58 protein-coding genes (2 of these 58 only partly in view) are annotated in these 57671 nt (G+C 36.9%); 17 read left to right on the plus strand and 41 right to left on the minus strand.

Features of this window, described 5'->3' with window-relative positions:
* The 15 genes from RGQ13_RS14385 to wecA form a co-directional block, all read right to left on the minus strand.
* Positions 1 to 1158: the 5' portion of an exostosin domain-containing protein gene (locus tag RGQ13_RS14385; RefSeq protein ID WP_348390437.1), read on the minus strand. The gene continues 978 nt to the left of window position 1, outside the view; the window shows 1158 of its 2136 coding nt (coding positions 1-1158); it begins with the start codon at positions 1156 to 1158; the stop codon falls past the left edge of the window.
* Between the two features lie 160 nt (positions 1159 to 1318).
* Entirely contained in the window at positions 1319 to 2248 is a 930-nt protein-coding gene (locus RGQ13_RS14390) for a hypothetical protein (protein ID WP_348390438.1), read from the minus strand.
* Position 2249: 1 nt separating this feature from the next.
* Positions 2250 to 3350, minus strand: coding sequence for a class I SAM-dependent methyltransferase (locus RGQ13_RS14395; RefSeq protein WP_348390439.1), 1101 nt, complete (start codon positions 3348 to 3350; stop codon positions 2250 to 2252).
* 12 nt (positions 3351 to 3362) lie between these two features.
* Positions 3363 to 4646, minus strand: coding sequence for a hypothetical protein (locus RGQ13_RS14400; RefSeq protein ID WP_348390440.1), 1284 nt, complete (start codon positions 4644 to 4646; stop codon positions 3363 to 3365).
* A gap of 26 nt (positions 4647 to 4672) precedes the next feature.
* Positions 4673 to 5554, minus strand: coding sequence for a hypothetical protein (locus RGQ13_RS14405; RefSeq protein WP_348390441.1), 882 nt, complete (start codon positions 5552 to 5554; stop codon positions 4673 to 4675).
* A 234-nt stretch (positions 5555 to 5788) separates the two neighbouring features.
* Complete coding sequence (gene rfbB, locus RGQ13_RS14410) at positions 5789 to 6856, minus strand: dTDP-glucose 4,6-dehydratase (RefSeq protein WP_348390442.1); 1068 nt, start codon at positions 6854 to 6856, stop codon at positions 5789 to 5791.
* Between the two features lie 62 nt (positions 6857 to 6918).
* Positions 6919 to 7806 (minus strand): dTDP-4-dehydrorhamnose reductase, encoded by an 888-nt coding sequence (rfbD, locus tag RGQ13_RS14415; protein WP_348390443.1) that lies wholly within the window; start codon positions 7804 to 7806, stop codon positions 6919 to 6921.
* A gap of 4 nt (positions 7807 to 7810) precedes the next feature.
* Positions 7811 to 8359, minus strand: coding sequence for a dTDP-4-dehydrorhamnose 3,5-epimerase (rfbC, locus tag RGQ13_RS14420; RefSeq protein WP_348390444.1), 549 nt, complete (start codon positions 8357 to 8359; stop codon positions 7811 to 7813).
* Between the two features lie 8 nt (positions 8360 to 8367).
* Positions 8368 to 9246 (minus strand): glucose-1-phosphate thymidylyltransferase RfbA, encoded by an 879-nt coding sequence (rfbA, locus tag RGQ13_RS14425; protein WP_348390445.1) that lies wholly within the window; start codon positions 9244 to 9246, stop codon positions 8368 to 8370.
* An 18-nt stretch (positions 9247 to 9264) separates the two neighbouring features.
* Positions 9265 to 10704, minus strand: coding sequence for a lipopolysaccharide biosynthesis protein (locus RGQ13_RS14430; protein ID WP_348390446.1), 1440 nt, complete (start codon positions 10702 to 10704; stop codon positions 9265 to 9267).
* 1 nt (position 10705) lies between these two features.
* The gene (locus RGQ13_RS14435) at positions 10706 to 11356 is read right to left on the minus strand and encodes an ABC transporter ATP-binding protein (protein WP_348390447.1); all 651 of its coding nucleotides are present in this window, start codon (positions 11354 to 11356) and stop codon (positions 10706 to 10708) included.
* On the minus strand, positions 11353 to 12138 hold the full coding sequence (locus RGQ13_RS14440; RefSeq protein ID WP_348390448.1) for an ABC transporter permease: 786 nt from the start codon (positions 12136 to 12138) through the stop codon (positions 11353 to 11355). The genes RGQ13_RS14435 and RGQ13_RS14440 overlap by 4 nt, the downstream gene beginning before the upstream one ends.
* 4 nt (positions 12139 to 12142) lie before the next feature.
* On the minus strand, positions 12143 to 14119 hold the full coding sequence (locus tag RGQ13_RS14445) for a polysaccharide biosynthesis/export family protein (RefSeq protein ID WP_348390449.1): 1977 nt from the start codon (positions 14117 to 14119) through the stop codon (positions 12143 to 12145).
* A complete protein-coding gene (locus tag RGQ13_RS14450) occupies positions 14112 to 14525 on the minus strand; it encodes a hypothetical protein (RefSeq protein WP_348390450.1) in 414 nt (137 codons plus the stop codon). Before RGQ13_RS14450 ends, RGQ13_RS14445 begins: the two co-directional genes overlap by 8 nt.
* 153 nt (positions 14526 to 14678) lie before the next feature.
* Positions 14679 to 15740 (minus strand): UDP-N-acetylglucosamine--undecaprenyl-phosphate N-acetylglucosaminephosphotransferase, encoded by a 1062-nt coding sequence (wecA, locus tag RGQ13_RS14455; protein ID WP_348390451.1) that lies wholly within the window; start codon positions 15738 to 15740, stop codon positions 14679 to 14681.
* 467 nt (positions 15741 to 16207) lie between these two features.
* Between wecA and RGQ13_RS14460 the strand changes: the two genes are divergently transcribed.
* On the plus strand, positions 16208 to 17701 hold the full coding sequence (locus tag RGQ13_RS14460) for a peptide MFS transporter (RefSeq protein ID WP_348390452.1): 1494 nt from the start codon (positions 16208 to 16210) through the stop codon (positions 17699 to 17701).
* A gap of 386 nt (positions 17702 to 18087) precedes the next feature.
* Here RGQ13_RS14460 and RGQ13_RS14465 read toward each other — a convergent pair whose 3' ends face one another.
* The 4 genes from RGQ13_RS14465 to ribH are packed head-to-tail and all read right to left on the minus strand — an operon-like array spanning position 18088 to position 20472.
* Positions 18088 to 18561, minus strand: coding sequence for a phosphatidylglycerophosphatase A family protein (locus tag RGQ13_RS14465; RefSeq protein ID WP_348390453.1), 474 nt, complete (start codon positions 18559 to 18561; stop codon positions 18088 to 18090).
* Positions 18562 to 18606: 45 nt separating this feature from the next.
* Positions 18607 to 19575 (minus strand): thiamine-phosphate kinase, encoded by a 969-nt coding sequence (gene thiL, locus RGQ13_RS14470; protein WP_348390454.1) that lies wholly within the window; start codon positions 19573 to 19575, stop codon positions 18607 to 18609.
* Positions 19576 to 19578: 3 nt separating this feature from the next.
* Positions 19579 to 19995 carry a transcription antitermination factor NusB gene (nusB, locus tag RGQ13_RS14475; RefSeq protein ID WP_348390455.1) on the minus strand — a complete coding sequence of 139 codons (417 nt, stop codon included), beginning with the start codon at positions 19993 to 19995 and terminating at the stop codon, positions 19579 to 19581.
* A 12-nt stretch (positions 19996 to 20007) separates the two neighbouring features.
* Positions 20008 to 20472 carry a 6,7-dimethyl-8-ribityllumazine synthase gene (ribH, locus tag RGQ13_RS14480; protein ID WP_348390456.1) on the minus strand — a complete coding sequence of 155 codons (465 nt, stop codon included), beginning with the start codon at positions 20470 to 20472 and terminating at the stop codon, positions 20008 to 20010.
* Between the two features lie 184 nt (positions 20473 to 20656).
* Here ribH and RGQ13_RS14485 point away from each other — a divergent pair, with 184 nt between their 5' ends.
* On the plus strand, positions 20657 to 20965 hold the full coding sequence (locus RGQ13_RS14485; protein ID WP_348390457.1) for a DUF6170 family protein: 309 nt from the start codon (positions 20657 to 20659) through the stop codon (positions 20963 to 20965).
* 85 nt (positions 20966 to 21050) lie between these two features.
* On the opposite strand, the gene RGQ13_RS14490 is transcribed toward RGQ13_RS14485, so the two are convergent.
* Together RGQ13_RS14490 and RGQ13_RS14495 are read right to left on the minus strand one after the other, a co-directional pair.
* Positions 21051 to 21173, minus strand: coding sequence for a hypothetical protein (locus RGQ13_RS14490; RefSeq protein WP_348390458.1), 123 nt, complete (start codon positions 21171 to 21173; stop codon positions 21051 to 21053).
* A 300-nt stretch (positions 21174 to 21473) separates the two neighbouring features.
* The gene (locus RGQ13_RS14495; RefSeq protein ID WP_348393411.1) at positions 21474 to 23108 is read right to left on the minus strand and encodes an electron transfer flavoprotein-ubiquinone oxidoreductase; all 1635 of its coding nucleotides are present in this window, start codon (positions 23106 to 23108) and stop codon (positions 21474 to 21476) included.
* 327 nt (positions 23109 to 23435) lie between these two features.
* Between RGQ13_RS14495 and RGQ13_RS14500 the strand changes: the two genes are divergently transcribed.
* The 3 genes from RGQ13_RS14500 to RGQ13_RS14510 all read left to right on the plus strand — a co-directional run bounded on the left by RGQ13_RS14500 (position 23436) and on the right by RGQ13_RS14510 (position 25705).
* Positions 23436 to 24185 carry an electron transfer flavoprotein subunit beta/FixA family protein gene (locus RGQ13_RS14500; protein WP_348390459.1) on the plus strand — a complete coding sequence of 250 codons (750 nt, stop codon included), beginning with the start codon at positions 23436 to 23438 and terminating at the stop codon, positions 24183 to 24185.
* Complete coding sequence (locus RGQ13_RS14505) at positions 24185 to 25111, plus strand: electron transfer flavoprotein subunit alpha/FixB family protein (protein WP_348390460.1); 927 nt, start codon at positions 24185 to 24187, stop codon at positions 25109 to 25111. The genes RGQ13_RS14500 and RGQ13_RS14505 overlap by 1 nt, the downstream gene beginning before the upstream one ends.
* 258 nt (positions 25112 to 25369) lie before the next feature.
* Positions 25370 to 25705 (plus strand): translation initiation factor, encoded by a 336-nt coding sequence (locus RGQ13_RS14510; RefSeq protein WP_348390461.1) that lies wholly within the window; start codon positions 25370 to 25372, stop codon positions 25703 to 25705.
* On the opposite strand, the gene RGQ13_RS14515 is transcribed toward RGQ13_RS14510, so the two are convergent.
* The 10 genes from RGQ13_RS14515 to RGQ13_RS14560 form a co-directional block, all read right to left on the minus strand.
* A complete protein-coding gene (locus tag RGQ13_RS14515) occupies positions 25702 to 26460 on the minus strand; it encodes an endonuclease/exonuclease/phosphatase family protein (protein ID WP_348390462.1) in 759 nt (252 codons plus the stop codon). The genes RGQ13_RS14510 and RGQ13_RS14515 overlap by 4 nt on opposite strands.
* 209 nt (positions 26461 to 26669) lie before the next feature.
* The gene (locus tag RGQ13_RS14520) at positions 26670 to 27281 is read right to left on the minus strand and encodes a fumarylacetoacetate hydrolase family protein (protein ID WP_348390463.1); all 612 of its coding nucleotides are present in this window, start codon (positions 27279 to 27281) and stop codon (positions 26670 to 26672) included.
* Between the two features lie 60 nt (positions 27282 to 27341).
* The gene (locus RGQ13_RS14525; RefSeq protein WP_348390464.1) at positions 27342 to 28334 is read right to left on the minus strand and encodes an amidohydrolase family protein; all 993 of its coding nucleotides are present in this window, start codon (positions 28332 to 28334) and stop codon (positions 27342 to 27344) included.
* Positions 28335 to 28425: 91 nt separating this feature from the next.
* Positions 28426 to 28962, minus strand: a complete 537-nt coding sequence (locus RGQ13_RS14530; protein WP_348390465.1) for a 3-hydroxyanthranilate 3,4-dioxygenase — start codon at positions 28960 to 28962, stop codon at positions 28426 to 28428.
* 44 nt (positions 28963 to 29006) lie between these two features.
* On the minus strand, positions 29007 to 29444 hold the full coding sequence (locus RGQ13_RS14535) for a RidA family protein (RefSeq protein ID WP_348390466.1): 438 nt from the start codon (positions 29442 to 29444) through the stop codon (positions 29007 to 29009).
* Between the two features lie 46 nt (positions 29445 to 29490).
* Positions 29491 to 30276 (minus strand): 2-keto-4-pentenoate hydratase, encoded by a 786-nt coding sequence (locus RGQ13_RS14540; protein WP_348390467.1) that lies wholly within the window; start codon positions 30274 to 30276, stop codon positions 29491 to 29493.
* A 2-nt stretch (positions 30277 to 30278) separates the two neighbouring features.
* Positions 30279 to 31358 carry a 4-hydroxy-2-oxovalerate aldolase gene (gene dmpG / locus RGQ13_RS14545; RefSeq protein WP_348390468.1) on the minus strand — a complete coding sequence of 360 codons (1080 nt, stop codon included), beginning with the start codon at positions 31356 to 31358 and terminating at the stop codon, positions 30279 to 30281.
* A 9-nt stretch (positions 31359 to 31367) separates the two neighbouring features.
* On the minus strand, positions 31368 to 32360 hold the full coding sequence (locus tag RGQ13_RS14550) for an acetaldehyde dehydrogenase (acetylating) (protein WP_348390469.1): 993 nt from the start codon (positions 32358 to 32360) through the stop codon (positions 31368 to 31370).
* 1 nt (position 32361) lies between these two features.
* On the minus strand, positions 32362 to 33189 hold the full coding sequence (locus tag RGQ13_RS14555) for a 2-keto-4-pentenoate hydratase (protein ID WP_348390470.1): 828 nt from the start codon (positions 33187 to 33189) through the stop codon (positions 32362 to 32364).
* A gap of 64 nt (positions 33190 to 33253) precedes the next feature.
* On the minus strand, positions 33254 to 34732 hold the full coding sequence (locus RGQ13_RS14560; RefSeq protein WP_348390471.1) for a 2-hydroxymuconic semialdehyde dehydrogenase: 1479 nt from the start codon (positions 34730 to 34732) through the stop codon (positions 33254 to 33256).
* A 430-nt stretch (positions 34733 to 35162) separates the two neighbouring features.
* On the opposite strand from RGQ13_RS14560, the gene RGQ13_RS14565 reads away from it, so the two are divergent.
* The 6 genes from RGQ13_RS14565 to RGQ13_RS14590 all read left to right on the plus strand — a co-directional run bounded on the left by RGQ13_RS14565 (position 35163) and on the right by RGQ13_RS14590 (position 39798).
* On the plus strand, positions 35163 to 36479 hold the full coding sequence (locus RGQ13_RS14565) for an MFS transporter (protein WP_348390472.1): 1317 nt from the start codon (positions 35163 to 35165) through the stop codon (positions 36477 to 36479).
* 151 nt (positions 36480 to 36630) lie between these two features.
* The gene (locus tag RGQ13_RS14570; RefSeq protein ID WP_348390473.1) at positions 36631 to 37443 is read left to right on the plus strand and encodes an aspartate dehydrogenase; all 813 of its coding nucleotides are present in this window, start codon (positions 36631 to 36633) and stop codon (positions 37441 to 37443) included.
* 41 nt (positions 37444 to 37484) lie between these two features.
* On the plus strand, positions 37485 to 37928 hold the full coding sequence (locus RGQ13_RS14575; protein ID WP_348390474.1) for a VOC family protein: 444 nt from the start codon (positions 37485 to 37487) through the stop codon (positions 37926 to 37928).
* Positions 37929 to 37962: 34 nt separating this feature from the next.
* The gene (locus RGQ13_RS14580; RefSeq protein ID WP_348390475.1) at positions 37963 to 38700 is read left to right on the plus strand and encodes a sulfite exporter TauE/SafE family protein; all 738 of its coding nucleotides are present in this window, start codon (positions 37963 to 37965) and stop codon (positions 38698 to 38700) included.
* A 34-nt stretch (positions 38701 to 38734) separates the two neighbouring features.
* Positions 38735 to 39052 (plus strand): 2Fe-2S iron-sulfur cluster-binding protein, encoded by a 318-nt coding sequence (locus tag RGQ13_RS14585; protein WP_348390476.1) that lies wholly within the window; start codon positions 38735 to 38737, stop codon positions 39050 to 39052.
* Positions 39053 to 39261: 209 nt separating this feature from the next.
* Complete coding sequence (locus RGQ13_RS14590; protein WP_348390477.1) at positions 39262 to 39798, plus strand: 3-hydroxyanthranilate 3,4-dioxygenase; 537 nt, start codon at positions 39262 to 39264, stop codon at positions 39796 to 39798.
* 67 nt (positions 39799 to 39865) lie between these two features.
* Here RGQ13_RS14590 and RGQ13_RS14595 read toward each other — a convergent pair whose 3' ends face one another.
* The 8 genes from RGQ13_RS14595 to RGQ13_RS14630 all read right to left on the minus strand — a co-directional run bounded on the left by RGQ13_RS14595 (position 39866) and on the right by RGQ13_RS14630 (position 48772).
* Complete coding sequence (locus tag RGQ13_RS14595; RefSeq protein WP_348390478.1) at positions 39866 to 40924, minus strand: hypothetical protein; 1059 nt, start codon at positions 40922 to 40924, stop codon at positions 39866 to 39868.
* A 222-nt stretch (positions 40925 to 41146) separates the two neighbouring features.
* A complete protein-coding gene (locus RGQ13_RS14600; RefSeq protein ID WP_348390479.1) occupies positions 41147 to 41797 on the minus strand; it encodes a GntR family transcriptional regulator in 651 nt (216 codons plus the stop codon).
* A 234-nt stretch (positions 41798 to 42031) separates the two neighbouring features.
* On the minus strand, positions 42032 to 43519 hold the full coding sequence (locus RGQ13_RS14605; RefSeq protein WP_348390480.1) for an aldehyde dehydrogenase family protein: 1488 nt from the start codon (positions 43517 to 43519) through the stop codon (positions 42032 to 42034).
* A 1-nt stretch (position 43520) separates the two neighbouring features.
* Positions 43521 to 45146, minus strand: a complete 1626-nt coding sequence (locus RGQ13_RS14610) for a thiamine pyrophosphate-binding protein (RefSeq protein WP_348390481.1) — start codon at positions 45144 to 45146, stop codon at positions 43521 to 43523.
* Between the two features lie 81 nt (positions 45147 to 45227).
* Positions 45228 to 46055, minus strand: coding sequence for an alpha/beta fold hydrolase (locus tag RGQ13_RS14615; RefSeq protein ID WP_348390482.1), 828 nt, complete (start codon positions 46053 to 46055; stop codon positions 45228 to 45230).
* 26 nt (positions 46056 to 46081) lie between these two features.
* Positions 46082 to 46615, minus strand: a complete 534-nt coding sequence (locus RGQ13_RS14620; protein ID WP_348390483.1) for a VOC family protein — start codon at positions 46613 to 46615, stop codon at positions 46082 to 46084.
* An 11-nt stretch (positions 46616 to 46626) separates the two neighbouring features.
* Entirely contained in the window at positions 46627 to 47559 is a 933-nt protein-coding gene (locus RGQ13_RS14625) for a fumarylacetoacetate hydrolase family protein (protein WP_348390484.1), read from the minus strand.
* A gap of 388 nt (positions 47560 to 47947) precedes the next feature.
* Positions 47948 to 48772: a sulfite exporter TauE/SafE family protein gene (locus RGQ13_RS14630; RefSeq protein WP_348390485.1), complete on the minus strand. Its 825-nt coding sequence runs from the start codon at positions 48770 to 48772 to the stop codon at positions 47948 to 47950.
* Positions 48773 to 48971: 199 nt separating this feature from the next.
* On the opposite strand from RGQ13_RS14630, the gene RGQ13_RS14635 reads away from it, so the two are divergent.
* The 4 genes from RGQ13_RS14635 to RGQ13_RS14650 all read left to right on the plus strand — a co-directional run bounded on the left by RGQ13_RS14635 (position 48972) and on the right by RGQ13_RS14650 (position 52281).
* Complete coding sequence (locus tag RGQ13_RS14635) at positions 48972 to 49643, plus strand: malonic semialdehyde reductase (protein WP_348390486.1); 672 nt, start codon at positions 48972 to 48974, stop codon at positions 49641 to 49643.
* Between the two features lie 93 nt (positions 49644 to 49736).
* Positions 49737 to 50699, plus strand: coding sequence for a LysR family transcriptional regulator (locus tag RGQ13_RS14640; protein WP_348390487.1), 963 nt, complete (start codon positions 49737 to 49739; stop codon positions 50697 to 50699).
* Between the two features lie 364 nt (positions 50700 to 51063).
* Positions 51064 to 51606: a hypothetical protein gene (locus RGQ13_RS14645; RefSeq protein WP_348390488.1), complete on the plus strand. Its 543-nt coding sequence runs from the start codon at positions 51064 to 51066 to the stop codon at positions 51604 to 51606.
* Between the two features lie 99 nt (positions 51607 to 51705).
* Complete coding sequence (locus RGQ13_RS14650; RefSeq protein WP_348390489.1) at positions 51706 to 52281, plus strand: hypothetical protein; 576 nt, start codon at positions 51706 to 51708, stop codon at positions 52279 to 52281.
* Positions 52282 to 52413: 132 nt separating this feature from the next.
* On the opposite strand, the gene RGQ13_RS14655 is transcribed toward RGQ13_RS14650, so the two are convergent.
* Together RGQ13_RS14655 and RGQ13_RS14660 are read right to left on the minus strand one after the other, a co-directional pair.
* Positions 52414 to 52776, minus strand: coding sequence for a hypothetical protein (locus RGQ13_RS14655; protein ID WP_348390490.1), 363 nt, complete (start codon positions 52774 to 52776; stop codon positions 52414 to 52416).
* The gene (locus RGQ13_RS14660; protein WP_348390491.1) at positions 52777 to 54012 is read right to left on the minus strand and encodes an EAL domain-containing response regulator; all 1236 of its coding nucleotides are present in this window, start codon (positions 54010 to 54012) and stop codon (positions 52777 to 52779) included.
* A 537-nt stretch (positions 54013 to 54549) separates the two neighbouring features.
* On the opposite strand from RGQ13_RS14660, the gene RGQ13_RS14665 reads away from it, so the two are divergent.
* Both RGQ13_RS14665 and RGQ13_RS14670 read left to right on the plus strand, forming a co-directional pair.
* A complete protein-coding gene (locus RGQ13_RS14665) occupies positions 54550 to 55758 on the plus strand; it encodes an EAL domain-containing response regulator (RefSeq protein ID WP_348390492.1) in 1209 nt (402 codons plus the stop codon).
* A 5-nt stretch (positions 55759 to 55763) separates the two neighbouring features.
* On the plus strand, positions 55764 to 57671 hold the start of the coding sequence (locus tag RGQ13_RS14670) for an ABC transporter substrate-binding protein (protein ID WP_348390493.1). 3549 nt of this gene lie beyond the right edge of the window; 1908 of the gene's 5457 nt are visible here — the first part of the coding sequence; the start codon lies at positions 55764 to 55766; its stop codon lies beyond the right edge, outside the window.

Below are 57671 nucleotides of genomic sequence, written 5' to 3' on the forward strand. Positions count from 1 at the left end.
CAACATATGAATGTGTTGACATGTTGTTATAACTTTTTTATTTTTTAGCTGTTCCTTGAAAGAATATAATATTTCCTCTAACTCAGCTCCTTTATCTTTATTATTATTGAGTAAATCAATTAATGTCGCCCAAGGGAAAGCAAAATAGATGACATTAGTACTGGTTTTATATAGATATTCTTTCAATTTATTAAACGCATGCTGCTCAGTAATAGCAGGAAACTGCCAATGATTATCATATGCAATGATATTTTCAGTAATTATTGTGTTTTTCATCAAATCTTCTTTTTTTCTTCGTTGTTGCCAATACTGGATCGCAGGGAGAATGCTTTTTTCAATTAAATGGTAGTCAGTTGTTAGCTCATAACGCACCTCTGATTGTTTTTGTATTTTTAAGAACAGATCACGTCGATGACTTTCAGATATAGTAAAATCTACCTCTTCCATATACCCTCCACGATTCACTTCAGATAGCTGACCTTTTCTTTTATAAAAGTTTCCTAAAATTTTATCTACTTGGTAAAAAATTTCATGTTTAGAAAATTCACGCCATAAACTCCAATCCCCTGCATATTTAAAATTGGCAAAGTTATTTTTCAGATCTATTTTATCCCACAAAGATTGACGGAAGAACATACCTTCTTGTTGAACAAATCCCCAGAATAAACCATCCACAACGCCTGTGTTTATGATGTCTGCATTTAATGGCTGAAAAGAGTGTATATGCTTTCCAGATTCTAATATAACTGATGATTGCCCTCCTATCCAATTAACATTTTTTATATTAGATGCATCAATACCTGAGATATAACTTAATGCATCGGGCTCAAGCTGATCATCTGAGTTTATCCAAGTCATCCAACTATTAGATGGAATTTCAAAACGAGTAAACCCCTTAACAATTGCATTATACATACCGTTATCATTAGTAGATTCAAATGAGAAATGGATTTTAGGATTATCACTTTTCCTCTTTTCAATAGATGCACTATAACGTTTTAATATATCGAGAGTACAATCCTTAGAGCCTCCATCTTGAACATGATAATAAAGTTCAAAATTTCCCTTCTGATTTATAACACTCAAAATAGTTTGCTCAATTGTCTCTGCAGAGTTAAATGAAGGTGTACAGATATAAATTTTAGGTTGATTCTTCATATTGAATGTTCCAATTGGATAAACATTTATAGGGTATGGCTTACAGTGAGCAATTTAATTAACTCTATCTTACAATTGGGTAGTTTTTCATTTTATGTTGGACCTTTTTTAAAAGCGTCTGCCTAATGCAGTTTGTTCCAAATATATGAAACACTTTACTCTATTGGGTTTTAAAATAATTTGCATCAATAATGCTTTGAAAGTTTGTGGAGTTAATGATTTCATTTTCAAAAGTTGCTGATAGCTCTCTTCTTGGTCTATCACTTATTACATCAGAACTTCTCCCACTATCACCTGTCACTTTAAATATTCCAAAGATATCTTCAAAATCATCATCATATGGCAGAGATAGTGCTTTTGTGATCATTTGCATTTGTTCTTTCGGCTGCTTTACAAAATCTTCGTATTTAAATATTTCTTCTTTCTTAAATTTATTGATTAATTGCAATAGCCTGGAACAATACTCATCAAATGTCCTTGGCTTAAAATGCACCCAACCATTTTTTACAAGCGATTCATAAGAATCTATTGGATTACGAATAGTTAAAATGGATTGCACAGTATAGTCTTCTTCTAATATAGCTAGAGTTCTACTCTTTTCGGGAATTTCCTCGTTAGTATTAAAATCGACATGAGAATGATCACGCAATACAAGAGCACCACCTAAATCATTTACATGTTGATAAACTTTATCGATTGATTCTTTAAATAAACCTTCGGCTAATTTTCTTTGATTAGGTATTCCTGCATATTTAGTCAATGTCGAAATATCAGTTCCAAGTCCTGTACCTCTATTTATGAACGGATGAACTTCGCTTAACAAATATACATTAGGCATAGCTGAAATACATTTAGATATGAGAGTCCCTCCACTGCACGCTAAATGATGTATAATACGTATAGTTGGTTTTTTTTTAACTTCATATTCTTTACAAATTTTATCACAAAGATCCAAAAGTGATTGAATGTCGTTCAAAGAACCAAATGACTCAGGTAAGCCTATATGACTCTCCCAATCAACATTCGTTTTTTCAATTAATCCTACTGCATCGTCAAGTTGTTTTTTAAGCATTTCAAAATTTGTAGACATTTTAGTTATCCACAACATTTTCAGAAGCTAAAAACAACTCAGGGGACTCTTGCTGTAATTGTTGATAATAACGTGACGCCAAAATTAGGTTTTTCCTTAGCTCTTTAACTAAGTTTACAAGTTCCTTTTCTGAAGTTACTTTTTGACTATACGACTCTCTTAAATGATCTAAGTCTATTTGAGCTTTAGTTAGCATTTTTTTCCCTACACTAGAACTGCGTGATTTCTCTTTCAGTTCTGTTTTTAAGCTTTCAACTTGTAACTTAAGAGATTCCGCCCATTCTTCGTTCTTTTGGCGGCAGCTTGCTTCCTCATCACGCTCGACTGTTAAATTAGCTATTTGCTCGTCTTTACTTTTGTTACATTCAATTAATTCAGCTTGTTTAGTTTTCAGACTCAAATTATAAGATTCAACCTCTAGCAACTTGCGCTCTAACTTTTTAATTTTTTGTACATTTTTATCTTGTTTAAAAGTAAGCTCAGAGAAAATCACACCTTCATTAGAGCGCTTTTCTAATTGAAAGCCCTTATTTATCATCAATTGAGTAATCTTGCTTTCATTAGAAGCATTTTCAAAATAATTATATTTGCCTACCTGTACTGTAATATTGGTAAACAACGTTAAACTCTCAATAGTCGAATTGTTCAAACAGTCATATTCACTTCCATTCATTTGCAAAATAAGACTATTATTATTTTCACAATCTAAAGCCAGTCTTTCAATAAGATTAGTAAATGAAAGAGTATTGACTTCAATGTTTTTTTCATCTTTAAGGTTCTTAAAAACTTTCTTTAAATTTACCGCTTTGTTTAAACTGCTGAACTGAACGGGTTGAGTTAAGTGTAGTAGATGTTTGTTTTCATCAGATGACAGTGCAACATTAAACAATTTAATCTTTTTGTTTACAGCCGCTTTTTTAGTTAACTTATTAAAAAACTGAGGCACGGGTTCAATAAGAACGATTTGTTCGGGTTTCAAAGCTAAGTAGTCTTCCAGTTCATTACAGTTACCTGCACCAACATGTACAATTGCGCCAATATTTTTGCTAGCATTCTCTAAAAGTGTAGCATTTCCATTTTTAGGTCTAATTGGTTTTGTCATGTTAAAGCGGCCTTACTTTTCTTTATAGATATTGTCTAACCAAACACTAAGATCTTGTAAAAGTGTTGTTCTATAACTATTTTTAGGTTCAATTTCGTTACGTAAAATTATATCAGCATTACTTGCGCAATCCACTAAATAACCATTTAATTTATCTACTATTTCATATCTTTTAACGACCTGGAACTCACAATTCAAACGTTCAGCTTCTCTGTTTAGCCAAGTATCAGTTAAAAATAACATCTTAAGGTTGTGCATTGCTGCAAGCCATAATACACCTGAACTTTGCTCCATATATACTTTATCGCAATAGTTGAATAACATTATGTCTGCATTAGAAAAATTATCGTGTAATTCTGTATGGGTCCAAAACCTGTCAACAATTACAATTCGCTTATCATTACAAGCTATACCTTTCAATGTCTCATCAACACTTTTGAGCTGTTCACTTTCATTAGTAATTGTATATTGAATGGTGATGGTTAAATTTTCTATTGTGAGGTTACTAATAATTTCAGAAAGTAATGAAGGTAAATCTAAAAATCCTTTATTCACTTTGGCATCACCCGTAAACAAAAGAATGCTGTATTTTTTTCTTTTTGTATGTGCGCTGTTACTTTTTAACTGTTGGAAGTCATCCTTTATTGGTTTACTATTTTTCCCCACATAATTCAACAAGCCACATGGATGTATATCAATGTTTATATTAAGCATTTTTTTATAACTCAAACGTAACTCTTCATCTGCGGCAAAAAGTCGAACTCCATGCTGTTTTTGGAGAAGATTAAATGCCACTTTAAAATTTAAATAACGTTTAATATCTAATAAACCATTTTGACTATATTTTTCTGGGCTATACATTAGGAAAATACAATATTGAAACGTATTTTTAGTTTGTTTTTTAAATAGTGAAATAGCACAAGCTAGTGCCATTGCATGCTCCCAGTGAAGCGTATGATATAAAAATATCGTCTGATTTATTTGGGTAGAAAATTGATATTTAAGTAAAACGTCCAAATACTCTTTAACAAGTTTATTTATGTATGGAGTTAAATCGCTAATGCTACAACTTTGATAAAAATATAAATAAAAATCAGTTGAAAAATGTTCAATTATTGCGTTTTTTTTTGACCTATTTGTTTCAATAAAATTAATATCGCATTCATTATTACAATAAACGTCTAGCTTTATAGCATCACCTGCGATTAGTTCAGAATTAGTTAAGGCACTGATCATACCAGGATGATGGCCTCCATATTCCCTTAAACCTGGATCGGATATTACAATTTTACGCATTTTTTTCTAATTTATGTTTTTAGTATTTAGATGTTTTGAAGTTTTAACATTTTTTCAAAACGTCTATTTGTAACATCGACCTGCATTGATTTATTTTTCCAGATAGCCGTAGATTGTGACTTGATAAAATAAAACTCTAGTTCTTCTTGAAGTTGATGGATTTGTAATAAGGCAATTTCATTTTCAGACGTTAGCTCAGAGACATGACTTTCAAATTCTGTGTTTTTAACTGACTTATGTTGTAGAGTAGCTAATTCAGTGACACTTTTTTCCGCATGAAGTTTTGCACGACTTTCAAAAGTGCTTTCGTCAATATCTGTAACTAAATCTGCAGCACTTACTATTTTTTCGTAGACTTCTTGGATTAAGTCGTTATCAAAAAGTGAGTTCATGCTAACAGATTGTTTCGTTTCAAATAATTGATTTAATGAAAATTCGTGTGTTTTTGACTTTAGTTCCTCGCTACTCAATCGATGTTGAAGTTTACTGCCAAACTTAGTGTTTACAATGTCAATTAATGAGTGTGGTTTATTTATACAGGAAGCTACATTAACCAATATTGTATTTTTCATATTCGACAAATAAAAATTAAGTAACTCGTTAGTAATTTCAATCCAATCAGGAAAAACATTATCATTTCTATCAATTTTTTCAGGTTCTAATAACGATAAGGTGCATTCTGGTGAATTAAAAAACAAAATAAATTTAATATCATCTTTTTCTTCGCTTGAAGAATACAAATTGTGCAAATCATTGCTTGCAACCCATACTGGAATGCCATTATTTGATTCAAAATTCGGTTTTATATATTGTTCTGACTCGGTTGTAGATAACCCAGCCTCAGTTAATAAATTTACACAATGTTTAGCAATTTTATTTGCAATTCCTGAAAATATTATTTTTGTCATTTAATTCTCTAGTTTTATATTACTAATTAAGTTTATTTTCTCAATTCTGAAAGTCTTTATTGAATATTTTACAGCTTTAAAATATAAGGAATTTCAAAAATAAACAATCGTACAATCTTAGCTTTACATAAAAGTTTAGCACTGAAACTGTTTATTACCGCCGTTTTACCTCTCCAAACCAACTTTAATAACGACGAATTTTGTGTCTGTAACTGTTAGATTGATAATTGTTAGCTACAGCAGTGGCTGCCACCACTTGTTATTTTCAAGGTACCATCGAATGGTTTTTTCAATTCCTGAATCAAATGATTCAACCGGTTTATAGCCTAATTCACTATTCGTTTTGGTCGCATCAATTGCATAACGTCTATCATGACCAGCCCTATCTTTAACATAGGTAATAAGTGATTCAGCATGACCTGAAATAGCTGACTTGGCTAATGGGTAATTTTTCTCTATAGATTCATTGTTTGCAAACTCTTCATTCATCAATTTACAGATAACTTTTACAATATCAATATTGGCCCATTCATTATTACCTCCGATATTATAGTTTTCTCCTATACGACCTTTATTCAGAACTAGTTCAATACCTCGAGCGTGATCTTCAACATATAACCAATCACGAATTTGTTGGCCATCACCGTATATAGGCAAGGGCTTATCATATAGAATATTGGTAATAACTAATGGAATAAGTTTTTCTGGAAAATGCAATGGACCATAGTTGTTTGAGCAGTTACTTGTTGTAACGTCTAATCCATAAGTATGGTGATAAGCGCGTACTAAATGATCACTTGCAGCCTTACTAGCAGAATATGGTGAATTCGGCTCATACGCTGTGTTTTCTGTAAAGGCAGGGTCGTTTGGACCTAATGTACCATAAACTTCATCAGTTGAAACATGGTGGAAACGATGCTCTACTGCTGTTGTAGGTTCATCTAACCAAACTTTCTTAGCCGCTTTAAGTAAACTGTATGTACCAATTATATTAGTTTCAATAAATGCATCTGGCCCAGTAATTGATCGGTCAACATGAGATTCTGCAGCAAAGTGAACAATAGTATTTAACTGTTTATCTCTTAATAATTTTTCTACTAATTCTGTATTGCAAATATCTCCATGCACAAATTCAAAATTCTGATTTTTTTCAACAGTGGATAAACTTTCTTGATTGCCTGCATACGTTAATGCATCAAGCACGATTACTTTGTCATTAGGATTATTCTCTAACCAATAATGAACGAAGTTTGCTCCAATAAAACCGGCACCGCCAGTAACTAGTAGATGTTTCGTTTCCATAATATTCTTTCTATTTAATAGTTAATATATTTTACAATGTTTTTCTTTGAACACATCAAAGTTTATAAAAGCTCAGTTAACATTGTGTTTAATTGTTTTTGCCAATGAATAGTCTCTATACCCGTTAACTTTTCTAAACTACTTTTATCTAATACACTAAACGATGGCCTCTGTGCTGGAGTTGGATAAGCACTTGCAGGTATAGGTCGTACAGGAATTTCATTACTTAAAAGTTCAAGAGTTAGTCCTTGCTGCTGAATAGCAATAGCAAAATCATACCAAGATGTTACACCGGCATCTGTCCAATGGTAAACTTTACCAAAATCACTAACTGATAATAATTCATCATAATCTTTTTCAATCAGTTGCCAAATAACTCTAGCTAACCCTTTTGCCCAAGTAGGTGTACCAACTTGATCATAAACTATCCCTAATTTTGGTAGCTCTCTCATCAATCGCAACATTGTTTTAACAAAATTATTACCATGACTTGAATATACCCAAGCAGTTCTAATAATAATAGAACTGCTTGGAAGCAATTCTAGAACTGATTTTTCCCCGGCTAATTTGCTTTCGCCGTATACACCGATAGGCTTAGTTTTATGCTCGGGTTTATAAGGGGTATTTTGCTTACCATCAAAAACAAAGTCGGTCGATATGTGAACAAATTTAGCATTAATTGTTTTGCAAGCCTTCGCTATATTTTCAACACCAACTTTATTAACCAGATAACATGCTTCTATATCAGTTTCTGCTTTATCTACAGCAGTATAAGCGGCTGCATTTATGACAAAATCAGGAGCTAGTTTGGCAAACGTTGCGTTTACCTCATCGGCATCAGTGATGTCCAGCTCTTGTGAACTAAATGCATAAACTTCGACGCCTGCAGGTTGGGTATCTAATAATTCCCATCCAAGTTGACCATTTTTACCGGTGATAATTATTTTCATCTAGTTACTCAAACGTATCAGCGTTAATAAAAAGATCACCTTCTAAATCTTTACCTGAAAGTTCTGGAGACTGATTATTAACTAATGGCCATTCAATGCCAATATCAGGATCATTCCACCGTAAAGAACGCTCATGTTCAGGAGCATAATAATCAGTACATTTGTAAACAAATTCTGCAGACTCAGAAGTTACATAGAAGCCATGCGCAAAGCCTTCAGGAACCCACAATTGGCGTTTATTTTCGGCTGATAATGTTACACCAACCCATTGACCAAATGTAGGTGAACTTTTTCTCATATCAACTGCAACGTCAAAGACTTCACCTTGAACAACCCTTACTAATTTCCCTTGAGTCTGTTCTAACTGGTAATGCATACCACGTAAAATCCCTTGCTTAGATTTACTATGGTTGTCTTGTACGAAAACACGTTGGGCTACTTGTGTTTGAAAAACATCATCACGAAATACCTCAAAGAAAAACCCACGCTCATCGCCAAAGACTTTGGGTTCAATTATTTTTACATCAGGTATATTAGTTTCAATAATTATCATAAAACTTACTATTTTATTTTATCAGTCAAAATTTGCATTAAGTATTTTCCATAGCCACTTTTAATTAATGGTGCAGCTAATTTTTCTACTTGCTCTGCATTAATAAAACCTTGTCTGTAAGCTATTTCTTCAGGGCAGCAAATCTTTAATCCCTGCCGTTTCTCTATTGCTGCTATATAGTTAGAGGCATCAAGTAAGCTATCTAAAGTACCGGTATCGAGCCAGGCAGAACCACGCCCCATTAATTCAACATTTAATTGGTTTTGTTGTAAATACATGTTATTCAAGTCAGTAATCTCTAATTCACCTCGATGCGATGGTTTAACTTCTTTAGCGAGGTCAACCACCTGATTATCATAAAAATATAAACCAGTGACTGCATAGTTAGATTTTGGTATTTCCGGCTTTTCTTCAATAGACAATGCTTTCCAATTGGCGTCGAATTCAACAACACCGTACCTTTCAGGATCATGTACATGATAACCAAATACAGTTGCACCATCAGTTACTTGAGCAGCATTTTGTAATGATTTAGCAAAATCATGACCATAATAAATATTATCACCTAGAATTAGGGTACAAGGATCGTTACCAATAAATTGCTCTCCTAAAATGAATGCTTGGGCCAAACCGTCCGGCGAAGGCTGCGCTATGTAACTTAAATTAAGACCCCATTGACTCCCATCGCCAAATAGGTTTATAAAACGATGTAACTCTTCTGGAGTCGAAATTATAAGAATATCTTGGATTCCTGAAAGCATAAGAGTTGATAGCGGATAATAGATCATCGGCTTATCGTAAATTGGCATTAGCTGCTTACTAACAACTTTCGTAAGCGGGTGTAAGCGCGTGCCACTACCGCCAGCTAATATAATACCTTTCCTCATTTACTTTATTCCTAACCTTTAATTTAATTCTTTAATTGTAGCGATAATAATTTTAATAATCCCGAAGAAAAGTAATAATACAATTCCGAATAAGCTAATATTATAGACAACTTCTGGATATTGATTGTCTTCTGGTAATGTAGAAGATTCAACAACCACCAAAAACTGCATTTTTCTATAGGCTTCTATGCGTGTCTTTTCTAATGAAACTAGAGAGCCTGCATAAGTTTGTAATGCTATCTCTAGATCTATTTTATAATCTGAAAACATTGCCACTTTTTCACCAACAGTGAGAGAACTACTCTCATCATGCCCAGACAATCGGCTATTTTCATCATTTAATTGCTCTTCCAACGCATGTATTACTCTTTCTAATGATAATACTTTAGGTGAATCATCTGACATTACGGCTTTCATTGCATATAATTCAGCCTTTTTAGCCGATAGCTCTCCTTCTAAAGTATATGCTATTTTTTGAAATGCCATACCTTCAGTTTCAGGATCTAAAAGGTTATGCTCTTTTTGAAACGCTAGTAAGTTAGTTTTCGCCAGTTCTAATTTTTTAGCTGTTATATCATGCTCACCTTGTACAAATTTCAATTGCTCTTGCGCGACTTTATGACCAACACTGTTTATAAACCATTCGGCACGTTCTACTATCGTTTCATTCAGCAGTTGTGCATACTCAGGACTAAACCCTTGAGTTTTAACAGAAATAATTGAGGACACATCATCAATTTCAACTAGAATATGTTCTTGGTAATAAGCTAAAAAATCTTCATTAGAGTCCCAATTGTGTAAGCGACTAAAAAAATCTGAGGAAATTGAGCCGAAATGTTCCTTTATCGATATATTTTCTGCTAAATATTGCAACATGTCATTTGAATTAATATAAGCTTCAACTAACTGCGTATCAGTGTTTGTTGCAGGCATGCCTAGACCACTTAATACAGCCATAGATGCATCTAGAGTCGCCATATCATCAGGTTGGCGCACAATGAGTTGAGATTGGCTCTCATAGCGTGGGCTGGCCCAAATAATTTGATAAAGACTGAAACATAACCAAGGTAAAAATACCGACAAGACGATTGGCTGTTTAAACCAATGTGGTAAAAGGCGCCATTTATCAATAAGCGAATTTAAAAGAGGGCTGTACATCCTTGCAAAACTTTTAGATCTATCTAAGTTCTTTTCAAATTTACTTTGACTGATTATTGCTTTAGGTTGCTCAGTTGTTATTCTTTGTTTAAGTTTTTCTATACGAGCCTTTATAGCTGGGCCATTAGGCCGAAGGTTATGAGCTCTTTGCATTAGTCGATATGCGAGTGCAACATTATTAATGTCATATTCTTTTGAAATACGAATAATATAATCAGGGTTATTCCATTGCGTCTCAGTTGCAGTCCCTTTTAACTTTTGAAATTCTTCTTCTATTTTTTCTATTTGTTTTCGGCTCATATTATAATGCCTGATATTTTTCTATTGCTATTTCTAAATCATTACAAAATTCAAGCTTGCCTTTATACATAATTATAGCACTATCACAAAACTCTCGAATTTCCTTTAAATCATGGCTAACCATAATTACACTAGCACTTTTACTTTTTTGTAATAGCGCATTCTTTGCTTTCCTTTTAAATTTTGGATCACCAACTGATGTAGCTTCATCAATTAAATACACATCAAAATCGATTGCAATGCAACATGCAAATGCTAATTTTGCACGCATACCACTTGAATAAGTTTGTACAGGTAAATCATATTTAACTCCAAGTTCAGCAAATTCTTTTACTTTTTTCTCATAAGCATCAATATTAGCGACACCGTTAACTCTAGCAATAAATCGTGTATTCTCTCTACCTGTCATTTTTGCATGAATACCTGTTGCTAACGCTACAGGCCAAGAAATACTCAAATTCGTTGTTATTTGTCCTTTGTTTGGATATTCACTACCAGCCAACAAACGAAAGAGAGTTGATTTACCTGCACCATTAGCTCCAAGAATAGCAATGTTATGATTCTGAGGAATTGAAAAAGACAGATTTTTCAATATATATTGTTTACCTAAATTAGATGGGTAATATTTAGTAACATTATTTAATTTTATCATCGACTTAAAACTTGCTTCCACGTTATTCGATAACAAGCTAAAGCAAAAAACACTAAGACTATAGTGCAACTAAGCAAATACGTATCACTTACTCCTTGCGCACCAAAGGTTGGGTATGCTGCATCTCTTGACAATTCAACTGCATGTAATACCGGATTCCAGTCTAAATATCCCCAGTATTCTTTAGGAATATCTTGCAAACTGAAAAAGATACCTGAAAGAAAAAACATTGGTCTTTGTAACAAAGATTGAATTTTCTGAATTTCACTAATAAATGATGCTGCTATCGCAAATATTAAACCTAAGCTTACACTTATCAACCAGAGCTGTAATAAATACCCTCCTATTAATAAAGGGTTATTAAGTTGTGCCTCAAATTTCATAAAATAAATAAGCGCGAACAAAACTATAATAATCACTATATTGACTAAAAGCTCAAATAAAACTAGAGCGATTACTGCGCTAATTGGTTGTACTTGCCGGAAAGCAAATAGGGGTTTGTTTTTTTTTATTGCAGTTGATGCCGCACCTAAAGTTCCCAAAAATAGTTGAACAAAGAGCATTCCAAATAACATAAACATAAATGTGGGCATTGCATGAGTAGTATCCCCCATTAACATTGACCTGCCATACGACAAAACAAAAATAAAAATCAAGGGATTTACAATTGCCCAACTAATACCAAATTTATCATTAAATTGACTTCTAATTTCCCGCAAAAATATTGCAAAGATAACATCTTGCCAAACTTGTATGCGAGATCGTTTTATCACTTCAGCCATTTAATTAGTTTGCAACCACATCTGCAGCAACTGCTATTTGATAAATAATTTGTGTCAAGTCTTTAACAGTTTCCATTGATTTTGCTACAACCCTTGGTAAAACAAGTATTTGATCGCCTGGCTGCAACGTAGCTAAATCAGAGCCTTCTGCCATCCAGCTGTCTGACTCTTCATCATGAAATGTGATCATGCCATTTGCATGAACGATTAAAAGACGCTCGTAGTTTGCTCGTTCAGTGTATCCTCCTGACCAAGCAATGTAATCTGTCACAGTTGCTTGTGAATTAAACACAACCGATTGTGGCATTAAAACTTCACCACCGATATGTATCAAATCGGTTTTTTCAGGGATAACGACAACATCACCTTGTTCTAAGTTTATGTTAGCTATTTCTCCTTTATCAGAAACGATCACTTTACCTAGTGGCATTATTTTTTTCGCTCGTGCGACAAAGCCTGAAATTAATGATGCTTCTTGTACTTGAATGGCAGCTTCACCGGATGAAATAGTAGGGTTTGTATACACATTTCGCTCTAAACGATCTAAAGATTGATCAATCATTTCTTTTTGTTTAAGTGCAACGCTTTCACGGCGAATATAAATTGAACTGAAATCGGCTAGTTCAGGGTCAACTTGTACATGGTTTAACAGATCATATAATTTTGTTGGTTTTTTCGCTGTAAAATATGATGGCCCAATAAAACTACCTTCAAGTTTTACATCTAAGACTTGTGCGTCCCAGTCATCATTAAAAAATAGTTTGTCACCGTCCATTAAAGTGAAATCTTCAAATTCATTTATTGGTTGATAAATTGAAAAAGGCCCTTCTGTTCGGGTGCCTACAACCCCAACATGAGAAATTTTAGTTAACGGTTTAGCATAATTTGTAAGTTCTGAACCTTGGGCTTGGTTATCTGTAAATTCAAATCTGAAAGGGTTTTTAGCGCCTGTAGTGACTACAACAGTTGCACCTTGTGGTTCGACTAGAATTACATCTTTATCTTTAAAATTAATAGTTGGCATATAACCTTTGCGAATAAAATCGTAAAGATCAATTGTTACTATATTTTTGCCATCTCGGATAATCTGTATTTTACGGTAGCTACCACGTTCTGCATCAATACCGCCCGCACGTTTTAAAAAATATAATACTGAGTCTGAAGCCATACCTGCATACTGCCCAGGACGGATAACCGGCCCCGAAATATAAACACTTACAGGAGTCGCTGTTAATAAGTTTACGTAAATTTGCACGCTTTGTTTATAAACAGAACGTAATTTGGTAGTAACTAATTGATTTATTTTACTAGCTGGTACATCTATAACTTGTATTGGTCCAATTTCAGGAATGAATATATTACCTTGGTTATCTACGGTAGTGACATCAGCAAAATTAACTGCACCCCATAGCCAGATAGATATTTTATCTCCAGCGGCAATTAAATAATCATCGTTGGTGCCTTCTACACGCTCTGTTTCATAGCCGCCAGCAAAAATATTAGCACCGTATGGTGCGGGCATGCCCTCTTCAACAGTGGGAAGCAAAAGCTCGATAGGATATTCACCAGGGAGCATAGTACCTGAGCGGTAGATTTGAGAGTATTCGCCTTGGTTTAACGCCGTTACATCAGTTGGCATTGATGAAGTACTATCAAGCTGTGTTAATGCTTGGTTAGGTGTCATGCTGCCAGCTAATGCTTGATTAGCCGCATCCATTTTGGCTGACTTTGGTAATGCAGCGTTTGCAGGTTGTGCAAGCGTAAGCATAGTTAGAAGAGCTAAGCACAAAAATAAAAGATTGCGGCCTTCGCCACAAAGACGAAAAATTAAGCTTGAGTTCACTTCTGGATTCCCGCCTGCGCGGGAATGACGAGAAAGAATGCTTGCGATCTTTTGTGGGTTCCGGCATGCGCGGGAAAGACGAAAAATAAAGAAAGATTGCGGCATGCGCCACAATGACGGTGTTATTAAGTTAGTCATTAATAGCCCCATTATAGTTTGTCATCAATGGAGATATAAAAAACCAAGTTTCATTATTCTTACAAGCTCTTCTGTCCTGCCCGTAATATTTACTTTCTGGGTTTAACGTTTTAGTTGATTCAACTGTATCAGTTTTAGTTAAGTTAAAAGCAATACACCAATGTCCCATTGCTGAAATATAAGTATTTTCAACATTTATTGAACCGTAATCAGAATCTATTGAAGTTCCCTGGAAAGCATTATTTAAACTTGCCCATAAATCTTCCGGCAATATTTCGGCAGAAGAATAACTTAACGTTGACTTGGAAATTAACGGCACCTGAGCAGTAACGTCAGGCGGGGGTGATACACAAGCTGTTAATAAACATAAACTTGCAGGAAATAGTAAAGCAAAAAAAGTTTTCATGTTTTTATAATTTATTGATTAATTAATAACCTGCATTTATTTCAGATTAAAGATAAATACAGTGAATAATTTTGATGGTTTAATTGTATATGAGAATAAACAAATCTTCCATGTTAATACTGAAATTAACTGTATGTTTTGCTTAAAGAATTGTTATTTACTAACTTTAATGAAGCGGTTAAGTGCCTTTGTACTACGCAGCACACTATGATACATGCCAAAGATAGCTAAAAACAATGCCAACATTAAGCTTTCAGGTACAAAGTAAACTTCACCTAAGATACCAATAGTTGTCAATAACGCCGCCATAATTGAAATAATAACTAACGTTTGACGTTGGTTATAGCCTAACCGTAGCAGGATGTGGTGTATATGGTCTCTATCTGGTTTAAATGGAGATTGGCCTTTTTTTATTCGTCGAATAACGATTGCTAACATATCCATTAATGGGATAGCCGTTAGATATAAAGCCGTTATTGCATTAAATGAACGCAACTCACCTTGAGAGCCTTCAGATAATAGCCACACAACACTTAAGCCAATAAACATTGAGCCAGCATCGCCCATGAATATTTTTTTACTTTTCCCTTCAGGAATACCTAAGTTAAATAATAAATATGGGAAAATTGCGGTTGCAAGAATAAGCGCATAGCTAATGTAACCTTCATGTCCTTTCAATATAAATAAAATTGAAATACCAGCAAAGGTATTGATACTTAATGAGCCAACTAGGCCGTCAATGCCATCGATCATATTGAAAGCATTTATCGCGACTATGATGGCAAAGTATGTAAATGGTATACCAAACCAGCCAAGATCTAATTCACCAAAAGCAAATAAATTACCTAAATCATGAATATACGCACCAACACCATAGATCATTAAGCTGGCAATGATTAATTGACCAACAAGTCGTACGCCAACGCTTAAGTCATATTTATCGTCAACCGCGCCAATAAATACCATCATTGCTGATGCAATTAGGTATAAACGAAGTTCTTGAGTATTAGGGAGCCAAATAGTTGTTGCCGCTAAAACGGCTAAAAATATTGAAATACCACCAATAAGAGGTACATTACCACTGTGTTTTTTTCTGGCCGAAGGTGTATCTACTAAACCGAATTCGAGAGCTAAAGGTTTAATAACTTTGATTGCTGCAAAAGCAAAAAGAAAGGCAGTACAAGCAGGATAAATTAAAATTGAGAAATCAAACATTTGAAATTTTTCTCGTATTTATACTGTAACCAAAGATAAAACGTCTCCACAAACTACAAATAAATCTATTTATTCTAATAATTAATAAACACATAACTTTATTAAGTTTAATGTATTTATTTTAACGAGTGGTTTAATATTAGCAGATTTCTTTATCTTTGCTCAAGATGTAAAATCTTTCTATTAAACACTAGTTTAAGCGTAGTGATTATAGGCAATATCAGATCTATTTTAAAGTTCTTTATACTACTAAATTGTAATTTTTGTGTTAATGCATTTTAGTTTTATGTATTTATAACTATTTATTTCGTATTAAAAAGTTTGTTTTTGTACAAATTTCCATTTAAACGTTTACAAAAAACCTTATACGAATTGTTACAGTTTGACTAACTTCTCTTGCATTTACTTTTTACGATAGGTATAACCATTGTGTTTTTAAAATTATAAGAAGTTATATAGGAAGTTAAATGTCTAATTCGAATGTGGGGCCTAATGCAGGCAATATGTTTGGTCACCCGAAAGGTTTGTTCTTACTTTTTGGTACCGAAATGTGGGAACGTATGAGTTACTACGGTATGCGTGGTATTTTTGTACTTTATTTAGTAGCGATGGCCGGAAATTTTGGCTGGGATATGGCCTACTTTGGTATTGATGCTGCTGCAGAAGGTGCTGAAAAAGCATTCCAAACGGCTCTACAATCTAAAGCGCTTGGTATTTTAGGTATCTACGCCTTCTTCGTTTATGTAACACCTGTATTAGGTGGTTGGATGGCCGATAATGTATGGGGCCAACGTAAATCTATTATCGTTGGTGGCTTACTAATGATGGTAGGTCAATTTTCCCTAGGTATGCCGCATAGCTTTATTCCTGGTATGGAAGAGACTTTCTTATGGATCGGTCTTATATTCCTTATTTTGGGTAATGGTTTCTTCAAACCAAACATTTCAACTATGGTTGGTGATTTATATGAAGAAGGTGACAAGCGTCGTGATGCTGCTTTCACAATCTTCTATATGGGTATCAACTTAGGTTCAATTTTAGGTTACTTAGTAGTAGGTACTATTGGTGAAAAAATTAATTACCAATACGGTTTCTTAGTAGCTGGTTTTGGTATGTTACTAGGTGTGCTTTTACAACTTGCACTTTCGAACAAATATTTAGGCAATATTGGTGTAGAACCATCAGCTAAACAACTTAAAGGCGAGTCTGCTGCTTCAAACGCACCATTAACGTCTGAAGAGCGTGACCGTGTTAAAGTTATTTTAATCATGTCATTCTTTACTATTATTTTCTGGTTAGGTTTTGAGCAAGCTGCAGGTTCAATGAACCTTTTCGCTAAATACAGAACTGACTTAGTATTTTTCGGTTGGGAAATGCCAGCCTCATGGTTACAAACGGTAAACCCTATTTTCGTAATTATCTTAGCGCCAATATTTGCTGCTATGTGGTTGAAGATGGGCGCTGCTGAGCCAAACTCTCCGAAGAAATTTGCTATGGGGATGTTTTTCTTAGGCCTTGGTTTTATTTCAATGGTAATGGCCGCGTTACAAATTGGCGATTCAGAGACTGTTAAAGCTCACGTTATTTGGCTAGTACTTGCCTACTTGTTCCATACTATGGGTGAATTATGTTTATCGCCAATTGGTCTTTCAATGGTAACTAAACTTGCTCCTCTGAAATACACATCATTACTTATGGGTATGTGGTTCTTCTTCTCTGGTGTTGGTAACTATTTAGCTGCATGGGTTGGCCAAATGGTTGGTGAAACAGGTCCTCTACAAGCCTTCTCTGGTGTTGCAATTATGGCATTCCTTGCTGGTATTTGCTTATGGTTACTAAGCGACAGGCTTGTTGACTGGATGCATGGCGCTGAAGATTCTCACCCTCAAAATATGGATGAGAAACTTGCAGAAGAGATTGCTGTTACTGGTACTCATGAAGGTATTTCTGAGAAGCATTAAATAGACTCAAGTCGTCCCGTACTTGTTACGGGATCTGGACTATTAATAGTTTAATTCAAAACGGAAGCTGGTCTTCCGTTTTTTTTTGCCTAATGTTTAGCGTTTATTTGCTATACCACGATGACACCAATGCTATCGAACACTCATGGCAAGATGTACCGTTTATACTCCTTATTAAGGTTTGTTCTGTTTCAAAGTTTACATTTCGCTACAGCCTAACTACGACAAGATGCAATTGTTCAGTTGATATGAATATAGGAGCAATAAAGAACGCAAGGCGTAGTAGCTAAATTAACCCTGTACAGCGTAAATAACGTTATATAACAATGACAGTTCAAGCAAATGCAATAACAAAGGAGGTATAGGTTAATATGGAGTGCTTAAACTTAAAAGATTAAATGCATCAACACACAAGCCAGAATGCCTGCGATAATGTCGTCTAGCATGATGCCAAAGCCGCCGCCGACTTTTTTGTCTGCAATAGATATTGGCCAAGGTTTGGCGATATCGAGAATACGAAAGAAGATAAAGCCTACAATTATTGTTTGCCAAGTAGCAGGAACAGCTATCATGGTAATGAAGAAACCGGCGATTTCATCCCATACAATTGCACCATGATCGTGTACGCCAGCGTCTTTTGATGCTTTGTCACAGATCCAAATCCCTACGATTGAAATAAAAACAGTTATTGCGATAAATACGTTTAAAGAAAGTTGTGAGCATAATAGGTACAAGGGAATAGCAGCTAGTGTACCCATAGTACCAGGGGCTTTTGGGCTTAAGCCGCTACCAAAACCTAACGCTAAAAAATGCACAGGATCTTTTATATTAAATAATTCACTGGCGCTTTTTTTAGTCATTATTTGCTCGGTTAGTATTATCGGTTAGTATTTTTGCTCAGCGTTTTAAGCTTTCACTGAAAAATGTTCAAAGCCTACTTTTTTAACCACAAATGGTTTCTTCTTATAAGTAAGATTAATTTCTTCAGAGGTATTTAATTGCCCTATACAATTAAACGCAACATTAGCATGGGCCATAGCTGTTTCTATACCGACTTTGTTCGTTGCCGGTACTGAGAAAATTAATTGGTAATCGTCGCCTGAGGTTAATGCCATATTTATTGCATCTTCAGCACTTAAATTATCAGTCAGTGCTTTTGATAAAGGAATATCTTCAACATTTATAGCAACACCTAGTGTAGATGCTCGGCAGATATGGCCTAAATCGGCTAACAGGCCATCAGAAACATCGATTGCAGAAGTAGCAAACTCTCTGATCATTTGCCCAACCAGCACTTGTGGTTGTGGATAATCGAGCTTCGCTTTTACTCTAGCAAAATCAGTTTCATTTAATTTAATTTGACCATTAATCGCAGCGAGTGCTAGACCAGCATCACCGAAATCACCGGTAACAAACAAGTAATCGCCATTTTGTGCACCATTTCGACAAAGTGCTTTATCTTCAGGTACTAAACCTTGCGCGGTAATGGTTATACTTAATGGCCCTTGTGTGGTATCACCACCAATAAGTTGCACGTTGAAGTATTCGGTTAACTCAAACATACCAGCAGTAAATTCACGCAACCACTCTTCATCAACTTCAGGTAAGGTTATAGCAACGGAGATCCAAGCAGGTTCAGCCCCCATAGCAGCAATGTCACTTAAGTTTACCGCTACCGCTTTATGCCCAACTGCACGTGCAGGGGTATTTAAAGGAAAATGAACACCGGCAACTAAGGTGTCGGTGGTAACAGCGATAAGTTTATTATCGTTTGCTCGAATAAGTGCACAATCGTCACCTATTCCCATAGCTACATCTTTACGGCTCACAGGCTGAGCAGTAAAGAACTCTTTGATCAGTTCAAATTCTTTCAAGTGTTATTCTTCTGGACGAAATGTTTTAACGACTTTATCAAGTACGCCATTTACAAATTTGTGACTATCGTCAGTTGCAAATGCTTTTGCAAGTTCAATAGCTTCGTTAATAACGACTTTATAAGGAACTTCTTTACAATCACGAAGTTCAAAAACACCAACTCGTAGAATAGCTTTTTCAATTTGATCGACGTCTTCAAGAGGACGATCAACTAATGGTCGAATAGCGTCATCAATTTCACCTACGTGAGTAGCAACACCACGTAATAATTGTGAAAAATATGCTGCCTCAAAACGGCGTTTAGCGTTATCTGCAATAAAATTTGCTTCTATTTCACTAATATCGTTTTGTGATAATTGCCATGAATAAATTGCTTGTACAGCAATTTCACGGGCTTTTCTTCTAGGAGTTGGTTTCACTAAGCTTTCCGCCTATAGTTGATCTAAAACGTTAACCATTTCTAAGGCACTTAAAGCTGCTTCTGCACCTTTATTACCCGCTTTGGTACCAGAACGTTCGATCGCTTGTTCAATTGAATCTACTGTAATAACACCAAATGCAACTGGGATATCAAATTCCATCGCAACTTGTGCTAAACCTTTGTTACATTCGCCAGCAACAAAATCAAAGTGTGGTGTGCCACCACGAATTACTGCGCCAATAGCAATAACTGCGTCATAACCGCCTTTAGCAGCAATACGTTTTGCTGCAACAGGTAACTCATATGCACCAGGAACACGAACAATAGTAATATCTGCATCCGCAACATTACCGTGACGTTTAAGTGCGTCAACTGCACCTTCTAATAAGCTTTCTACTACGAAGCTGTTAAAACGTGAAACAACAATGGCAAACTTTTTGCCAGACGCTACAAATGAGCCTTCAATTACATTCATTTTTATTAACCTGTTTAAAAAATTGGCGCAATTCTAACAAAGATCAAATTAATAAGGTACTTATTAATTGTATAATAAGGTTGTTTTAGTTCAACTTTCACTCTATTAACATAACTTTTTATTAGTTTGCGACAAGTTTTGACTTTGATACAATAGTTGTCTCATTTATTTTAGACGATAGACCATGAAATTCTATTTTTCTTCAAATCAATTTCCACAACTGCAAACATTTGATTTTCGCAGTCGCCAACAAATTATTAATTTAGCTACGGCCAAGTTGTCGCCTTTAGCCAAATTTGTATTAAACCTATTGAAAATGGCAATTTTAATACCACCATTCTTTATGCTGGCTAATGTCGAGTCATGGTACTTTTTAGTACCTTTGGTCTTTGTTTTGGTAGGTTATTATATTGTGCTTAGGCCGCTATCATTACTATTTATTGATAAGCATTTAGACAAAGCTATTGGTCAATTTGAAAGCGAGAATAGCTAGTTTCAATACAGTAAAATATGTAGGAGTTTTTAATGTCAAACAGGGCGTTTACATTAAATTTGACCTCGACAATTCAAAGCCGGATTTACTTTTGACTGCGATATAGTGCATACAGGGCTTTAAACTCTTCATCTTCCTGACGATTAATTTTGCCGGTAATTATTTTATCGGCTAATTCATTAATTCTTTTTATATTATGTTCTGACATAGATAACTTCTTTATTTTTATTATTAATTGCTTACCCGTTATTTATAGCAAGTTTTTAACAATTAAAAAGCACTACTGTGTATCGAAATTGTAACAATGAGAAATAGTAAATTTAATGCTTAGTCGCTAACAAAAGAAAATGAAGTATTAAAATAAGAGAGCGGACAATGAGATGAAAATCCCTCTTTCATCACATATATGCGTTCTACGCTACATTGTTAATATGTGAAAGAGGAGTTATGGTATTTTTCATAAACAAAAAAAGCGCCGCAGGCGCTTTTTATATGTAAATATGTTGAATTACATATTCGGGTAATTCGGTCCACCGGTGCCTTCTGGTGTAACCCAAGTAATGTTTTGGCTTGGGTCTTTAATATCACAAGTTTTACAGTGGATACAGTTTTGTGAGTTGATCACGAACTTCTTCTCACCTGCTTCATCTTCTTCTATTTCGTAAACACCTGCTGGACAATAACGTTGTGCAGGCTCTGCGAACTTAGCTAAGTTTACTGAAATTGGAATATTCATATCAGCAAGCTTTAAGTGGCAAGGCTGCTCTTCTTCGTGGTTAGTATTTGATAAGAATACCGAGCTCAATTTATCAAAACTAAGTACACCATCTGGCTTAGCGTAATTAATTACAGCACATTCTGAAGCAAGTTTTAATGATTCATGATCATAGCTGTTATCAGAAAAGTTAAATGGCAATTTACCGCCAAAGAAGTTTTGATCTAAGGTATTGTAAGCACCACCTAAGAACGTACCTAGCTTATGCATTACTGCACCAAAGTTACGAGTATTGTATAACTCATCATATAACCATGATGCTTTAAAGTTGTCAGTGTAAGCAGTTAAATCATTACCACCTTCATCACCGCCAGCAATAGCATTAAAAATAGTTTCACCGGCTAACATGCCTGACTTCATTGCAGTGTGGTTACCTTTGATTTTGGCAAAGTTAATCGTACCAGCATCACAACCAACCAAAACAGCACCAGGCATAGTCATTTTAGGTAGTGAGTTAAAGCCACCTTTAGCAATAGCTCGGGCACCGTAAGATACACGTTTACCACCTTTAAGGTATTGTGAAAATTTTGGGTGATGCTTTAATTTTTGAAATTCATCAAACGGGCTTAAATGCGGGTTTGAATAATTTAAATCAATGATTAAACCAACAAATACTTGGTTGTTTTCAGCGTGATATAAATAACCACCACCTGTTGTATCACCTTCAAGTGGCCAACCAGCAGTATGAACAACTAAACCTTCTTGATGAAGTTCTGGGTCAATATCCCAAATTTCTTTAAAACCAATACCGTAGTGTTGTGGTTGTTTATCAGCATCTAAGTTGAACTTGCTTATTAGCTCTTTACCTAAATGACCACGACAACCTTCAGCAAACACTGTGTATTTAGCACGTAACTCCATGCCTGGCATGTATGAATCTTTCTGGTTACCTTCAGCATCCAAGCCCATGTCGCCAGTGATAATGCCGGCAACTTTACCGTCTTCATAAATCACGTCTTGCGCAGGGAAACCAGGGAATATCTCAACGCCCATGCCTTCTGCTTGTTCTGCTAACCATCGACAAACATTACCCATAGAAACAATGTAGTTGCCATCGTTATGCATAGTCTTAGGAACAGCGAAACCAGGTAATTTAATACCTTTCTCGCTACTATTTAATAAATAAATGTCATCGCCGTTAACTGGCGTATTAAGTGGCGCACCGCGTTCTTTCCAATCAGGAAAAAGCTCATTCATCGAACGAGGCTCAAGTACCGCACCAGAAAGAATGTGAGCACCAACTTCAGAGCCTTTCTCAACAACACAAACCATTAACTCTTGGTCTTTTTCTTGTGCCATTTGCATTAATTTACATGCTGTAGATAAACCAGATGGGCCTGCACCCACGATTACAACATCAAATTCCATCGATTCACGTTCCACGCGATTCCCCTTATTACTTATATTTTGTTTCTAAAATTTTTAATACGCTATTTATAGCATTTAATGAACACCAAACCTATGCAAATTAGGTAATAATGTTGCCAAAAAGCACTTTTTATGTAAGTTAACATTGACGTTTTGTAATGCAGTGAGTAATCTTTTGCACCATCAAAGATATTAATTTTGAGTAATAACTTAAAACATCCGTTTAAATAATTTAAAACACTTGTTTTAATTTTACCATTATTATTTTAATATAAATACAATACAACAAGATTTAACTACCATTAATTGGTAATAACAGAGGTCACTATGAAAGTACTTGTTCCTATCAAGCGCGTAATTGACTATAACGTCAAGGTTCGTGTTAAGCCTGATAATTCAAACGTTGATTTAACCAACGTTAAAATGGCAATCAACCCATTCTGTGAAATTGCAGTTGAAGAAGCCGTTCGTTTAAAAGAAGCAGGCATTGCAACTGAAATTGTTGCTGTATCTATTGGTGACAAATCTTGCCAAGAACAATTACGTACTGCATTAGCATTAGGTGCTGATCGTGCGATTCAAATTGATACAGACCAAAATCTAGATTCAATTAACGTTGCTAAACTTTTACAAAAAGTTGTTGAAGAAGAGCAGCCACAACTTGTTTTACTTGGTAAGCAAGCAATTGACTCAGACAATAACCAAACTGGCCAAATGTTAGGTGCTCTAACTGGTATGCCACAAGGTACATTTGCATCAATCGTTAAAGTTGATGGCGATAACGTTAACGTTACTCGTGAAGTAGATGGCGGCTTACAAACTGTTGCTCTTACCCTTCCAGCTATCGTTACTACCGATTTACGTTTGAACGAGCCACGTTATGCATCTCTTCCTAACATTATGAAAGCTAAACGTAAGCCTCTAGATGTTAAAACAGCTGCTGATTTCGGTATCGATTTAAGCCCTCGTACTACGTTGGTTAAAGTTACTCCTCCTGCAGAGCGTCAAGCTGGCATAATTGTTGAGTCAATCGAAGAGTTAGTAGAAAAATTAAAAAATGAAGCGAAGGTGATCTAATGTCTATTTTAGTAATTGCAGAACATGACAATGCAAGCCTTAAGGCTGACACATTAAAAACTGTTGCAGCTGCTGCTGCAATTGGTGGTGATATTCACGTACTAGTTGCTGGTGCTAACTGTGGCGTTGCTGCAGAAGAAGCGGCTAAAGCTGCTGGCGTTAGCAAAGTGCTAGTTGCTGATAACGCTGCATACGAAAATCAACTTGCTGAAAACGTAAGTTTATTAATCACAGAATTAGCTGGTGATTACAGCCACATTTTAGCAAATGCTTCAACAACTGGTAAAAACTTTATGCCACGTGTTGCTGCTCTTTTAGATGTTGCGCAAATATCTGAAATCATTGCTGTAGAAAGTGCCGATACATTTGTTCGTCCTATCTATGCTGGTAACGCTATTGCAACTGTACAATCTTTAGATGCAACTAAAGTTATCACTGTTCGCTCTACAGGTTTTGATGCAGTAGAAGCTACAGGCTCTGCTGAAGTTGTTGCGTTAAGCAATGTTACAGATGCTGGCACTTCAAGTTATGTAGGTGCCGAGCTTACTGTTTCTGAACGCCCTGACTTAGGTGCTGCTAGCGTAGTTATCTCTGGTGGTCGCGGTATGCAAAACGGAGAGAACTTCCAACTTCTTGACGGCATTGCCGACAAACTTGGCGCAGCAATTGGTGCTTCACGTGCTGCTGTTGATGCTGGTTTCGTTCCTAACGACATGCAAGTTGGTCAAACAGGTAAAATAGTTGCTCCAGACCTATACATTGCTGTAGGTATTTCAGGTGCAATTCAGCATTTAGCTGGTATGAAAGACTCTAAGGTTATTGTTGCAATCAACAAAGATCCTGAAGCGCCTATCTTCCAAGTTGCTGATTACGGTTTAGTTGCAGACTTATTCGATGCTCTTCCAGAGTTAGAAAGCGCTTTATAATATCGATGCATTAGCGTCGTTCCGTTGATGAACGGGATCTATTATTATTCTTAGAAAGCTTGCCAATTGGCAGGCTTTTTTGTTTCCAAGATGTGTTGTTTCCAAGATGTGTTGTTTCCATGCTCGTTATAAACTGCAGGAGGTCCTTGATGTCGCTTATGATCCTCTAGGATGACGTAGTTAATTGTTTCAAAATTTGTTCTAATACTGCGATCTAAATACTATATAATACTTATACTTTATTTTTGGAATGTCACAATGTCATCACTACAAGATCAATTATCTAACCTTGTTTATTCAACCGATGGTGGTCGAGTAAAAGAAGAAAAGCCAGAAATGGATGTTACTCCATCAGATGGTTTTGCTCATGTGCGCCGAGAAACCAAAGGCCGTAAAGGTAAAGGTGTAGTGACGATAACTGGTTTAGGGTTGGAAGCTAAAGCGTTAAAAGTGTTAGCTAAAAAGCTTAAGCAAACCTGTGGTACGGGTGGTACTGTTGTTGGTGAAGTAATTGAGATTCAAGGTGATAAGCGGGATGTTATTAAAAGCGTTTTAGAAAAAAACGGCTTTAAAGTTAAATTTATTGGTGGTTAATGGATTTTAAATTTTCCCATTACCGGAAAATGATCGGAAGGCCAACGCTTATACCAAGTATCTTTAATGACCGTGGTTGGCTCAATAGTTTTAATGTATTGATTGGCAAAAATATAATCTAATCGTTTGTAACCGACGCCAGTAAAATCATGAAAAGTAAAGCCTTGCTTATCTACACTGGTTTCTCGCCATGTATCAGCCAATGTCTGTTCTTTGCTCGGTTTTGTGAGTAATGCCAAGCCTTTAAAATTTGGTAATGCATTAAAATCACCAATAATAAATACCGGCATATTTACAGCTGAACCACCAATCTTCTCAAGTAACAATTTAGCTGCTTTTTGATGAAACTTTTGACTATATCCCCAATGGCTGTTGTATATAACCATCGACCTTTGGGTGTATTTGTCTAGTAACTTTGCCCAACTAAAGTTTCGTAAATGTTTATTGCCCCAATGTGAACTTCCTGGAATTTGTGGAGTGTCTGAGTACCATTCAGTATCGGAGGCAAGCAACTCAAACCTTTTATGATTAATAAATATTGGGCTGGCCTCACCACTACCATCTTTATTTCGGCCTCTGCCGATATCAATGTACTGAGGGTGTAATGTAAGCAAGTACTCTCTTTGTTCGATTTTCATTTCCTGAAAACCGATAATATCCGGTTGATGTTTGTGCAGTACGTTATCAACCAAGTGCCTTCTTAGTATCCAATTATTAGGAAATTTATCGTTAGGAACACGGATATTAAAAGACATAATTCGAAAAGTGTTCTGATCATCAGTTTGATGTGCAAATTTAGGATCTGCGCAGCCCAAATTAAGAGTTAAAAACACTAGTAGTGCAATTGAAATCAAAAATAACTTTGCTAACTTATAGAAAACGAACACTTTATTATTTCACCGGCCTAATCGGTTTGAATGAAAATCATTGTATGAATTACTAATATGTAATTCATACAATGACTCTATACTGCATGCCAAGATTTAGCCAACAAAGTTTCCGTTCCGTTGATTACCTTTCCTTTAAAATGAGAGCCTTTTCTAACTTCACCTACGCCTTTAGGTGTGCCTGTCATAACCACATCTCCATCTTCTAGATCCATAAAGGTTTTCAGTTCTTTTAAGATTTCATTCGGCTTATACATCATCAGCGACACTCCACCTTGCTGTACTAATTCGCTATCAATAGTTAATTCTAGATACAAATTATCATCAATAGAATCTATGGCAACAAAGTCACTCAATACTGCAGCGCCATTAAATGATTTAGCACGTTCCCAAGGTAAGCCTTTAGCTTTAAGTTTTGACTGCAAACCTCGTTTGGTTAAATCAAGGCCAAAACCTACAGCAACAAATTCACCACCTTTAACTAAGAAACATAGCTCACCTTCATAGTGTAACTGTTCTTGATGAAAGGAATGCAACTCTGTTGATATTGCTGAATTAGGCTTATTGAATACCACCATATTGTCGGGTACTTCATTGCCTAACTCATGAATATGATCAACATAGTTTCTGCCAATACACACTACTTTGGATGGGCTTATTTCTTTGTTTGCAAAGTTAATGTTCTTCACGTTCAACCTTAATATTTAATCTAAAACTTCTATTATCAATTCTATAGCAATTTACAAAGCTTATAAATTAAAGAATGAAGCAGCATTAGCTCCGAGGATCTTTTGCTTAGAGGTTTCAGATAGCATTTTATTTTCGCGTACTAACGTCCCCACGCGTTGTTCACCTAATGGAAATGGTGAATCAGAGCCAAGCATTACTCGATCATCACCCATAACATTCGTTAATAGTTGCAATGAATCATCACTGAATACGGCAGAATCTACAGAAAAACGATCACAATAAGATGATGGCAAGTTAGGACAATCTTCGCGAACAATATCGCGATGTTTCCAAGCATTATCTACTCGACCAATTTGAAATGCGAAACTTCCGCCACCATGTGCAAAACATAGTTTTAAATCTTTTGAAATTCGCTCAAATGCCCCCGACAAAATTAATGATAAAATTGATAATTGAGTTTCAGCCGGCATTGCAACTAACCATTGCAACATGTACTTAGGCATACGGTCACCACCAAGCATGTCCCAAGGGTGTACTAGTACAGGAATATTTTCACTGGCACAATGCTGTAAAAATGTTACGAGACCTTCGTTATCAAGGTTTTTATCGCCAACATGATTACCAATTTGTACACCAACATGACCATTTTTAACGGCGCGACTAACTTCTTCACAAGATTTATCGATATCTTGTAAAGGCACTTGTGCTAGCGCTTTCAAACGATTGTTGTCATGGCTACAAATGTCTAACGCTAAATCATTAAATATTTTTGCACATTCATGGGCATGTTTTGCTTGTTTAGCATAAGAAAACAAAATTGGTGTGGCACTCATTATTTGAATATCAACATTATCTCGATCCATCTCGGCTAATCGTACGGCCGGATCCCAACACGCTTCATAAACAGGGCGAAAATCTTTACCACCTTGCATTAACATTGCTTTACCTGGTGTGGTATGTCTCATTGATGGCCATTCGCCGCCGCCAAATTTTTCAGCTAAATCAGGCCATTGCTTTGGCAAAAAGTGGGTGTGCATATCTACTACTGGCATGATATTTCCTTTATTCAATTTTTATCGAGTCAATTATTTTTATCGAGATAGTTATGTTATCGGGTCAATATTGACTGTTTTTCTATGTTATTTATGCTGGGTGTATGGCATTACAACTTGGACATTTTCGAAGTGACTCATCACTGGCAAATGTTTTAAATACAGGCTGTAAATCTTTCGAAATATTTTTTAATGTCAGCTCTGCACGATGTACTAAGTGATTGCACTCTTGGCAATACCACTCGAAGGCATCTTTAGCGCCTTCAGGACGTTTGGGCTCAATAACTAAACATAAACTGCCTTCTTCTGGACGCTGAGGTGAGTGGCGTACAAATGGCGGTAATAAGAAAATATCACCTTCTTTTAGGTGTACTTCTTCTGGGCCTTTAGAGGTCATAATGCGTAAAAAAGCATTACCTTTAAATTGGTAGAAAAACTCTTCAACCGGGTCAACATGATAGTCGTAACGTTCATTTGGACCGCCAACTACGGTGACCATCAGATCGGCATCTTCCCAAATCAATTTGTTATTCACTGGTGGTTTTAATAAGTGTTCATGTTCTTGCAGCCACTGTTGAAAATTAAAGCCACGTAAACTGCTTACACTGTCAATTAATTCGTTACTCATGCTTAACTCCTAAATTCAAATATTGTCACTAATGTTTTGTTTTTTTAAAGCGGTTTGTAAGCAACAACTTTTATTTCTATTAACAAATGTGGGTGCGGTAATTGATGCACAGCGACTGTTGTTCTAGCAGGTCCTGATTCATTAAAATACTCACTGTATACTTGGTTATAACCAGCAAAATCATTCATATTTACCAAGTAACTACTGACTTCAACCACGTTAGATAAATCTGCGCCAGCGGCTTTTAAAATTTCGCCAATGTTGTCAATTACGGCTCTCGTTTGTGCCTTTATCGATAAATTTGTCGCGCCCATTTCATCAACTTCAACACCGACAAAACTATTGTCAGGTAAGCGTGAACTCGTGCCCGAAACGTAAATAAAATCACCCGCACGTTTATAATGCGGAAACTTACCGCGAGGTTTGGCTTTACCAGCAATTACCTGGCTGTCTGCCGCATTGTTTATATTTGTTGTAGTCATCTTTTTAACCTTAAAATTCGTAAGCTATTACCTTCGCAACTGTAAATTAGGCAACAGTAAATTCAGCAATCCCTAATTTTTCACAATGCAATTTAACGTGCAGACCTTGCTTAATTGGTTGTGCCGCAGTTGCAGCACCTGCTAATACAATTGAGCCTGCGGGTAACACTTTTCCGGCTTCACCAGCAACACGTGCAGCCGCAGCTAATGAGCGATATGGATTACCTAAAATGGCAGCGCTCGAGCCTATTTCAATAGCTTCGCCATCAAACTCCATCACCATGCCTAAATTAGATAAATCACCGCCCGCCTGTTGCCATGCACCTATGGTGAAACCAGAAGATGAACAGTTGTCAGCAACCACATCTTCTAGGGAAAATTTAAAATTGTCATAACGCGAATCAATTATTTCTAATGCTGGTGCAACAGCTTCAACAGCAGCCATCACTTCTGTAAGTGTTAAGTTGCCGCTTAATGGTTTTTTCAATAAAAAAGCAATTTCAGGTTCAACTCTGGCGTGAATGAATTTACTGAATTCAACTTCACCACCTTCTTCAATAAACATTTCATCAGTTAGTGGTCCCCAAATTAGGTCATCAACTCCCATTTGGATCATTTTTGCGCGACTGGTAAAGCCCATTTTGATACCAACTTGCTTTTCACCGCGATCAAGACGACGCTGTAATGATTCATCTTGTACTTGGTACGCTTCAATAAGTGACAAGTGATGACCTTGGCTTGATAACTGAGCAATAGCAGTAGCATTAAATGCAGCATCATCAACCTGCTTAGCTAAGCTTGATATTTTTGTGTCAAAGGTTACGTCATTCATAGTTATGCTCTCTGCTTAATTTGGTTTGCTTGCTGTTTTTTCTGCTTAAGTAAATCTAATGCAACATCAACGATCATATCTTCCTGGCCACCGACCATTTTGCGGTTGCCAAGCTCTACTAGTATTTCTCGAGTATCTAAGCCGTATGTTTTAGCCGCATGTTCAGCGTGGCGTAAGAAGCTTGAATACACTCCTGCATAACCAAGTGATAATGTTTCTCTGTCCACTTGCACAGGTCTATCTTGTAATGGACGAACTAACTCATCGGCAGCATCCATTAAGGTATAAAGATCAGTTCCATGGTCCCAACCAAGGCGAGCTGCAGCGGCAATGAATACTTCTAAAGGAGCATTACCCGCCCCAGCTCCCATACCTGCAAGTGAGGCATCAATACGAGTAACACCGTGTTGAGCGGCAACAATAGAATTTGCCACACCTAGTGATAAGTTATGATGCGCATGAATACCAAGTTCGGTTTCAGGCTTTAATACAGCTTTGTAAGCTTTGGCGCGAGCAGCAATATCATCCATATTCATTGCACCACCAGAGTCGGTAATGTAAACGCATTGAGCACCGTATGATTCCATCAATTTGGCTTGTTGTGCTAATGCTTCAGGTTCACTCATATGAGACATCATTAAGAAACCACATGTATCCATACCAAGTTCTCTGGCGTATTCAATATGCTGTTTAGCAACATCAGCTTCAGTACAATGCGTTGCTACTCTTACTGAACGAACACCACTGTCCCAAGCCCATTTCAAATCTTCTTTAACTGCAATACCGGGTAAAATTAAGGTAGTTAATTTGGTGTTTTCAATTACATCATTAACCGCTTCAATCCACTCTTTGTCGGTATGTGCACCAAAGCCGTAGTTAAAACTAGAACCGCCTAAACCGTCACCGTGAGCAACTTCAATTGCATCAACACCAGCTTTATCGATAGCTTTAGCAATTGCTTGCACATGATCAATTGAGTACTTATGACGAATAGCATGCATGCCATCGCGTAATGTTACGTCTTGAATGTATAATTTTTTCGCATCTGCGTTCTCAGTTAAATGAGCAGTAGAGTTAGTCATAATAAATCCTTAAGCAGGTACGCTAATTGTTTGGCTATTGATAAACTTACACTCGGCAATGCGCTCAGCCGTGCCTTGTGCCGCTGAGGTCATAATGTCTAAATTGCCAGCGTAAGCAGGAAGGTAATGTGCAGCGCCTTCAACTTCTAAAAATACCGATGATTTAAGGCCAGAAAAGTCGCCATAACCAGGTATATGCAGAGGTGCATTTTTTTCAAAACGCTCAAACTGCACTTGCTGCTTTAAACGATAGCCAGGAACATAAGATTGTACTTTAGCGACCATGCTCTCAACCGCCCCTTGAATATCGGCTTCTGTGGTACCGGCATCTTCAGGTAACTCACTCAAAACCAAAACCGTGTCACGCATCATCATTGGTGGCTCAGCCGGATTCATGATGATAATTGCTTTACCTTTTGCAGCACCGCCTACTTGTTCAATAGCACGAGAGGTTGTTTGGGTGAATTCATCAATGTTTGCTCGTGTACCTGGACCGGCCGATTTTGATGAAATTGACGCGACAATTTCAGCGTAATGTACTTTGGCAAGTTCACTAATGGCTGCAACCATTGGGATAGTCGCTTGACCACCACAAGTCACCATATTCACATTACCTTGTTCAAGGTTGGCTTCAATGTTTACCACCGGCACTGTGTACGGGCCAATAGCTGCAGGCGTTAAATCGATAACTTGCTTGTTATGTTGTTGCAGTATTTCATTATGATGTTTATGTGCATTCGCCGATGTTGCATCAAACACTATTTTAATGTCTGCAAATTCAGCCAAGTTGACTAAGCCATTAATGCCTTCATGAGTTGTAGCTACCCCTAAACGTTTTGCTCTGGCTAAACCATCTGAGTCGGGGTCAATACCAACCATAGCGGCCATTTCTAAATTTTTAGACGTACGTAGTATTTTGATCATTAGATCAGTACCAATATTACCTGAGCCTATAATGGCTACTTTAACTTTGCTATTTGCGCTTTCATTTGAATTGGTCATTCTAGTTTTCCTCACTTTGGCTAGCAGCAAAGGCAACACGTACAGAGCCTAAACCTGAAATGCGAGTATCAATCACATCACCTGGTGCTACTTGTACCATTGGGCCTAAGGCGCCAGTTAAAATAATGTCGCCAGCTTTTAATGGTGTGCCATTTTCAACAAACGTTTTCGCCAGCCATACCGCTGCATTTAATGGATTACCTAAACAAGCTTGACCAGCACCGGTAGACACTTGCTCACCGCGACGTTCCATAACCATGCCGCATAAACGTAAATCTAAATCAGATAAAGCAACGGGTTTGCTACCTAAAACAAATAACCCTGATGATGCGTTATCAGCAATAGTGTCAACAATATTGATATTCCACTCAGCAATACGGCTGCCTACAATTTCAATTGCAGGTAAGGCATAAGCGGTAGCGTTAATAATGTCGACTATTGTTGGGTTAACAACATCAATATCGTTTTTTAAAACAAGGGCTATTTCGGCTTCAACTTTTGGTTGCAACACAGCATCTATCGCAACGGTTTCACCATCACCAATAAACATGTCGGCGTAAAGCACACCAAAGTCAGGTTGATCAACGCCTAATTGGCTCTGTACCGATTTAGAGGTTAAGCCTGCTTTTACACCAACTGTGCGACGCCCTGCTTGCTGCCAGTGCTGAGTATTAATTTGTTGTACGGCATAAGCTGACTCTAAGCATTTATCTGCTAATAAATCGCGAACTGGTGCACAAGGTATGCCGCTTTCATGAGCCTTACGAATTGACTCTGCCGCGTTAATAACGTTTTCGTCTTGGCTTAATTTTGTAATGTTTGATGTCATTGTAATTTCCTGGCTCATTAAATTTTTAGTAAACAGTAGTATTCAGTTTTAAGGGTTAGCAGTATTAAAGCTTGATACAAATATTGGTTGGTTCAGAATAAAAATTAAGAGAATGAACCCCACCCTCACGGCCAACGCCTGATAATTTCATCCCGCCAAATGGTGTTCTCAAATCTCGTAAGTACCAAGAATTGACCCAACAAATACCGACATCCATTTGACCTGCCACGCGGTGAGCGCGCTGTAAATTAGTTGTCCAAACGGTTGCAGCCAGACCGTAGTCACTATCGTTGGCCATTGCTATCGCTTCGTCTTCATCATCAAATGGAGTGATATGACAAACTGGACCAAAAACTTCTTCTTTCACAATTTTGCTCTGCTCAGACAATCCGGTAAAAATTGTTGGTTGTACAAAGGCACCGTTATCACGAGCATCACCAAAACTTGGTGCGCCGCCACCGGTAATGACAGTCGCACCGTCATCAATAGCACTTTGGTAATAGGCAAGAACTTTGTCACGATGCTTGTGTGAGATCACCGGGCCCATGTCGGTGCTTTCATCTAAAGGCCAGCCGATATTAAGTGCTTCGGCTTTCACTTTTAGCGCATCAACAAACTTGTCAAAAATAGAGCGATGAACATATAAGCGTTCTGTACATAAACAAACTTGACCACCATTGGTAAATACCGAGCGGGCCGTGCCAGCTACGGCTTCATCAAAGTCACAGTCATCAAAAATAATGCCGGCATTTTTACCGCCAAGTTCAAATGACAATGCTTTTACACCATCAGCAGAAGCTTTCATAATTGCTGAGCCAGTGCTTGACTCACCTGTAAAGGTAATTGCATCAACACCTTTATGGGTCGTTAAAAATTCGCCTGCAGATTTATGACCAAAACCATGAACCAGATTAAACACACCTTTTGGAATTCCTGCGTCATGCATTACTTCGGCGAGTAGTGTTGCTGTTGCCGGTGTTTCTTCAGAGGGTTTTGCGATAATAACGTTACCTGCAGCCATAGCCGGAGCAAGTTTCCAGGTCATTAACAAAAGCGGTAAATTCCAAGGGGCAATTACGGCAACTACGCCAAGCGGTTTATTTACTGCATAATTCAATGCACCTTTACCGTCAGGTGTGTCTGTGTGAAAACATTCCGATGATTGTGATTTGACCATGTCGGCAAAAATTTTAAAATTTGCTGCGCCGCGAGGAATATCAATAGTACGGGCCTGAAAAAATGATTTACCGGTATCAGCCATTTCTGCAGTAACAAACTCATCAAAGCGAGCATCTATTCCGTCGGCTACTTTATGTAATAATTTACAACGCTGTTCTAGTGATAATTTGCCCCACTCTCCATGCAATGCAGATTGAGCTGCGATTACAGCTTGGTCAACCATTTGCTGATTTGCTTCTGCGACTTGATTAATAATAGTGCCATCAACAGGGTTCACGTTATCAAATAGCATATCGCTGCTAACAAACTCGCCGCCAATGTAATTTTTTAAAACAGAACCTGCATGAGGTATAGTGTTGTTCATAAGTAATGCTCTTTCTGGGCAGTATTTTTCAATACCCCTACTTTATTAAACCAAGCCATAATATAAAAATAATATTTAACACCTTAGCTATAACAAAAAAGTTATTGCCAAGAGGTTTTATTCACATTGAAAATTGTACTTTGCTGTGGTCGAATAGCATCAACACAAACCTTTAAAGAAAAATTTCAGCCTAGCTATAATTAATCTTGCATGACTTGTGTTTATTGACTTGAAGAAATTTAGAACAGTTTTATCGTAATTAAATTTGCCAACGTATTAGGCAATGTAAAGTCTAATAGTGACGCGTTTTGAGCGGCTAAAAAGGAAATTTTCAAAATGAGAGATTTTAACAATCATCAAAAATATTGGCTTGACAGTTGCCATGTATACAATTAGGTTTGTTCGTATACTAAATGTAAATGAGGTTATTATGTCGAACGAATTGGTTAAAGCACCACTAACATCTGAAATGGATACAACAATGAAAACAAATAAAATATTTTATGGTTGGTGGATTGTGATAGGTACAATTATCGGGCTGTCGCTTGGATATAGCGTAATTGCTATGTCTTTTGGTACTTTTATCAAAGCGTTTGAAACAAGCTTCGGCTGGACCCGAGGGCAAATATCATTTGGTCCTACGATTATTGGTATTACGGCTATCGTGTTTTTCCCCTATGTCGGTCGAATGATAGATAAACATGGCGTTAAAAAAATATTGGTGCCTTCCACTTTCTTATTTGCCCTCACCATAGCGTCAATGTCACTACTTACTCCGTCAATTTGGCATTTATACGCTATGTGTGTTGTTATCCCATTATTAGGCGCTGGTACAGCTCCGTTAACCTATTCAAAATTATTAGTTAGCTGGTTTAATAAAAAGCGAGGCCTTGCTTTAGGTATTGGTTTAGCGGGTGTTGGGCTAGGTACTACGATGGTACCATTAATTGCTTCTTACTTTATGGAGCACTATACCTGGCGTGAAGCGTACCTTGCCATTGGCGTACTTATCTTAGTTATTGCCTTACCTATTAGTAAGTTTATTTTTAAAGATAAACCCAGTGATATTGGTTTATGTCCAGACGGATCAACTGATGCTCCTAGTGCACAACAAACTTCTTTCTCAAAACCAAATACACAATTAGTCGGTTACACCACGAAAGAAGCAATTAAGCAAAAAACCTTCTGGTTGATGTTTACTTCATTTTTAATTACCGGTCTTTGTACTTCAACGGTCTTGGTACATTTAATTCCGATGATGACTGACCGCGGCATGAGTATCAAAGAAGCGATCGGCACTTTTGCTTATTTAGGTATGTCGATTGTTGGTGGCCGATTACTCGCTGGCTATTTAATGGATAAGTTCTTTGCCCCTTATGTGGTTATCGCCTTTATGTTTGGTCCTGTCATCGGTCTTGCTTTATTTGCCATGGGCGCGTCTGGTTTTGAAGCCGCTATTTGTACAGCATTAATTGGTATTGCCATTGGCGCTGAATTTGATGTGATGGCGTACTTTACTAGTAAGTACTTTGGTCAACGCTCATTTGGTGAAGTCTACGGTTATAGTTATTCAGGCTTTAAACTTGGCGCAAGTATCGGTCCTTTAATCATGGGCTTAACTTTTGATGCGGTAGGGCGTTATACCGAAGTTTTATGGGCAATGTCAGCAATTATGATTCTCTGTTGTGTCTGTATACTGATGATGGGTAAGTACCCTGAGTTGCCAATTCGTAAAAGCGAAAGCTAATGGTTCTACCTTTCTAGTCCTAGTAACTCCCTAGAGTCTGCAGTAGCTTTAATCAGTGCTGCGGGTTCGCCTTCTTTCAGTGTATACAATACAGAAAGAAGGAATACAAAAACAAGCAACGTTTAAAATAACACATATTGAAGATTTAATTATGAAAAACACGTTAAAAGTAGGTATTGCTGGCTTTGGTACTATTGGCCAAGTTGTCGGCCAGGCACTAGATGATGGTATGGAAGGTTTAGAGCTAACCGCAATTACATCAGGTAATCTGGATAAAGCCAAACAGAACCTTAAAAGTTTTAAAAAAACAGTCACCGTTGTTGCGGCACAAGACTTAGCTAATATCGTTGATGTTGTTGTTGAATGTGCACCTACATCAGCTTTTATGAGTGTTGCCGAACCAACGTTAAAACAGGGAAAAATCTTAGTAACTGTAAGCGGAGCAGCTATATTGCAAAACCCTAACATTGTTGATGTTGCTAAAAATAGCGGCGGACAAATCATTCTAGCTACCGGTGCCCTTTTGGGTTTAGATGCAGTTCGAGCTGCAGCTGAAAGCACTATCCATTCAGTAACTATGGTTACTCGTAAGCCACCAACATCTTTAACTAAAGCAAAGTACATTGTCGAGAACAACATCGATATATCGAATTTAACTGAGCCATTGCAAGTCTTTAAAGGTAGTGCTCGTGAAGGCGCCGAAAAATTCCCATCAAACGTCAACGTAGCTGCAGCACTTGGATTAGCCGGCGTGGGCGCGGATAAAACTCAATTAGAAATTTGGGCAGATCCGACTAAAACCAGAAATACCCATTACATCAATGTTGATGCCGATAGCGCAAGCTTTGCATTAACCATTGAGAATGTGCCAACCATTGAAAATCCGGGAACGGGTCGAATTACAGCATTAAGTGTAATAACCGCCCTGCGTTCAATTACTACACCACTTCGAGTTGGCAGCTAGAAAGAATAGAAAAATTCAATTTACAAATTTAGGAAAATATTATGAGTAAGAAAGTAATCAAATTAAAACATTTAGCCATGGCATCGGCCGATCCTGATGCAAGCAGAGATTTCTTTGTAAACGTTATGGGCTGGTCTGTTGCCGGTGTTGTAGCTAGTCGTAATGCTAATGGTTATTACGTAACTGACGGCAATGTAAACTTGGCTATTTTAAATTTTAAAAATGGACCTGCTGCCGGAAAAGAATTTCCTCAAGGCTATGTTGGCCTGCACCATATTGGTTTTCAATGTGAAGATATTGAAGCCATGGTCGGTGAGTTTCAAGAAAATGGTTACCAACCACGTCACGATGTAAATTTAGCTCAAGGATTAGGTAAAAATCCTGCTAAAGATAATGCTGAATATAAAATGAATGGACCAGAAAACATCATGGTTGATATTTCTGAGCGTGGCTGGGTAGGCACAGAAACCTATAAAACATTATAGACATAAGGCTTAAGATAAATAGGTGATATTGGCGATGATGGCAAATGAGGTGAGTCTGTTTATAATCGCTATTTTCACCTCCACTCTGGCCGGAATTTGTGCCATGGGTGGTGGCATGATCTTAGTATTAATATTACCGTTTTTTGTGCCTGCAACTGCAATTATCCCTATTCATGGTATTACCCAATTTGCCAGTAACAGTTCAAGATTAGCGTTTTGCTTTAAACATGTATATTGGCCTTTTGTTGGTCAGTTCATCATAGGAGCATTAGTAGGCACCGCACTGTTCAGTACATTTTTAATTAATATTTCCAGCCAAAATTTACCATTATTTATTTCAGTGTATTTATTATTAACGCTTTGGTTAAAACCCATTGAAAGATTATTTAGTAAATTTGAAAGCTTTTATATTGTTGGTGCAATTCAAGCTGGACTTGGGTTATTAGTAGGTGCTCCGGGGCCAATAACCGTTACTTTATTGTATAAAAAGCTTACTGAAAAAGAGCAAATTATCGCTACCGCTTCATTGTTAATGGGTATTACCAACTTAAATAAAGTTTTAGTGTACAGCGTGATCGGTTTTCAATTTTTAGAGTACTGGCAATTGATTTTAGCCTCGGTTGTTGGTGCTACATTCGGTTCAATACTGGGTAATTATTTACGCAACAAAATACCAAATCAACATTTTATGGTGTTATTAAAGTTTATATTAACTAGTTTGGCCTTATGTACTTGCGTTCGTACACTGCAATTACCCCATACCTTAAATTAATCATGTTTTTACAACTAACACTCCAGGAAAAACTATGCCTAAAATCACTTTTATCCAACGAAATGGCGATAAGAAAACTGTAACTGCAGAAAACGGTTTAAGCCTTATGGTTGCCGCTGTTGAAAATAATATCCAAGGTATTCCCGCTATTTGCAATGGTTGTTGTAGTTGTGGCACTTGTTTAATTTCGGTTGATGGAACTTACATAGATAAATTATCCACTAAGTATTTTGGTGAGGAACAAGTGCTATCAAAACTAAAAAACTCTAATAAAAATTCACGTTTAGCATGTCAAATAATTGTCACTGATAAACTCCATGATATGAAGGTTAAAGTTAGTGAAAAACTTTAACTTCATCACATTATAATATCCATACACAAACTCATATAACAAGGCAATAATTCACGATAACCAGTACTGTTCACACCTGATTTGCATCAATTTATTAACAATTCCTCAAGATATAGTAATAGCAAGTCCGTTAAGTTTTTTCCCACTCAGTGAGAACAAACTTAATGGAATTGGTATAAGATAACACTAACAAAACAGAGGAAGCTATTATGGCTATGCCAAAAGCATTAAACGTGCAAAAGTGGATTAACGACAATCAACACTTATTAAAACGCCCTCCGGTAAATAATGAATTAATTTTCAAAGATGCCGATATGATGGTGATGATGGTAGGCGGGCCTAATGAGCGCTTAGATTATCATTGTAATCCTGTTGAAGAATTATTTTATCAACTCAAAGGGAATTGTTATTTAAATTCATTCGATGAGGGCGGCAAGCCGTGTGAAATTCATATAAAAGAAGGCGAAATGCTGATGTTACCCGCAGGTGTATTGCATTCTCCACAGCGACCAGAGCCCGACAGCATTTGTTTAGTTGTAGAGCCGGCAAGACCTGAGGGACAATTAGATAAGCTGCAATGGCACTGTGGAAATTGTTATGAAATGGTCTATCAAATTGAAGCTGAAATATTGTCTATTGTTGAAGACTTGCCCAAAGCCTATGAAGCTTTTCACAACAATATGGATGCAAGAACGTGTAAAAATTGTGGCACTATTCATCCAGGCAAAGAAAAACTAACTAATTAGCAGATAATTAATGGGCTTGGTATAACACCTCATATTATCCTTTTAGTGGATAATATGAGGCCTTAGACTATATATTGCTTACTTTAATTGCATATTCCGGACGCGTACTCCAACTTCTTTTCTGTCTGTTTAGGTTTCGAAACAGCATAAACCAAACAAAGAACAACGCACTCGCCAATTTAAGCACAATAGGAAACCAACCTGGTAAAGTATCAGATAGATTGATTAGTACTCCATCATCAGGGTATAGGCCCATACCGACAAGAGAGGGCAAACGATACCAGTAATAACAAATTACAGCTGACGTTGCGAAAACCTTATTCACATCACGAATCGCTGCTGGAGCAAGTAGCTTTCTTAGTAACAGGTATATGGCAAGAGATATAAGCCCAGCGCCTAGTGGCAATGCATATGCAGTGACCACCTGCCAAAAACCAACCTCTACGTAATCAGGAACATGATACCAGCCCCAGATATAACCGACAAAACCACCAGTCATCACTAAACCTGATAATTTTTCCATAGATACATTTCGAGTTATTGCTGCCGACATTTGCCTGGTTGAGTCAGGGCAAATAGACGTGCATTTTTCACAAGTTGTACAGTGCGCATTATCAGTGGTAAAAGCTGGTGTACTGCCATAAAGGCGCTCCACGGAATGTATTGGACAAAGCGAGGCACACCAGCCACTTCGCCATTGATATTTATATCCCATAACAATGGCAATAGCTGTAGCGATTAATAGCATTACGGCAGTGGAAGGACCGCTAGTGTTGAGTAACAAATGTCTAAGCGGGACAATTAATATTAACGCAACAACGCCAGCAGAAAACAGTTTACCTGTGTTGTGAATACTTATTTTTTTCTGCTGAGAAAGCCCTAGCTTAGTTAGCAGCAATGCCGAGGATGACATTGGGCATATATTGCGCCATACCCCAGGAATAATAACCACAATTGCTGGTGCTATAGGAATTAATAAATTCCAAAAAAGTAAAATACCAAGATCTGGTTTAAATAAAAGTAAACTGACAATGATGACACCAATTAGCCACAAAATAGTTTGTACTATTTTCCATGCTAGGCTTGGCATTGATAACTTTAGTACAGAAACTTTTGCAAATGACATGCTGCTCTCCAATAATATTTTTATTCTGCTAACTAAATAAATAGTTATTGGTTTAAAACATATCAGTGATGATTAGCTTGCTCTTACGTATTATTAACAAACTGTGAGTTATTTTAAAATACGTCAGACTTTTTAATATTACGTTGGATAATGCTCGCGATAAGCCCTTAAATATATGAGTGATAAAAGTTAGCTTTTGCGCTCAAACTTAAAGTTGCATATCTATTTTTGTCTCATCAAATAGTCTAATGTGCCCATACTAGTATTAGAAATATGATTTTTCATCGCATTAAAAGCCATTTCTTTTTGGCTTTTACTTATGGCTTCAACGAGATCTTCATGTTCGAGAAATGATGCTTCGAGACGATTACGTTTTTCAAATAACCAAGGTTGACGATACAAACTAAGCCGTTTTCGTAACGTACTAATGGTTTCTAGCAAGGTTATATTGCGAGAGCCTTGATGAATAGCGTGATGAATTTGGTTATTTAAGTTGGCAAATTCATCAACACTTTCAGATTCTACAGCTTGTTTAGACTGCTCATGCAAACGCAGTAATTGTTTTCGCTCAACCATAGTCATACGTTCTGCACTAAGGCCTGCACACAATGCTTCCAATTCAGCCAAGGCTTCATACATATCGGCCAGTTGATCGATATCTAACTCAATAACAGCAACACCTTTATGAGGCTTACTTTCCACTAAACCATTGGTGTGCAATAAACGAAAAGCTTCACGTATAGGCGTTCGAGATGCACCGTATTGATCAGCTATGTCTTGCTCTTCGAGCTTTTGTCCTGGTTTTAATTCACCAGATATAATTGCGCTAGAAAGTTGATTATAAATTTTATCGGAAATGGTTAAACTGGCCATAGAACATACTGAGTTATTAGGAAGAGTTAATAACATAGTACGTTAAAGCAGATAACTTGCAAAGTTACAAATCTATTGCCATCCTTGGCGATTTGCATTCCTTCATCCCTGAAGTAAAAATACAAGCGCTACACATTGTGTACAACGTTTGTTACTAGGGAGGTTTAAACTAAATCGTTAGGATGAGTTTAGTAACCTGATCTTGGGATAATGAGTGTTTATTCTGAGTTCAGGTTAAGCATCCAAATTCATACAAAAGACTTTTGTATGGGTCATTTCTTTTATTGCAAATTTAACGCCTTCTCTACCCATGCTGCCGCGTTTTGCACCGCCAAATGGCATAGCATCTAAACGGTAGTCACTGGAGTCATTTACCATAACCCCTGCAACATCAAGCTCACGAGATACTTTCATTGCAGTATTAATGTTTGCAGTAAATACTGCGCCATGAATTGAGAATTCAACATTATTGGCTAGTTCAATGGTTTCATCTAAATCGCTAAATGGAAATAAGCTTACCACTGGGCCAAAGGCTTCTTGGCAAATCAAATTTTCACTTTGTGCAACATTATCTAATGCCGTTGGGTAATAACATGCGCCATCACGTTTGCCGCCTACTAACAAATTAGCACCTTTATTAACTGCGCTATTTACCCAGTTTTCGATACGTTTGGCTTCAGTTTCGTTGATCATAGGTCCAATGTCATTGCCATCAATTAACTGATCGCCAACTTTCAACTGCGCGGTTTGTTCAATAAATTTCGCTTTGAACTGCTGATAGATGCCCTGTTCAATGTAAATACGTTGTACACCAATACAGTTTTGGCCAACGGCCCAATATGAACCTGATACACAAGACTCTACAGCTTTATCAATGTTACTGTCATTCATCACAATCACCGGTGAATTAGCGCCAAGCTCCATCGCTAGCTTTTTAATGCCGGCATTTTTGGCAATAATTTCACCCGATGCTTCACCACCAGTGTAAGTCACCATTGCTACATCTTTGCTAGAAACCAACTGCTCAGCAAAGTCTCTGGCATAACCGGTAAGTACGTTCACTTGCCCTGCTGGTAAGCCACTTTCAATTAACACTTCTACCAGCTTAATTGCCGATAAAGGAGCTTGTTGAGATGGCTTTAAAATAACTGAATTACCTGCCGCAAGTGCTGGCCCTAATTTATGGGCAGCAAGATTTAACGGGTCATTAAATGGCGTGATAGCGACAATAACCCCAAGTGGCATGTGCTCATAAAAACCTATACGGTTTTCGCCACCGGTAAAACTATCAAACTTCACCGTTTCACCAGTTAATCGAGTTGCTTCTTCAGCCGATAAATTAAGCGTATTAGCACAACGAGTAACCTCTTTTCGAGCTGCAACAATTGACTTACCAGTTTCAAGCGCTATTGTTTGCGCAAACTCTTCAAGCCTGGCCAACACCTTTTGCGCTGCGCCTTTTAAAATATCTGCACGTTGATGACTTGGTTGATATTGATTACGTTTAAAAGCTTGTCTGGCACTTTGTATTGCTTGGTCAACATGGTCATTATTCGCACACGACACTTCACTAATAATGCTGTTATCAAATGAATTAATAATGGACATTGTTTGCTTAGCGCCAATCCAATCACCATTAATTAAAATAGTGTTATTGCTGTTTTGCTCACTGTCGCTAGATACTGTCAGGCTATCGTTAAGTTTAGTCGCTAATGCTGGCATTTTATGGTTTATCCTTTCTAAGTACTAAGTCGTCATATTCACGAGAATTTAATATCGCTTCGACAATTACCGGGCCATCTGCAGCAAAAGCTTGTTCAAGCGCCGCATCAAATTCACTTGGATCGAACGCTTTAATAACTGGTACGCCAAAGATGTTATCGCCACCAATAGTTCCGCGTTCTCGAATAGGAGTACCGTAAATTGGGTTACTTTTCTTTTCTTGCTTAATACGAATAAGCGCCAAATCGTTATCAGTAAACAATACAAATACGATTTTAAGTTTTTCTCTTACCGCTACGGCTAACTCGCCAGCAGTCATTAAAAAACCGCCATCGCCAACCACCGCACATACACTGGTATTAGGGTTGGTTATTTTAGCAGTAATGGCTGATGGAATTGCGAACCCCATAGCAGACCAACCATTGGTCATTATTTGTAAACCTGGCTTTGGTGTTGGCCACTTTTGTCCAATTAAGTGGATGTGAGCGCCAACATCACAGGTCATGATGCCATCTTCAGGCAACTTTTCACGTAATATATCTAAGGCAGAACATGGGCCAAAAGCACCATTATGAGAAGTCATTTGCGCAAACATATCTGCTTTACGTATTGCGACAGCAGGTAAGTCCCATGACTTTTCAGCAAACTTAGTTTTAACAAGTTGCTCAACTGAATGTTTAATGTCGCCGATCACATCACAGGCTAAGGTATATTCAGAAGTGTCCAGATCGGTAGCAACAATATCAATACTTACCAACGGAACATTTGGGATCCAATCTTCATAGTTAAATTCAATCTCATCATAGCCAATACTTAAAACTAAATCGGCTTGTTGATGAGTTTGTCCAACTACGTCACTTAATGCATGAAATAATACGCCGGCGTAGCATGGGTGATTTTCTGGGATCATACCTTTTGCCATTGGATTAAGAACCACGGGTACTTTATTTTGTTCAGCAAACTTAAGTATTTGCGTTTGAACATCACTAGTAACTGCTCGCATTCCTAAAGCGATAACCGGCATAGTTGCATTAGCAAACAATGTTTTCATTTGCTCAATAATGTTTTTATCCGCTTTTGGTTGTGCCTTAATTTTATAAGGCGCGATATTTTGTTCTTTACTAACTTGACCACCCATACCTGCAGGTAAACCAATATGAACAGGACCTGGTACATCTGATAGTGCAACTTGTGCCGCATCAAAAATAATCTCTCGGACTTTATCCGCTTCTAAGCGCGTAGTTTTTTTAGTTAATGGAGCAAATAGTGCTTGATGATCAATATTCATTTGTACAATGCGGTTGCGTTTATCGCTAGCCATTTCATCAGTTAGGGCGATCATTGGAGAGCGATCTAAATATGCACTACCAACCCCTGTTGCTAAATTGGTTGCGCCAGGACCAAAAGTGCCAAAACAAACCCCTGGTACACCAGTAATGCGACCATAGACATCCGCCATAAATCCAGCGCCACCTTCATGTGTCGCCAAAACAAAGTCAATACCATCGGTAGTGCGCATTGCTTCCATATAATCGACCCAACCACCGCTTGGAACACCAAATACGTGCTTAACGCCTAAGTCAATTAATGCATCGACCACTTGTTGTGCTACTGTTTTATTACTCATCATAAACACCAAATTAAATATTTTTTATAACTACCAAATGCAGTTAATTAAGGGTTAAAGCAGTTATGCTAACTGTACTTATTAACCCGCCTTTACATAGCCAGAAGCATTACTGTGGGCTGAATTACTACTAGGATTTAATCCGGCCATTTGTAAGAAACTTAAAACACTATCGTTAAATTCTTGTGCTCGTTCATAAAATGCCGAATGACCACAATTATCAAATTCAACAATGAATGAATTAGCTATCTGCTCTTGTACTAAGCGCACCGCATCTATCGGGAATAAGATATCGTCTTGCCCGCTGATAAACATAACAGGAATACCAAGGTTTGCTAGTTCTTGAGGAGGTATTTTATCAGGTGCATAGTCCCCAACTAAGTTAGATTTATCGGTAGCGTTAAAGCTGTTAATTTGCTGATAAAGTACCGTACCTGCTTGGTTTTCATTACGGTAGGCTTCGCCTAACACGCGTTCGAGCTGAGTTAAATCTTTGGTATTTAATCGAGCTTGATCCATTATTTTGGCAACATCATCTGACTCGACTAAGCCATGTAATGAATCGGCTATCACTAAGCCAGCAACCCTTTCTGGGTATTTGTTAGCAAAGTTAATTGCTGTGCCACCACCCATTGATTGGCCAACAAGAGCAGCTTTGTCAATGTTTAGGTGATCAAGTAGTGCTAACAAATCACTGACAAAGCCAGCTCTTCCGAGTTTGTCATTATCTGTTGAAGAGCCAAAACCACGATGATCAAAGGTAATAACTTTATACGCTTTCGCTAATACTGCTACTTGCTGATACCAAGTTACATGATTGCCACCAAGACCATGCGCTAAAACTACAGCCTCGCCTTCTCCATGCACTTCATAATAAAATTGATTCGAATTAATTTCTAATATCGACATAATTATTCCTAACCTTATAGATTATTTTAATCTTTTTTCAAAATAGCGGTAATTCTAGCCGGAGGCTCAACCACAAAGTCTTTTAAATGCCACTGGTCAAATGTTTCTAAAACATCACTTTTCCACACAGAGGCTTCATATGGTGCATCTTCAGTTATCTGTAACATGTCTGAATAAAACTCAACATTGTTACCATCCGGGTCTTTAAATACGATGAATGTATTATCTCCAGGACCATGACGTCCTACACCACGATCAATCTCAATTCCACGTTCAATCAACATTGCCGTTATACGTTTAATCTCAGTTAGCGACTCTACTTGATAAGAAAAATGCTCCACTCGATTATGTTCAGGATCTAATTTACCAATTTGATCCGCAGGTAATTGTAATAGAGCCATATCATGGTGATCGCTGCTTGAGCGCATAAACACCATTTTGTCATCTATCCAATCTGATATTTCTAGGCCTACAACGTCTTGATAAAATTTCACTGAAGCTTGAATGTCGTCAACTTTTAAGACTAAATGTCCTAATTTTAATGGTTGTGGTTTATACATAGTTTACTCCCTTAAAATTCTTCGGCTTTAACTGTATTAATTATTTCACCTACACCTTCAGCTGATGCTCGTAATACATCGCCAGGTTTTAAGAACAAACCAATGCCTTTGCCAACACCTGCTGGAGTACCTGTCATAATCACATCACCAGGTTGTAACGTAAGAATGCTAGATAAATACTGAATTTGCTCGAATGCATCCCAAATTAATTCACTAGTGTTACCATCTTGCATTTGTTTATCATTTAGGTATAACGCCAATTTAACTTTATGCGGATCGGCTATTGCACTTTTAGGTACAAATACTGGCCCCATAGGGCAAAATGTATCCCAACTTTTGCCGCGAAACCAATCGTGTTTAAATGGATAGTCTGTACGATGATTCAGGTCTCTGGCGGAGATATCGTTTACCACGGTATAACCAGCAATGTAATCAAGTGCATCTTCTGCTTTAACTCTACGTGCAGTTTTGCCAATAACCACACCCAGCTCAACTTCCCAATCAAGCTTTTTAGTTTCTGGAGGCAAAATTACATATTTATTAGTACCAATAACACTGCTAGTGGCTTTCATAAATACATAAGGAGAGCTATCTGGTTTGGCGGCTAAAATGGTATTCATTTCAGCAGCGTGTTCATGATAATTAGATGCTGTGCCAAAAATTGTGGTTGGCTTAAATGGTGCTAATACTTGGTAATCACCACTAATGGTCGTTAGACTTGCTACCTGCAAAGCAGCAGCTTGGGCAAACACATCTACTTCAGCATTTATTTGTTGCCATTGCGATAAAGCTAGGGTGACATCTGCTGTCCAAGACGGTACTTGAGCGTTATTTGGATAAACAGCGCGGTAGGCTGTTTTAAGATCGTAATATTTTTGTTCAAAGACAATGGCTGTTCTAATTACATCGCCTTGCTGATAAGTAGCTAAACCGTAATTTGTCATTGCTACACTCCATTAATTGGTTGTTAAATTCATGTATACAATGTGCTGTTTTTTGCTATAAATATCGACTAAATTTTTTCATGTCACGTATAACATTTTTATTATAACTAGGCGTCCACCTCTATTTTTTGCGATATATCTGTGTAAAATTAATACCTAATAGTTTTATTTGAATTACAGGAGTTATCGGGGATAACGCTTTGAAGAGTGATATAGTTCATCGCAGTAAAACGTCCTAATAAATTAGGACCAACCATACTTATTAGCTGTTGAGATGCCTTTGGTAAAAAAAGGCAACAGCACCACGAAAGGGAATGCTGTTGCCTGAAACAAAAAGGTTTCTAAAGGGACTAAAAAAATTATTAATTTACCAAATGAACATAAAGCATTAAGCACCCAATGTACGATAGATCATTCGGCAGGCGACAATGAACAAGAAGCCACCAAATAAAGTGCTCAAATGACGCTTATCTAGGCTGTGAGCTATTTTAGCGCCTATTGGTGCTGCCCATACGGTTACCGGTGAAATAAGTGCAAAACCTATAAGGTTTACATAACCAAAACTACCTGGTGGTAAACGCGGATCGCTATAACCTGACACAATAAAACCTATGGTACCCGGTATGCTAATTAATAAGCCAATAAGTGCTGCTGTGCCCACCGCTCGATGAATTGGTTGATTCATCAAAGTTAGTACCGGCACACTTAACGTACCACCACCGATGCCCATCATGCTCGATAAGCCTCCTATAACAACGGGAGTCGCTGGGGCGACAATGCCGCGAGGTACATCTTGACTGATAATAATGTTATCTAAAGGTAGTGCCATTTTGATAGCAACAATTAATGCCACTACACCAAATATTGCCGAAAGCACTTGGCTATCAACATAGCTTGCCGCCATAGCGCCAATTAATGAACCAATAAAAACTGCAGGGCCCCAGACTTTAATTAAATTAAAATCTACTGCCCCTTTGGCATGGTGTGCTCTTGATGAAGAAATAGAGGTTAAAATAATACATGCTAATGATGTTGCAACCGCAATGTGCATTCTTATTGCGCTGTCTACTCCGTAAAAACCTAAAGCAGTGTCAAGCACAGGGACAATAACAATACCGCCACCAACTCCTAACAGTCCGGCTAAGATTCCGCCGACAACACCAGTTACTAACATCATTGCTACAAAAGGCAATATTTCAATCAACATATCCATAAATCTCTACCTTCACTTCAAGTGAATACTTTAATAAAACTTGTAGCCAGTATACCCAAGCACCACTATGCATACAACGCTATAATATCGAGCTCTGATATATTCATTTAGTTATAACTAAGGGGTTATATTTTAATTTAAAAATGATCATAAAAAGTCGATGATAAGGTAATAATTGGAAACAGATAAGATTGAAACTATGAATAAGCCACAATTTACCGAGCAACAGTTGCAAGCTATCGCAAGTGCACAACTTAAAGCAGATGAGCTTAAAGTTAATAGCCCAGTTCTTAATGATAATGCCCTAGATTTAATTATAAGAGAAGCTAGGAGTCATAACGGTTGGTTAGATAAGCCGGTAAGTGATGACTTACTTAAACAACTTTATGACATTGTAAAAATGGGTTCAACGAGCATGAACACTTGCCCTGCTCGCTTTATATTCATTCGCACTGATGAAGCCAAAAAACGTTTAAAAAAATGCCTCGCACCGCTAAATGTCGACAAGGTGTTAAGTGCTCCGGTTACCGTTATTATTGGTCACGACATGGAGTTTTATAAGCATATGCCAAAGTTATTTGCCCATAACCCTGGAGCACAAGCTTTGTTTGAAAACAACCCTACCATGATTTCCTCTACGGCTTTTCGTAATGGTACTTTGCAAGGTGGCTACCTGATGATAGCTGCACGCGCACTTGGCTTAGATATTGGCCCTATGTCTGGTTTTAATAATCAAGCAGCAGACGATGAGTTTTTCAGTGGAACTAGCATTAAAAGTAACTTTTTATGTAGTTTAGGCTATGGCGACACCAAGAAAATATTTCAGCGCTTACCTAGGTTTGAGTTTGATGAAGTGTGTACGCTTTTGTAACTAAAACGGTTATAACCAGTTTGTTATAGAATTTAACTCTGTTATATTAAAGAGATTGTTATTGAGCAGTAACTTGCCAACAAAGGAAATTTAATGAACCCAAATATGCTAGAGCGCCACTTAGTATCGCGCTTAAAATTTAAATATTTACAATTGTTGGTAACCGTTGGTGAGCAGCGCAATATTTTTAAAGCTTCACAAATCCATAACATGGCTCAACCAGCTGCGACTAAAATTATTCGTGATATCGAGTCTGCTCTTAATATTGAATTATTTGACCGATCTTCTCGTGGGGTAACGCCAACACTTTACGGTGAAGTATTAATTAAGCATGCTAAATTAATTCTTTCTCAGGTTAAACACGCTAGTGAAGAGTTATCATCATTACAAGGCGGACTAACAGGTCGTGTTACTGTTGGTAGTTTATTAGCCGCTAGTGCTACTTTATTACCAAATGCTATTGCTAGGCTTAAAAAAAATCGTCCTAATGTTTCTGTATCTTTAAGAGAAGGAACCGGTGATCGATTAATTAAGTCATTAAAAATAGATGATTTAGATATTATGGTTGGTCGTATCCCAGAGGTTCCTGACCAAGACGGTTTAACCAATGAAGTGCTTTATCATGAACCCGTAGTAATTGTTGCCCGTGCTGATCATCCTTTGCAGAGCAGAAAAAACTTAACCTTGCATGATTTGGTTGATCAACAATGGATATTGCCACCAAGAGAGACCATGTTAAGAAGCGAGATTGACGGTGCTTTTCACCGAGAAGGTTTAGATGTACCAGTGAATCCGGTAGAGTCAGTCTCGATTTTAACGAATCGCACGTTATTAAAAAATACCGACATGATCACCGCATTACCATTGCAAGTTGTATTAACCTATGAAGAAATTGGCTTAATGAAACGCTTGGATATTCCATTAATTATTGAACCAGGCCCAATAGGTGTAACATTACGAGCTCAACGCCAGTTACCACCAGCAGCACAATACTTATTAGAAGCGTTGCGTGAAGAAGCTGAAAAGCTTACCAGTCGCTACAAAGAGATCTTTTAAAACCTTCTATCGCCCCATAAACCAACATTTATTGTTGGTTTTTTTGGCCATGGATGGCCTATATGACAAAAATGCACTAATACAGTGATGTATGTAGTTAGAGCAATGTAGGGAATATTTGCCGAGGAGCAATTTTTTGTTTTTGATTCAAGGATGATACAAGGATGATTCAATGCAAATCACCATGGACCGTTCTTAGGCATCCCTGCCTTCACGGCATATACAACTTCCATGTTGAAAACGGTTATAGATTTGCAAACAAATCTGTTATAACAATAAATGAGTTATAGCACACCAATCTGTTATAAGACTTAACCTATAGTATCTGGCAATATCTAAGTAATTAACTGATTAAGGTATTACTATGAAACCATTAAAGCATTTACCTATTATTTTATTTTCGTTTGTTTGTGCGGCTAATGCACAGGCAACTGATAGCTCAACTTTAGAAGCCATAAATTGGAATCTAAGTTTTAGTGAGGTCAAGCAAAGCCATAAAACTAAACCTGATGATGAAATACCAACGCGTATCACCTATGAAAGCCATTTATTTAATATCGAATTTCATAAAGAATATCTGTTTAATGACGATGGCGTATTGGTTAATATTCTGTATTACAAGGGTTTTACAGCAGAGGCTACTGATTGTGTTAGTGCCTACAACGAAGTAAAAGCTGAAGTTGAGAAGCAATATGGCGATGCAAAGGTAGTTACTAATAACAGTGTAGACTTAAGTACAGTAAACGCTGAACACCTTTGTCAGTTAACCTCAAAAGGTGACTACAAGCTAAATAGTGAATGGACAAATGATAACGCCAACATCAGCTTCGTTTTAGATGCCTGGAAAGGTCAAGCGTATATGGGGCTTTCTTATAAACCGCTAGCAGTTCAGCACCCACAAAAATAAAATCTAAACTTTTTCTCTATTAGCCGCGACTAATAAGTTATCGAACTCTGAAATTGCAATTAGCAATTAGATAACCATAACTATTACGAGAGGCTAACTATGACTTTTAAAACAATACTCACATATAAACGCACGCTAACTTGTGCAGCCATTTCATCTTGCTTATTAATTAGTGCCGCTTTTGCCACCCAGCAGAATGATACTAATTCAGGCTACAGCATTACTTTGATGAAAAATTGCAACGTAGTGGCCAATTACCCAATGAATACTGCTCAAATTGAAGCTTACCAAGATCTACAAGCAGAAGAGAAAAAAATGACCTCATTAGAATTACCTATTCAGTCATTTGAGCAAGAATTAAAAGAATATACTGAGCAAATTGAAAAGTTAACTGCATTAGCGATTCAAGAGAGTGAAGACAGTTTATACATTGATAAAAATTACTTGAAGCAACAAGAAATAGTGGTCGCCAAGTTAGATGCATTAATGGATGAACACCAACATGAATTTGACGCGCTGGGTGAGCAAGGCAATGCAATTGGTGAGGTAGCTGATAAATTTACCGATACCATCGATGCCAGTTTTGATAATATCGATTACAACCAAATGCGAATTGACTACCCTGGTAAAACAGATTCAAATTATCAATGTGAAACTGATATTAGTAATATTTAATTTTCAATAGTTAAAGGTAGGATTACAGCAACAACTCCTGCCTTTAATTTCCTATACATATCCTAGAGATTTAAACTCAATAACCATTCTACAGAAATAAAAGAACCGACGTTTTAACTGACATCTCTATAATTAATTAAAATCTCTCGAATTTGTCCATTGCATAAATTGATTAATTAACGCATCAGATTCTTCAATACACTGTTGAATAATGATGATTTTACATTCATCGCTAAATTCTCCCCTACTTAACACCTCGTTAGCTTTTACGAAAACATCATTTAGATAGGGATTACCTAAAACAAAAATCATACCTTTAATGTTGTGTACCCTATTCCTTAAATTGCTAATATTTTGCTCTTTAATCGATTGTTTAATGCTTAAAATATCAACTTCAATTGTAGCTTTAACTAATTTGAATAATACATTAATTTCATTTTCATCATTAAAACAAATATCTCGTATTACATCTAAACAAAAGGGATATTGCTGCATTTAGATTTTTCTCATTAAATCATTTTCTAAAAATAATCTGGCGTTATTTTTTAAAAATATTTCTATTGAGTCTAAATCTAAAGGCTTAGAATATTTAAAACCTTGATAATAATTTACCTTGTACGCAGATAACTTTTCTTCAATAAGTTGGTTTTCTACACCTTCAACTACAATCTCCAAATTTAGCTTGTTTGCTATTTGTGTTATTGACCTTAATATGGTCGCATGTTGTTGATTTTCACTGATATCTTTTATATAGCTTCTGTCTATTTTTATTTGGTTTGCAAGAGTATTTTCTAATAGTGACAGTGATGAATATCCGCGACCAAAATTATTAAGCGAAATACAAACACCATGCACCCTTAAACGTGATAGTTTTGCTAATACATCAGTAGAGCTATCTATTGGGGAGTTCTCTGTTATTTCTAATGTAATAAATTTCGGTGGTACTCTAAATAGGTCTAATGCGGCGAGGAATGCAATATCAAAATCTGTTTCTTCCAAAGTTTCTGTCGAAATATTAATGGCTAACTTTATATCGTGTTTCTCTAAATGCAATGTGTGAAAATGCTCTAAACATTGCTGTATGATTTTCCAATCCAATTCATTGGTTCTTGCCATTTGTTTGATTAAATCGAGAAACGAAATAGGTGACAACACACCATATAATGAATGTGGAAGTCTTGCTAACACCTCTAGAGCCACAATTTTTTTTGACTGAGCATCGAAAATGGGCTGGTAATATGGGATAAAATCATTCTCAACCAATGCACTCGTTATATCATGCCTATTCAAAAATATATGAGGCGATGAATCTTTTTTAGGACTTTGCTGAAAAGTTTTTATTTTATCCAAAATTAATAATTTGGATATATCTGATGGTTTTGCGGGTTTAGGCAAGATAGTTAATATTTTTAAATCGATTGAATTTGCAAAATTGATAACTGATTTCTGATCTTCAAAATTGGATGAGCTATATAGGACTATTTCAGTATCTGTGTGGATATTATTAGCCGCTTTATATTTACACAAAAAGTCTATTCCATCTGATCTTTCCATCAGCAAATCTAAAATGATGTAATCAATTTTATGTTCAAAATTTTCGATTACCTCTATCCCCGTTAAACCATTATCTGCAATCAGTACGTTAAATTTTAACTTTATTAAAATGTTTTTGAGTATATGTTGATGAACCTGTTGATCTTCAATAATTAGAACAGTTTTTTTGTTTTTCATATATAAAGTTAAGTCTAATTATAGTTAAGAGTTCGTTTAAGTCGCTTTAGCTTTTATGAATCTCAAACAAAGGCTACAAGTCAGTACATGCATGACTTTCTTAGCTATAAAAATTACCTTAATTCCCTTTTTTAATTTTTTTATTTAAATGTGTCATCCCATAAATGGGGATTAATTGCCGAATCAGGTTTAATCGAACTTTTATATTATTTATAATTTTTTTTATTTTTGTCTGTTGCAAAATACCAACTTGTCAACAAGACCCTATGCAAATTTTCAATAAAACCTTTATATAGAGAGTTATTTAGCTTGGATGCACTCATGACTATTGATTCAATAATTATTCATAATAAACCAGTTTATAAGTGAGTTCTGTTCGCTATCGAACAGAACCTAAACTTTAATTAAGCGATAATTAAAAACCGTGCTCAAAAACAACAAGATAGTGTTGCTATAGAAGATAGGTTAAGAAATATTTCTCCTCATTGAAGAATTCAAGTATAGGCATCTGAGTTGTGTTATTTATAAGTAGATAAAGTGAAACATTGCAATATATTAATAATTGAAGATGACGTTTTTCAACGCAATTTATTGCATCGACATTTAGCTAAATTAACCGAATGCAAAATTCAACTTAGTAGCGATGGTGCAGAGGCATTGTGCTTATTAAAAGACTCTGACCACGAGGTTGTTTTTTGTGATCTAAATCTACCAAGTATCGATGGTGTTGAATTAGTTCGTTATATCGCACAAAAAAAAACCACTGCGAGTCTAGTTCTGATGAGTTCTGAAGCCAGTGAAATTATCTGTTCGGTGAAAACAATGTCCGAGAATTATGGCTTTAAAAATGTTCAGATATTAGAAAAACCTATGAATCTCACATCTATTTCTGCTGTTTTAAATGACATAAAAAATGATTTGCGAATTAGTGATAACCACAGTAACCGCCAGTTCGTTTTTAGTGAGAATGAACTTAAGGCTGCATTCGCGGATGAGCAATTAGTCGCCTATTTTCAACCTCAAATAAATGCTGAATCAAGAAGAGTCGTCAGTGCAGAGGCATTAGTACGCTGGCACCACCCTGAATATGGACTTTTAGCACCTCAGGTATTCTTAGAGCAGATAATCAAAAATAACTTATCCTCTAAACTCACATATCTAATTACCGAATTTGCTATTAAAGAATGCAAAAAATGGCATGATAAAGGTCATTTAATTTCTATTTCAATTAATGTTATGCCATCTGACTTGATGATTTTATCCTTCCCCGATCATATCTTTAAATTATTGGAAAATAATAAGCTCGCCCCACATTACCTAACCTTGGAAGTAACTGAATCTGAGGTTACCAATGATTTGGCTAAATATTTAGATACCTTAAGCCGATTACGACTGAAAGGTGTAAACACAGCGATAGATGATTTTGGCACAGGAAACTCATCATTAATGCAATTGATCACAAGTCCATTTTCAGAATTAAAAATTGATAAAAGTTTTATCCATAAAATGTTTGAGGATAAAAAGCATATGATCGCCGTAAAAGCGTCTATTTCCCTGGCCAAAGAGCTCAAGTTAAAGGTAGTTGCAGAGGGCATAGAAGAAAACAGGCACGCAGAACTTTTGAGGGGTCTGGGCTGTGATATATTGCAGGGCTATTTATTTTCACCTCCCTTACCTAATAATCAGTTTTGCCAGTTTATCAAAAACCAGCCACGTCAATTTAATTCAGAAAAAAGAGTAAATTAAATTTAATGCATCCTTTTAAAAATAGCATCCAATCCAAACTTTTAGTTAAAATTCATCACTTAATTTTCATTGCCGTTGCATCTTTCATGATAGTAAAACCTCTATCTGCGGCAGTTCCCATTGAGGCCGAACGGGTTATCATTCAGTTGAAATGGTCCCACCAATTTCAATTTGCAGGCTATTATGCAGCAATAGAAAAAGGCTTTTACACCGAAGAAAATTTGAATGTTGTACTCAAAGAGTTGGATACTGAGAAAGGATTTATTGCCCCCGTACTTTCAGGTGAAGCTCACTATGGCGTTGCTGATGCAGGCCTGTTATTAAACAGGTTAAGTGGCGAGCCTGTAGTACTGCTTAGGCAGATATTTCAGTACTCGCCCAGAGTGCTAACTACCCTAGCTGATTCGGGAATTACTAGCCCTTATGATCTAAAGGGCAAACTTATCATGAGAGGTGAAGATACTGGCGATCATTCTATACATCTTATGTTACAGGATTCAATAGGAAAAATTGATCAATCCAATCTAGCGCCAAGCTATGATTTAAGCGCTTTTAAAAACGGTAATACAGATGCGCTTGAAAGTTATTCAACAACTCAGTTATTTGATTTAAGGCAAGCTGGATATAAAATAAATGCGATTGAGCCGAGAGATTTTGACATTAATTTGTATGGCGATAATTTATTTACGACTGAAAGTGAAATCAAAGAACACCCGAGCAGAGTCGATGCTATGATCCGTGCCACTACTAAAGGTTGGCAATATGCACTAAAACACCCAGATGAAATTATTCAGCTGATCCGAGAAAAATATAAACCAAACCTGAGCCAGTCAAGGCTAGAGTTTGAAGCTCAAAAGACGGCACAGTTGATCATGCCCGATAAAATTCCACTTGGCAGCATAGTTCCTCGCCGTTTTACCGATATTGCCGATACCTATCGTCGAGCCGGATTAATTAACAGCAGTGACTGGGGAGACTTTATCTACCAGCAGCAAGTAGGGAATTCCCGGTTCGAATCTCAGTTTTTCCAGGGGCTTAATAAAAAACAACAATACTGGCTAGCTGAGCACCCGGTATTACGGGTGGGTTATACCTCCGATTTTGCCCCTTATGTTTTTCAGATCAAAGGTAAAGCCACGGGTTATTCTATAGACTATATCAAGTTATTGGCTCAGCGCCTTGGGATAAAATTAGAATTTGTCTATGACTCATTCACAGAACTATTGAACAAGGCAAAGAACCGAGAATTGGATCTGATCCCCTCAGCTTTAAACTTCCCTAAAGAAAGAGAAACGTTTTTAAACTTCACCCAAGGTTATAAAGACTCAGGGAGTGTTATTGTAACGCGTAACGATACCCTACCGGTAAACAGCGCACAGGATTTGATTGGACGCACGGTAGCTCTAGTAAAAGGAAACGCAAGTTCTGCACTGTTCAAAAAGAACTTTCCAAGAATAAAAATAATCACTGTAGATGATTATGAAGAAGCACTAAAGCTTGTTGCTTTTGGCCAGGTAGACGCAACTACAAGCGCGCGAACAATATTTATCAATTTACGACGCAAGTTAATGCTTAATAACCTTAAGGTAGCAACTGAACTTGTAACACCGGAAAAAGAAGACTCCAAGATCCGCTTGGCAGTACGCAAAGATTGGCCTCTGTTAGTTGCCATTTTAGAAAAAGCGATGGATGACCTTTCTGATGATGAGCTGAAAGTGATTGAAGATCGTTGGCTTATGCCTGTAAAAGCCAAAATAATAGTTAATAAAAAGAACGCTGTGCAACAGAACTTATTATTGCAACCACAAAACTTACTGCTGGCAATTTTGGCCTTCCTTGTGTTTCTCGCCATAATATTCGTATTATTTCGCAGGCTTAACCGTAAAAATAAAAGTCGACTCACTGATCAATTG

The organism is Thalassotalea psychrophila, assembly GCF_031583595.1.
GTDB lineage: Bacteria > Pseudomonadota > Gammaproteobacteria > Enterobacterales > Alteromonadaceae > Thalassotalea_A > Thalassotalea_A psychrophila.

Coding starts and splice junctions, on each gene's coding strand:
- RGQ13_RS14390 (WP_348390438.1), bottom strand. CDS start 2,248: ATGTCTACAAATTTTGAAATGCTTAAAAAACAACTTGACGATGCAGTA.
- RGQ13_RS14395 (WP_348390439.1), bottom strand. CDS start 3,350: ATGACAAAACCAATTAGACCTAAAAATGGAAATGCTACACTTTTAGAG.
- RGQ13_RS14400 (WP_348390440.1), bottom strand. CDS start 4,646: ATGCGTAAAATTGTAATATCCGATCCAGGTTTAAGGGAATATGGAGGC.
- RGQ13_RS14405 (WP_348390441.1), bottom strand. CDS start 5,554: ATGACAAAAATAATATTTTCAGGAATTGCAAATAAAATTGCTAAACAT.
- rfbB (WP_348390442.1), bottom strand. CDS start 6,856: ATGGAAACGAAACATCTACTAGTTACTGGCGGTGCCGGTTTTATTGGA.
- rfbD (WP_348390443.1), bottom strand. CDS start 7,806: ATGAAAATAATTATCACCGGTAAAAATGGTCAACTTGGATGGGAATTA.
- rfbC (WP_348390444.1), bottom strand. CDS start 8,359: ATGATAATTATTGAAACTAATATACCTGATGTAAAAATAATTGAACCC.
- rfbA (WP_348390445.1), bottom strand. CDS start 9,246: ATGAGGAAAGGTATTATATTAGCTGGCGGTAGTGGCACGCGCTTACAC.
- RGQ13_RS14430 (WP_348390446.1), bottom strand. CDS start 10,704: ATGAGCCGAAAACAAATAGAAAAAATAGAAGAAGAATTTCAAAAGTTA.
- RGQ13_RS14435 (WP_348390447.1), bottom strand. CDS start 11,356: ATGATAAAATTAAATAATGTTACTAAATATTACCCATCTAATTTAGGT.
- RGQ13_RS14440 (WP_348390448.1), bottom strand. CDS start 12,138: ATGGCTGAAGTGATAAAACGATCTCGCATACAAGTTTGGCAAGATGTT.
- RGQ13_RS14445 (WP_348390449.1), bottom strand. CDS start 14,119: ATGACTAACTTAATAACACCGTCATTGTGGCGCATGCCGCAATCTTTC.
- RGQ13_RS14450 (WP_348390450.1), bottom strand. CDS start 14,525: ATGAAAACTTTTTTTGCTTTACTATTTCCTGCAAGTTTATGTTTATTA.
- wecA (WP_348390451.1), bottom strand. CDS start 15,740: ATGTTTGATTTCTCAATTTTAATTTATCCTGCTTGTACTGCCTTTCTT.
- RGQ13_RS14460 (WP_348390452.1), top strand. CDS start 16,208: ATGTCTAATTCGAATGTGGGGCCTAATGCAGGCAATATGTTTGGTCAC.
- RGQ13_RS14465 (WP_348390453.1), bottom strand. CDS start 18,561: ATGACTAAAAAAAGCGCCAGTGAATTATTTAATATAAAAGATCCTGTG.
- ribH (WP_348390456.1), bottom strand. CDS start 20,472: ATGAATGTAATTGAAGGCTCATTTGTAGCGTCTGGCAAAAAGTTTGCC.
- RGQ13_RS14485 (WP_348390457.1), top strand. CDS start 20,657: ATGAAATTCTATTTTTCTTCAAATCAATTTCCACAACTGCAAACATTT.
- RGQ13_RS14490 (WP_348390458.1), bottom strand. CDS start 21,173: ATGTCAGAACATAATATAAAAAGAATTAATGAATTAGCCGATAAAATA.
- RGQ13_RS14495 (WP_348393411.1), bottom strand. CDS start 23,108: ATGGAATTTGATGTTGTAATCGTGGGTGCAGGCCCATCTGGTTTATCT.
- RGQ13_RS14500 (WP_348390459.1), top strand. CDS start 23,436: ATGAAAGTACTTGTTCCTATCAAGCGCGTAATTGACTATAACGTCAAG.
- RGQ13_RS14505 (WP_348390460.1), top strand. CDS start 24,185: ATGTCTATTTTAGTAATTGCAGAACATGACAATGCAAGCCTTAAGGCT.
- RGQ13_RS14510 (WP_348390461.1), top strand. CDS start 25,370: ATGTCATCACTACAAGATCAATTATCTAACCTTGTTTATTCAACCGAT.
- RGQ13_RS14515 (WP_348390462.1), bottom strand. CDS start 26,460: ATGTCTTTTAATATCCGTGTTCCTAACGATAAATTTCCTAATAATTGG.
- RGQ13_RS14525 (WP_348390464.1), bottom strand. CDS start 28,334: ATGCCAGTAGTAGATATGCACACCCACTTTTTGCCAAAGCAATGGCCT.
- RGQ13_RS14530 (WP_348390465.1), bottom strand. CDS start 28,962: ATGAGTAACGAATTAATTGACAGTGTAAGCAGTTTACGTGGCTTTAAT.
- RGQ13_RS14535 (WP_348390466.1), bottom strand. CDS start 29,444: ATGACTACAACAAATATAAACAATGCGGCAGACAGCCAGGTAATTGCT.
- RGQ13_RS14540 (WP_348390467.1), bottom strand. CDS start 30,276: ATGAATGACGTAACCTTTGACACAAAAATATCAAGCTTAGCTAAGCAG.
- dmpG (WP_348390468.1), bottom strand. CDS start 31,358: ATGACTAACTCTACTGCTCATTTAACTGAGAACGCAGATGCGAAAAAA.
- RGQ13_RS14550 (WP_348390469.1), bottom strand. CDS start 32,360: ATGACCAATTCAAATGAAAGCGCAAATAGCAAAGTTAAAGTAGCCATT.
- RGQ13_RS14555 (WP_348390470.1), bottom strand. CDS start 33,189: ATGACATCAAACATTACAAAATTAAGCCAAGACGAAAACGTTATTAAC.
- RGQ13_RS14560 (WP_348390471.1), bottom strand. CDS start 34,732: ATGAACAACACTATACCTCATGCAGGTTCTGTTTTAAAAAATTACATT.
- RGQ13_RS14565 (WP_348390472.1), top strand. CDS start 35,163: ATGTCGAACGAATTGGTTAAAGCACCACTAACATCTGAAATGGATACA.
- RGQ13_RS14570 (WP_348390473.1), top strand. CDS start 36,631: ATGAAAAACACGTTAAAAGTAGGTATTGCTGGCTTTGGTACTATTGGC.
- RGQ13_RS14575 (WP_348390474.1), top strand. CDS start 37,485: ATGAGTAAGAAAGTAATCAAATTAAAACATTTAGCCATGGCATCGGCC.
- RGQ13_RS14580 (WP_348390475.1), top strand. CDS start 37,963: ATGATGGCAAATGAGGTGAGTCTGTTTATAATCGCTATTTTCACCTCC.
- RGQ13_RS14585 (WP_348390476.1), top strand. CDS start 38,735: ATGCCTAAAATCACTTTTATCCAACGAAATGGCGATAAGAAAACTGTA.
- RGQ13_RS14590 (WP_348390477.1), top strand. CDS start 39,262: ATGGCTATGCCAAAAGCATTAAACGTGCAAAAGTGGATTAACGACAAT.
- RGQ13_RS14595 (WP_348390478.1), bottom strand. CDS start 40,924: ATGTCATTTGCAAAAGTTTCTGTACTAAAGTTATCAATGCCAAGCCTA.
- RGQ13_RS14600 (WP_348390479.1), bottom strand. CDS start 41,797: ATGGCCAGTTTAACCATTTCCGATAAAATTTATAATCAACTTTCTAGC.
- RGQ13_RS14605 (WP_348390480.1), bottom strand. CDS start 43,519: ATGCCAGCATTAGCGACTAAACTTAACGATAGCCTGACAGTATCTAGC.
- RGQ13_RS14610 (WP_348390481.1), bottom strand. CDS start 45,146: ATGAGTAATAAAACAGTAGCACAACAAGTGGTCGATGCATTAATTGAC.
- RGQ13_RS14615 (WP_348390482.1), bottom strand. CDS start 46,055: ATGTCGATATTAGAAATTAATTCGAATCAATTTTATTATGAAGTGCAT.
- RGQ13_RS14620 (WP_348390483.1), bottom strand. CDS start 46,615: ATGTATAAACCACAACCATTAAAATTAGGACATTTAGTCTTAAAAGTT.
- RGQ13_RS14625 (WP_348390484.1), bottom strand. CDS start 47,559: ATGACAAATTACGGTTTAGCTACTTATCAGCAAGGCGATGTAATTAGA.
- RGQ13_RS14630 (WP_348390485.1), bottom strand. CDS start 48,772: ATGGATATGTTGATTGAAATATTGCCTTTTGTAGCAATGATGTTAGTA.
- RGQ13_RS14635 (WP_348390486.1), top strand. CDS start 48,972: ATGAATAAGCCACAATTTACCGAGCAACAGTTGCAAGCTATCGCAAGT.
- RGQ13_RS14640 (WP_348390487.1), top strand. CDS start 49,737: ATGAACCCAAATATGCTAGAGCGCCACTTAGTATCGCGCTTAAAATTT.
- RGQ13_RS14645 (WP_348390488.1), top strand. CDS start 51,064: ATGAAACCATTAAAGCATTTACCTATTATTTTATTTTCGTTTGTTTGT.
- RGQ13_RS14650 (WP_348390489.1), top strand. CDS start 51,706: ATGACTTTTAAAACAATACTCACATATAAACGCACGCTAACTTGTGCA.
- RGQ13_RS14655 (WP_348390490.1), bottom strand. CDS start 52,776: ATGCAGCAATATCCCTTTTGTTTAGATGTAATACGAGATATTTGTTTT.
- RGQ13_RS14660 (WP_348390491.1), bottom strand. CDS start 54,012: ATGAAAAACAAAAAAACTGTTCTAATTATTGAAGATCAACAGGTTCAT.